The 53,411-nt window shown below is 41.3% G+C and carries 43 protein-coding genes; 17 read left to right on the plus strand and 26 right to left on the minus strand.

From position 1 onward, the window contains the following. The 3 genes from VB836_RS01245 to VB836_RS01255 all read right to left on the minus strand — a co-directional run. Positions 1-3,436: two-partner secretion domain-containing protein (locus VB836_RS01245; protein ID WP_323217645.1), on the minus strand; the 3,436-nt coding region annotated here is incomplete at its 3' end. 509 nt (positions 3,437-3,945) lie between these two features. Then, complete coding sequence (locus VB836_RS01250) at positions 3,946-4,467, minus strand: DUF2231 domain-containing protein (RefSeq protein ID WP_323217646.1); 522 nt, start codon at positions 4,465-4,467, stop codon at positions 3,946-3,948. A gap of 102 nt (positions 4,468-4,569) precedes the next feature. Then, positions 4,570-5,130 carry a L,D-transpeptidase gene (locus VB836_RS01255; protein WP_323217647.1) on the minus strand — a complete coding sequence of 187 codons (561 nt, stop codon included), beginning with the start codon at positions 5,128-5,130 and terminating at the stop codon, positions 4,570-4,572. A gap of 432 nt (positions 5,131-5,562) precedes the next feature. Here VB836_RS01255 and VB836_RS01260 point away from each other — a divergent pair, with 432 nt between their 5' ends. Next, positions 5,563-6,570: a GspE/PulE/PilB domain-containing protein gene (locus VB836_RS01260; RefSeq protein ID WP_323217648.1), complete on the plus strand. Its 1,008-nt coding sequence runs from the start codon at positions 5,563-5,565 to the stop codon at positions 6,568-6,570. A 261-nt stretch (positions 6,571-6,831) separates the two neighbouring features. On the opposite strand, the gene VB836_RS01265 is transcribed toward VB836_RS01260, so the two are convergent. The 3 genes from VB836_RS01265 to VB836_RS01275 all read right to left on the minus strand — a co-directional run bounded on the left by VB836_RS01265 (position 6,832) and on the right by VB836_RS01275 (position 8,383). Beyond that, the gene (locus VB836_RS01265) at positions 6,832-6,993 is read right to left on the minus strand and encodes a hypothetical protein (protein ID WP_323217649.1); all 162 of its coding nucleotides are present in this window, start codon (positions 6,991-6,993) and stop codon (positions 6,832-6,834) included. Between the two features lie 98 nt (positions 6,994-7,091). Beyond that, the gene (locus VB836_RS01270; RefSeq protein WP_323217650.1) at positions 7,092-7,325 is read right to left on the minus strand and encodes a helix-turn-helix domain-containing protein; all 234 of its coding nucleotides are present in this window, start codon (positions 7,323-7,325) and stop codon (positions 7,092-7,094) included. Between the two features lie 590 nt (positions 7,326-7,915). Next, positions 7,916-8,383: a helix-turn-helix domain-containing protein gene (locus tag VB836_RS01275; RefSeq protein ID WP_456085750.1), complete on the minus strand. Its 468-nt coding sequence runs from the start codon at positions 8,381-8,383 to the stop codon at positions 7,916-7,918. Positions 8,384-8,521: 138 nt separating this feature from the next. Between VB836_RS01275 and VB836_RS01280 the strand changes: the two genes are divergently transcribed. Beyond that, positions 8,522-8,842, plus strand: coding sequence for a hypothetical protein (locus VB836_RS01280; protein WP_323217652.1), 321 nt, complete (start codon positions 8,522-8,524; stop codon positions 8,840-8,842). Beyond that, on the plus strand, positions 8,839-9,216 hold the full coding sequence (locus tag VB836_RS01285) for an aspartyl protease (protein WP_323217653.1): 378 nt from the start codon (positions 8,839-8,841) through the stop codon (positions 9,214-9,216). The genes VB836_RS01280 and VB836_RS01285 overlap by 4 nt, the downstream gene beginning before the upstream one ends. Positions 9,217-9,383: 167 nt before the next feature. Here the strand turns inward: VB836_RS01285 and VB836_RS01290 are convergent, their stop codons facing one another. Further along, the gene (locus tag VB836_RS01290) at positions 9,384-11,972 is read right to left on the minus strand and encodes an HNH endonuclease family protein (protein ID WP_323217654.1); all 2,589 of its coding nucleotides are present in this window, start codon (positions 11,970-11,972) and stop codon (positions 9,384-9,386) included. Positions 11,973-12,687: 715 nt separating this feature from the next. Here VB836_RS01290 and ndhL point away from each other — a divergent pair. The 3 genes from ndhL to trpA are packed head-to-tail and all read left to right on the plus strand — an operon-like array spanning position 12,688 to position 14,122. Beyond that, positions 12,688-12,921: an NAD(P)H-quinone oxidoreductase subunit L gene (gene ndhL, locus VB836_RS01295; RefSeq protein ID WP_046278961.1), complete on the plus strand. Its 234-nt coding sequence runs from the start codon at positions 12,688-12,690 to the stop codon at positions 12,919-12,921. After that, on the plus strand, positions 12,921-13,244 hold the full coding sequence (locus VB836_RS01300) for a DUF3007 family protein (protein ID WP_046278962.1): 324 nt from the start codon (positions 12,921-12,923) through the stop codon (positions 13,242-13,244). Before ndhL ends, VB836_RS01300 begins: the two co-directional genes overlap by 1 nt. Positions 13,245-13,303: 59 nt before the next feature. Next, entirely contained in the window at positions 13,304-14,122 is an 819-nt protein-coding gene (gene trpA / locus VB836_RS01305; RefSeq protein WP_046278963.1) for a tryptophan synthase subunit alpha, read from the plus strand. 661 nt (positions 14,123-14,783) lie between these two features. On the opposite strand, the gene VB836_RS01310 is transcribed toward trpA, so the two are convergent. Both VB836_RS01310 and VB836_RS01315 read right to left on the minus strand, forming a co-directional pair. Beyond that, a complete protein-coding gene (locus VB836_RS01310; RefSeq protein ID WP_323217655.1) occupies positions 14,784-15,728 on the minus strand; it encodes a glycosyltransferase family 2 protein in 945 nt (314 codons plus the stop codon). A gap of 23 nt (positions 15,729-15,751) precedes the next feature. After that, the gene (locus tag VB836_RS01315; protein ID WP_323217656.1) at positions 15,752-16,768 is read right to left on the minus strand and encodes an Npun_R2821/Npun_R2822 family protein; all 1,017 of its coding nucleotides are present in this window, start codon (positions 16,766-16,768) and stop codon (positions 15,752-15,754) included. 79 nt (positions 16,769-16,847) lie between these two features. Here VB836_RS01315 and VB836_RS01320 point away from each other — a divergent pair, with 79 nt between their 5' ends. The 7 genes from VB836_RS01320 (at position 16,848) to VB836_RS01350 (ending at position 28,590) form a co-directional block, all read left to right on the plus strand. Then, positions 16,848-18,062: a glycosyltransferase family 4 protein gene (locus VB836_RS01320; protein WP_323217811.1), complete on the plus strand. Its 1,215-nt coding sequence runs from the start codon at positions 16,848-16,850 to the stop codon at positions 18,060-18,062. Between the two features lie 83 nt (positions 18,063-18,145). Further along, on the plus strand, positions 18,146-19,789 hold the full coding sequence (locus VB836_RS01325; RefSeq protein ID WP_323217657.1) for a hypothetical protein: 1,644 nt from the start codon (positions 18,146-18,148) through the stop codon (positions 19,787-19,789). Positions 19,790-19,866: 77 nt separating this feature from the next. Then, positions 19,867-20,715: an ion transporter gene (locus VB836_RS01330; protein WP_323217658.1), complete on the plus strand. Its 849-nt coding sequence runs from the start codon at positions 19,867-19,869 to the stop codon at positions 20,713-20,715. 99 nt (positions 20,716-20,814) lie between these two features. Further along, the gene (locus tag VB836_RS01335; protein WP_323217659.1) at positions 20,815-24,315 is read left to right on the plus strand and encodes a PAS domain-containing sensor histidine kinase; all 3,501 of its coding nucleotides are present in this window, start codon (positions 20,815-20,817) and stop codon (positions 24,313-24,315) included. A 158-nt stretch (positions 24,316-24,473) separates the two neighbouring features. Next, positions 24,474-24,929 (plus strand): response regulator, encoded by a 456-nt coding sequence (locus VB836_RS01340; RefSeq protein WP_046278968.1) that lies wholly within the window; start codon positions 24,474-24,476, stop codon positions 24,927-24,929. 35 nt (positions 24,930-24,964) lie between these two features. After that, on the plus strand, positions 24,965-26,485 hold the full coding sequence (locus tag VB836_RS01345) for a sensor histidine kinase (protein WP_323217660.1): 1,521 nt from the start codon (positions 24,965-24,967) through the stop codon (positions 26,483-26,485). A gap of 104 nt (positions 26,486-26,589) precedes the next feature. Next, positions 26,590-28,590, plus strand: coding sequence for an ATP-binding response regulator (locus VB836_RS01350; protein ID WP_323217661.1), 2,001 nt, complete (start codon positions 26,590-26,592; stop codon positions 28,588-28,590). Positions 28,591-28,800: 210 nt separating this feature from the next. Here VB836_RS01350 and VB836_RS01355 read toward each other — a convergent pair whose 3' ends face one another. The 4 genes from VB836_RS01355 to hisE form a co-directional block, all read right to left on the minus strand. Beyond that, the gene (locus VB836_RS01355) at positions 28,801-29,208 is read right to left on the minus strand and encodes a hypothetical protein (RefSeq protein WP_323217662.1); all 408 of its coding nucleotides are present in this window, start codon (positions 29,206-29,208) and stop codon (positions 28,801-28,803) included. A gap of 45 nt (positions 29,209-29,253) precedes the next feature. Next, positions 29,254-29,823 carry an ATP-binding protein gene (locus tag VB836_RS01360; protein ID WP_323217663.1) on the minus strand — a complete coding sequence of 190 codons (570 nt, stop codon included), beginning with the start codon at positions 29,821-29,823 and terminating at the stop codon, positions 29,254-29,256. A gap of 113 nt (positions 29,824-29,936) precedes the next feature. Next, positions 29,937-30,221 carry a hypothetical protein gene (locus VB836_RS01365; protein ID WP_046280749.1) on the minus strand — a complete coding sequence of 95 codons (285 nt, stop codon included), beginning with the start codon at positions 30,219-30,221 and terminating at the stop codon, positions 29,937-29,939. 56 nt (positions 30,222-30,277) lie between these two features. Next, positions 30,278-30,871 carry a phosphoribosyl-ATP diphosphatase gene (hisE, locus tag VB836_RS01370; protein ID WP_046280750.1) on the minus strand — a complete coding sequence of 198 codons (594 nt, stop codon included), beginning with the start codon at positions 30,869-30,871 and terminating at the stop codon, positions 30,278-30,280. Between the two features lie 199 nt (positions 30,872-31,070). Here hisE and hemL point away from each other — a divergent pair, with 199 nt between their 5' ends. Together hemL and VB836_RS01380 are read left to right on the plus strand one after the other, a co-directional pair. Beyond that, positions 31,071-32,369, plus strand: coding sequence for a glutamate-1-semialdehyde 2,1-aminomutase (gene hemL / locus VB836_RS01375; RefSeq protein WP_323217664.1), 1,299 nt, complete (start codon positions 31,071-31,073; stop codon positions 32,367-32,369). A gap of 78 nt (positions 32,370-32,447) precedes the next feature. Further along, complete coding sequence (locus VB836_RS01380; RefSeq protein WP_323217665.1) at positions 32,448-33,185, plus strand: hypothetical protein; 738 nt, start codon at positions 32,448-32,450, stop codon at positions 33,183-33,185. Positions 33,186-33,227: 42 nt separating this feature from the next. Here the strand turns inward: VB836_RS01380 and VB836_RS01385 are convergent, their stop codons facing one another. The 4 genes from VB836_RS01385 to VB836_RS01400 all read right to left on the minus strand — a co-directional run bounded on the left by VB836_RS01385 (position 33,228) and on the right by VB836_RS01400 (position 39,703). Next, entirely contained in the window at positions 33,228-33,719 is a 492-nt protein-coding gene (locus VB836_RS01385) for a YajQ family cyclic di-GMP-binding protein (protein ID WP_323217666.1), read from the minus strand. 92 nt (positions 33,720-33,811) lie between these two features. Further along, positions 33,812-34,237 carry an MAPEG family protein gene (locus VB836_RS01390; protein WP_200906348.1) on the minus strand — a complete coding sequence of 142 codons (426 nt, stop codon included), beginning with the start codon at positions 34,235-34,237 and terminating at the stop codon, positions 33,812-33,814. Between the two features lie 17 nt (positions 34,238-34,254). Next, a complete protein-coding gene (locus tag VB836_RS01395; protein WP_046279869.1) occupies positions 34,255-34,758 on the minus strand; it encodes a DNA recombination-mediator protein A in 504 nt (167 codons plus the stop codon). Positions 34,759-35,257: 499 nt separating this feature from the next. After that, the gene (locus VB836_RS01400) at positions 35,258-39,703 is read right to left on the minus strand and encodes a two-partner secretion domain-containing protein (RefSeq protein WP_323217667.1); all 4,446 of its coding nucleotides are present in this window, start codon (positions 39,701-39,703) and stop codon (positions 35,258-35,260) included. A 163-nt stretch (positions 39,704-39,866) separates the two neighbouring features. Between VB836_RS01400 and VB836_RS01405 the strand changes: the two genes are divergently transcribed. Then, positions 39,867-40,073, plus strand: a complete 207-nt coding sequence (locus tag VB836_RS01405) for a hypothetical protein (RefSeq protein WP_046282430.1) — start codon at positions 39,867-39,869, stop codon at positions 40,071-40,073. 188 nt (positions 40,074-40,261) lie between these two features. Here the strand turns inward: VB836_RS01405 and VB836_RS01410 are convergent, their stop codons facing one another. The 8 genes from VB836_RS01410 to VB836_RS01445 form a co-directional block, all read right to left on the minus strand. Next, positions 40,262-41,137, minus strand: coding sequence for an SDR family oxidoreductase (locus VB836_RS01410; RefSeq protein WP_323217668.1), 876 nt, complete (start codon positions 41,135-41,137; stop codon positions 40,262-40,264). A gap of 56 nt (positions 41,138-41,193) precedes the next feature. Further along, positions 41,194-41,673 carry a TM2 domain-containing protein gene (locus tag VB836_RS01415; protein ID WP_323217669.1) on the minus strand — a complete coding sequence of 160 codons (480 nt, stop codon included), beginning with the start codon at positions 41,671-41,673 and terminating at the stop codon, positions 41,194-41,196. 599 nt (positions 41,674-42,272) lie between these two features. Further along, positions 42,273-42,422, minus strand: coding sequence for an isochorismate synthase (locus VB836_RS01420; protein WP_323217670.1), 150 nt, complete (start codon positions 42,420-42,422; stop codon positions 42,273-42,275). A gap of 335 nt (positions 42,423-42,757) precedes the next feature. After that, a complete protein-coding gene (locus VB836_RS01425; RefSeq protein ID WP_323217671.1) occupies positions 42,758-43,876 on the minus strand; it encodes a YcjF family protein in 1,119 nt (372 codons plus the stop codon). A gap of 48 nt (positions 43,877-43,924) precedes the next feature. After that, positions 43,925-44,428: a hypothetical protein gene (locus VB836_RS01430; protein WP_323217672.1), complete on the minus strand. Its 504-nt coding sequence runs from the start codon at positions 44,426-44,428 to the stop codon at positions 43,925-43,927. Positions 44,429-44,885: 457 nt separating this feature from the next. Beyond that, on the minus strand, positions 44,886-45,758 hold the full coding sequence (locus VB836_RS01435; RefSeq protein ID WP_323217673.1) for an MBL fold metallo-hydrolase: 873 nt from the start codon (positions 45,756-45,758) through the stop codon (positions 44,886-44,888). A 163-nt stretch (positions 45,759-45,921) separates the two neighbouring features. After that, complete coding sequence (locus VB836_RS01440; RefSeq protein ID WP_323217674.1) at positions 45,922-46,773, minus strand: DUF4231 domain-containing protein; 852 nt, start codon at positions 46,771-46,773, stop codon at positions 45,922-45,924. A gap of 212 nt (positions 46,774-46,985) precedes the next feature. After that, positions 46,986-52,190, minus strand: a complete 5,205-nt coding sequence (locus VB836_RS01445; RefSeq protein ID WP_323217675.1) for a response regulator — start codon at positions 52,188-52,190, stop codon at positions 46,986-46,988. A gap of 357 nt (positions 52,191-52,547) precedes the next feature. On the opposite strand from VB836_RS01445, the gene VB836_RS01450 reads away from it, so the two are divergent. Next, positions 52,548-53,069, plus strand: coding sequence for a DUF4330 domain-containing protein (locus tag VB836_RS01450; RefSeq protein WP_323217676.1), 522 nt, complete (start codon positions 52,548-52,550; stop codon positions 53,067-53,069). Between the two features lie 69 nt (positions 53,070-53,138). On the opposite strand, the gene VB836_RS01455 is transcribed toward VB836_RS01450, so the two are convergent. Beyond that, a partial coding sequence (locus tag VB836_RS01455; protein ID WP_323217677.1) for a hypothetical protein occupies positions 53,139-53,411 on the minus strand: 273 nt, incomplete at its 5' end.

Consider the following 53,411-nt stretch of genomic DNA (forward strand, 5'->3'; position numbering starts at 1 on the left):
CGTTAATTGATGTTCTTTCCCCGTCAAGGACAACTGATTCCGAGGCTTTAATGAAGACCGTTCCTCCTCGGCGACTTGGCGGAATTTCAACAGTAGTAATTTCCGATTCAATGGGTAAACTAATTCCTGAAGAAATTGTAGAATTATTCTGAACTCTAAGTTGTTCCGTTTCAATGGTAATATTTCCTCCATTACCCGCACCGAACGTTCCACTAGAAATATTAACTTGATCATCAAATAACACCTCTTGAGCTTGTATACTAATTGAACCTGAAGAACCCGTTCCCGAACTATCTGTGCGAATTAATGCTCCATCAATTCCGATTAGTCTTTGTGCGGTAATTGAAATATCTCCGGTGTTTCCTCCGTTACCCGCTTGAGCAAAAATTTGACTACCCACTGTGGATAGTTCTCCTGTCAATGAAGTAGTCGTTCGAGTTCCTCTACCGCTAATTTCGATACTATTTGCGCGAATATCAATTGAACCCGAACTGCCTACATCCCCTGAAAAAGTTAATATCAGCGCTCCGTTGAGTATTCTTAATTGGTCTGCTTCGAGTGTGATACTTCCCACGCTACTACCGCCAAATTCTATATTAGGAGATGTTTCGTCTGGTATCCTACCTGTTGTTACAGCAATTTGACTGGAAAATATTGTCTCTCCATTTTCACTGGGAAATCTTCCATCTCCAATTAATTCTACATCAGAAGCTTGAATATTGATAGACCCAGCGCTACTGCCGTTTACACTACTTACTGATATTTGACCTCCATCTCGAATGGTTAATTGTCCGGTTTCTAGATTGAGAGTTCCTGCGGTTCCTGCACCACTTGTAAAAACGTTTAAACTGCTTCTTGAGGAGCCTCCATCAATATTCAACTGTCCTGCTATCTCCACTTCATTGGCTTTGACTTGTACCAAACCTGAACTTCCCCTTCCTAAAATAGAAGTTCCAATTTCTCCTCCCTCTCGAATTGTGAGTTTATTTGTTGTAATGAAAACAGTTCCTGCCCTTCCTTCTCCACGAAAACTCCTTGTTGATATATCGCTAGAAATCGCAGTTCTATTTTCAGGATTAATGGAAGGTTCTATAACAAATTCAACAGAATCTAGATCAGATTGAATGGGGCTTCCTCCACTGACTTCAACGGATTCTGAAGCATTAATAATCACATCTCCTGCTTGTCCGATGTCGGAAGTATTCGCAAATATAGTACCTCCATTCCGAACGGCTAATCTGGGAGTATTGATAATAACGCTTCCTGCACTACCGCTACCAAATGTCCGGGTATTGATTCGACTCCTAATACCACCCGGTGACACACCTATTATTTCTATAGACTCGGAAGCATTAACTGTTATATTCCCCGTTGAGCCTGTTGATTCTAGGTTAGCATCAAGCCGAATATCTCCACCATTACGAATGACTAAAGTTCCCGTATTAATCGTAATATTTCCAATATTCTGGGTTCCAGAAGTTTCACCTGATATGATAGAATTATAAAGATTAACTTCCTGTGCTTTTATCTGAATATTTCCTGCGTTTCCGTTACCGGATGCACTTAAACTAATCTGTCCATTTATTGCATTAAGTGATGAGGTTGAAATTTCAATATTTCCCCCATTTCCAACAGCGTTTTCTCCAACATTGCTGAAAATACCACTATCTGCTAACTCCACAGAATCGGTTGCAAAAATCGATACTAAACCTGCGTTTCCTTGTCCGAATGTACTGCTTGAAATTATCGCTCTATCAGTCATTCGTAACTGTCCTGTTTCTATGTAAATATTTCCTCCATCGCCCATCCCTGTCTCACTGACATTAGCCAAAAAACCACTCGGAAATTCACCATCAGCAGAATTCCCCGTTACATCAATGGATGCAGCTTGTACGTTTATGTTACCTGCATTTCCATCTCCAAAAGTGCTGGTACTAATTTGCGCTCCTCCTAATAGCAATAAATTCCCTGTATTAATTTCAACTGTTCCACTATTTCCAATTGCACCTTCTCCAACCGTACTAAAAATATTACTACTCGATAACTCTACAGAATCTGTTGCAAAAATAGATACTGAACCTGCATTTCCTTGTCCAAAAGTGCTGGTACTAATTTGCGATCCTTCAGACAGTAATAAATTCCCTGTATTAATTTCAACTTTTCCACCATTACCTTCGCCTGCTTCATTGACATTGGCAAAAAAACCACTCGAAAACTCACCATCAGGAGAAGTACCCGAAACTTCAACGGATGCGGCTTTTACATTTATATTCCCTGCATTTCCTTGTCCAAAAAGAGAGGTGCTGATAAAAGCACCACCATTAATTGAGAGTGAATTAGCTGTGATGTTGATGTTTCCAGATCGACCCGTTCCACCCAAATTTATTCTATTGGTAATTGAACTTTCTGCACCTGTTAGGAGAATATTTTCCTGAGCGTTAATATTAATATCTCCAGTTTTTGCTTCTAGAAACCCTAAACCTTCATCAATTCCTACCCGAATAACGCTATCACCCGATATCTCAACATTTCTCGCATTAATATTAACGTCTCCGCCTCCATCTGCACGAACGTTTATTTGAGATTCATTGGTTAACGCAACATTTCCCCGTTGAATATTATCGGGAAACTGAAGAATGGGCGTATTGCCATTCGCCCCTACATTTGTTAATTCAATAATTCCCGGTTCAGATAATCCCCCCAATTGAATTCGACTTCCAGGAGAAATTGCAAAGCCTCCATCAAATAATACATCTCCACCAACTAATGCTAATGTTTGATTTTGAGGAACGTTTAAGCCTTGTGGAATCAGAAATCCTGCATCATTTCTTAACGGACTTTCATCCAACCGAACGAGTTGTGGTAACGTTTGATTAACAATAGCGCCTGGATTTTCTCGAATATTTAAACCCAACGGCATATTTATCGTTAATAATGGCGGCGCTTCGGGGTTACTGGCTGCAAATTCAAAGCCATTTTCAAATAATACTCCATCGGCTGTTGTCGCAAAAAATGAACCGCCTACATCTAATCTTGCGTTTGGCCCAAATACAATCCCCGCAGGATTAATTAAAAATAAATTGGCATTCCCTAAAACGCCTAATGTTCCGAGGATTTCTGAGATATTCCCCCCAGTAACGCGAGTTAGTATATTGATAATATTATCGGGATTGGAAAAGTAGGCTCCCCGTCCCTCTCTGATATTAAATTCTTGAAAACTATGAAATAAGTTAGACCCCCGTACCGCACCCCCATCGATGCGATCGCTATTAATCCCGCGAATGTTAACATTAGGAGTAACCACCGAGTTTTCCGAACCTAATGTGTTATCGGGGATAATTTGTGCTTGTGTGGGTAGAACTTGAAGAATAGAACTCAAGGCAATTAAACCCGCGAATAAGGACAGGTCTAAGAGGGGATGCTGTACCACTGGCATTGTGAGACTTGAAGGATAATTCTTATTTAGAAGTATACCACTAAAAAAACACAATCCGTCAATTTTATATACTAATAAAACTTGTTTTATAAACGGCTGATACCATGTCCGGTTGATTAATGCGTGTTCTGGGGGCGGGGCTTCATATCACTTCACCAGTGATGTAGGGGCGGGTTCTGAATTAATTTATGTTTTCCCAGCAATAACTTACATAAACCCGCCCTTTACACTTCACCAGTGATTACAGTGATAGTGGTTTTCAATTGCATGAGACACAGTTAATTAAAAACCCAGTTTCTCTGATAAACAGGGTTTTTGGGATGTAGTAACCGGGTTTTTGGGATGTAGTAATGGGTGTCAGAGAGGGTTTAGAACCCGCCCCTAGATAATCAGATTTTGTTAAAAACAAAGCTTTTCAGTGTGAGATATAAAAACCCAGTTTCTCTGATAAACCGGGTTGATAGGATAGACCTTATAATCCACACACAATGCTATCAACAATTAATGATTTATGGTCTTTGTTGAATGCCATTACCAATGACTGCAACTTTATGGCGATAAACGAGTTCGGCGCCAAACCAACCTGTAATTCCTAAAACTGTAGCGACGATTAATGATAGAATTAATCCGGTAAATAGGATAAAATCTCCGGGCTGTTCCCAACGTAAAAACAGACTAATTCCTGACAAGACTAAGGCGATAATATTGCCAATCATGTGAATCCAGCCTGCGCTGTGTTCTCGGACTCGATGGATACCCAAGAAGTCGATCATCCCGGTAATTGCAGCTAATAACCCCGTTAACAATCCTGCTCCTAATAATAGATTAGAAGCTCTAGCCCAAAAAATATCACGGGTTAACCAATATCCGATATCTGTTCCTAACACTCCGACTAAAAAAGCAATCGGAAAGGTGACAATTAAGGGATGTAAAGGATGTCCGGCAACTGCGACTTTACTGGGGACTCCGCTATCGTAATACTCTTGTGGGTCGTTCTCAATAAAAGGGGGAATATTGGGATACTGATTCATAATGTCTCTATTCCTTAGATTAATCTGTCGTTCGGATCATCCCATTGTTATGATTTATTCTGCATCTATCGAAGTGAAGGTTAGAAACTGCCTTAAGGTTGATTATGGTTCAACAATTACTGGGGTTCCAATGGTGACTTTATCGAATAATAACTGTACATCTTGGTTCAACATTCGGATACAGCCATGAGAAGCGGCTTGTCCTACGGTGTCTTCGTTGGGGGTACCGTGAAAGCCGATATAGTTGGTGCCATCCGTCCAAAAGCCTATCCAACGCATTCCCAAGGGGTTCTCAGGGCCTGGGGGGACAATTTCTCCGGTGAAGGGATGTTGCCAAGCGGGTTCTTGAATTTTCTGGATAACTTGATATTGACCTGTGGGGGTTTCCCAGCCTTCTCGACCGACGGCGATGGGATAACTGGTGAGGAGTTGTTGCTGACGATAAACGTAAACTCGGCGATCGCTCAGTCGTATGATTAACTTTAACTCAGGTTGAGTCTGACTGCCAGAGGAGGAAAATTTGCGGACGGATAATTTTCGCGTTGCAACAACTCCATCATTAACCGGGGAGGAAATGACGGGTTGAGGGGTAGCGAGTAATAGAAAAACAACTAGGGAACTCAGGCATCTCAGACTGGAAGTCAAAAATTCTCCTCGCACCATATACTGTTTGTATTGTACGAATCCGTAAACAAATTTTACACAATTTGACGTTCTTGATCCGGAATTTAATATAACACGACCGAATCCTAGCAAAAGAGTAAGATCAGGTAAAGGGTGTCTATCTGCTCTCTGTTGCACTTCTTAACATCTCTGGAAAACAAAGATCTTGGAGGGCCTGAACTTGTTAAACTAGAAAAGATAGAGTCTGCAAAAAAGTTTATAAACTCTGGGTAAACTTTGAGCATCTACTAGACTTGCACCGCTCCAAAATTTCAGGGGAATTTCACGGACTTTTAGATTGTCAAATGACATCTATGTAGGAAAGTCATTTGCTGTTATGAGGTTTTGGGATTGGAGTCAGTGTTAGGAATAACAAAATTACTTTTTGATCGGAAAATGTTTGCTCAAACTCCCACCAATGAGGCGACTTCCATGGACGCTGAACTGATTTTTCCTTTGATTGACAGCATCCTCCCTTTTGAAGTGTGTTTGCACTATCAAGTTCTACCGCTATCATTAATTGATAATTGTTTGCGTCTCGGGGTTGTTGACCCGGATGATCATTCAGCTTTAGATTATGTCAATAAAATGTTAGCTTATCGTCATTGCTCTGTGGAGATACAAAAGATTTCTTTTCCTGAACAAGAGGCTATTTTATCGGCTTATTTATATCATACTCAAAATTCAAAAAATACAGATATAGCTCAAGAAAATTACTCTAAAAATCAGGCAAAAAAAAATGATAACGGTTATTCAAATCCTCAGATAAACTCTAATAATTTCTCGGTTTATGAGTCTAAATCTCAGCATAAATTAGTTGAAAATCATTATACAAAAAATTCGCATACTCTTGAAATCTATACAAATTACTTAAACTATCCGATTGAAGTTTTAGCGACACTCACTCCCGAAAAATTATTACATGAACTCTTAGGTCGGGTTCTGGCGGGTGGAATTGGTCGGCTTTATTTTGAACGTCAAGGCTGTACGGGTCGAATTTTGTGGAGTCAAGATGGAGTGTTACAATCAGTCTTAGAAAATTTGGAAGCCAGTCAATTTCAAGGGGTGATTAATGAGTTGAAGCGGTTGCTAGAACTGCCGTTAATTCCGGTTGAAAAATCCAAACAAGCAGAAATTGAGCGGATTTATAGCGGAACTCATATTTTGTTGCGTTTACGAGTTACACCGGGAGAATATGGCGAAGAAGCAAACTTACAAGTGTTGCGAGGTGCGGCGTTAAAATTTCACCAACAACACAAAATGGCTGTTTTGAGTCGGGATGCTTTACGCTTGGCGCAACAACTGGAGAAAAAACTCACAGAGATTGAACAACGTTCAGACTCAGCGCCTCTCCCCTCAGATAATTTACCCTTGTTAACCCAGTTGCTCAAAACGATTCTTCGACAAATAGAAGCATTACTGCAAAAGGATGAACATTAATCAAACAGGCGGAGAAGAAAAGTTAGATTGATGCTGATCCCCCCGGCTACGCCACCCCCCTGACCAAGCCAGGGTGTTTTCAAAGTCGGGGGTAAAAAAGAAAATAAAAGTGATCTTTTTTTTGTAAAATTTAAAATAGATTACTTTTATTTGATTTAAAAAAAGTTAGGTTAAACAGTATAATTGCACAACTGAAGTTAGTCAAGGATTTTCGGAAAAATCGTGGCAAAAGACATGAATTATGGGTGGTGTTGACTATCATTATTTTGGCACTGCTAACTGGCAAAAGGTTTTTAAATATCCCTCGGCATCATTATAACTGCGAAAACGACCGACTATTATTGGTTTTCGGTTTGGGAAAACTCGCAGCAAACACCAGGGACTCAGTTGTTGAGCGTAGCTTTTTGGCTTGGATTTTTTCATCGGATTAATGTTCTCCAAATCGCACTAAAGCCACCTTAAAAGTAAGGCGGTGGAAAAGAAATATAAAATTTCGATAGCTTTTGCGGTCGTTTGATGGTTTACTCTTGGGGGGGAGTTGAACAAAGCTGTTCCCAAAGTTCCGGCGGAATGTCTTCAAAATGTTCGAGGAGAAAGTCCATCAAGGCTAAATTGCGAAGATCATTCGGTTGGGGATGATAATGGCTGCGTCCCCTCGCAAACCAACGCCGAACCATTGACACCGAACGGAAACAGATCAAGGCGATCGCTTCTTGTTTGACATCCCACTTCCCATAAAACTGTTCGGGTGTCATCGCCAGGGGACAATAAACTTGACATACTCCCCATTTCTAAAGAAAGGGGATTCTCCAAGCCTCACGGCTTTGGATTACTGATTCATTGACAACCCTTACAGCAAGCTAGTTTCCTAACCTACTCCAGAGGGGTGAGTCTCCCCAGTCGTTCATCCCATTTCAGAGATAGTTTCGGTATGCCCTACCGTACTTGAGAAAAAAATGCTTGATTCTCTGTACTTGGTGCTTTAAGGTTTTATATGGCCAAAGCATTTCTTGCAAGAACCCCATACCTTAAGTTTTCAAGGTTCATTGCATCGATTAGATGCTGGGTTTTTCAACTGGTTGAATACCCTGCCAGTTGAGTTATTATAGCATTTGAAAGAGCCTTATATCCCCATACCTAAAAGGTAGGGGCGTGTGCGGCAATTTTTGGTAATCGGGCGAGGAGTTCCAAAACGTTGTATCATGGTGGAAAGTTTAGTTAATTTGCTAGCCAGTGCCAGACGGTGAATGTCTTGGGGCTGGCTTTTGCTTTAGTCTTGTGATAACATTATGGTTGTTACCGCTCAAAATGTCAATAACGGTTTTTACTCTTATGCTTATTCAGACTAAAATTCCACTTGCTCTGCAATCAAGGTTAGATATTTCAATGTTGCTAGAGTCGGTTCATAGACTCCGTTTTCCCATTCACTAACTGTTTTTCGACGTACACCTAACCGTTCTGCAAACTCCGCTTGAGTTAAACCCATGTATCGCCGTAACGCCTTGATCAGTTCTGCATTCCAAAGAACCGTATCCCCAACCCGTTGAACGGTGGGTTTCAGGTTGGCTTTGCGAAACGTAACTTTTTGTTCGTCCAAGTCCACATCTTCGACTCGATAACCCGCCTCCATCCAAGCGACCGCCTGTAACGCCCCTTTTGTGCGGTTACTCCACCAAGCCCGTTTGGTTCGTGCAGAAGCCGGGAGTCGAGCGTTCATCAATGCCTCTATTTCAGCGAACGTTAAAGTCACTTCGCCCTTGTCGCATTCGTGCAAATAATCCAGGAGTGGCTGGTACTTGCTGCCCTCCCTCATGTCGTCTCGTAGTCGGTTGTCAAATACTAGGATGCCATAAATTGAGAGAAGATGAGCGATCGTTTGTAAAGCGAGATTCTCTGCAAACCTGGAATCAAGTCTAAAATCAAAGTATCCAAACAGAATACCGGAAAGAATATGACACCGCTAACCCTGAAACAAAAAGCACGTCGTCGAGGTCGAATTTTTGATTTCGATCCTCTCACTCCCCAAGAAATCCAACAATGGGAAAAAGAGAAAGAAAAACTAGATGAACAGTGTTATCGACATTTTGAAAAAATTCGTTCTCGCTTGATTGAAACTCATTACAACTGGTGCGTTGCAGTCGAACCTGAAAGCGGTTATTACTTACTCGATAAAGATTGGGAAAACCTAATTTTGCGGATTAAAATTTACTGTCCTAAGAGTCATCTGATGATTTATGGAATCAATGAAACGGGAACCTGTGGGCGAATATGATTCAAGGAAGATTTGGAGAAGAAGACGAACTGATTTTTGAGATCGACCTGATTACAGGTGATGGAGAAATTCTTTCTGTTGATGTTCTTTTAGATACCGGATTTACAACGGGTTATCTAGCTATTGATAAGCAAGATATTGATGCTTTGGGATGGTCGAAAATTCAATCTAATATTAGAATTAAAACGGCTCAGGGTGTCGGTAAATTCGATATCTATGAGGGTCAAGTTGTAATTGATGGTCAGGAGTTTGTTGTTCCGGTTCATGTGGGGAGAGATTTACCTGAAACTCTAATTGGAGTAAAATGGCTAAAATTGATGCGGCTGAATGTTGACTATCAGCAAGGTATTTTAACGATGGAGTATATAGAATAGTTGAAAGTTATCAAATTGTTGATGTCACACACCGACAAAGGATGAGCGATCGTTTGTAAAGCGAGATTCTCTGCAAACCTGGAATCAAGTCTAAAATCGAAATATCCAAGCAATTAAACCAGCAAGGGATTATTGCTTTTAATGTAAATAGTAGGTTTTCAAAGTTTCTAAAATGAAGGTTTAGAACCTTTCTTTCTGTTGCTATCGCTATGAGTAATCTGAAGATTATCTTTAGAATCCGATCCACCTATACTCAGTGGTATATTATGATCTACCTCAATATCGTCTCCTATAAACAGAGGTGCGCCCGAGATCGGACATTGATTATCTTGTTCTTTAAGTTTTTCATACTTTTCATCTTCGGAAAGTTTCGTGTTTCTTGGCGGAACTGCATACTTTTTGTGAAAATCTTGAGCTTTTGACAAAAATAAGTCTTTTGTAAAGCTTTCGGAAATATTCCTCCAATCAGAAAAGATTATTTGCAAGTCTTCTTTGATATTTAACCTATGGTATTTAACCATTTCAAGGTTAAGTGGACTGAGAAGAAACCAAAGAATGTAAAAGTCTTGTTTTGTTCGCGGAAATGAACGTTGTCTTTGTGCTTTGAATAGCAAATTCAATTGTTCACCCAAAAATTTGTCTACTTCTTCTTCTCCTCCTTCAACATCTCTATCTAGCAAAACAAACCTGACTTTTTTTATAAAGTTTTCAACGTTTTTTATACCTTTTATAAAGTTCTTTTTTATATCTTCATGTTCAAAAAGACTCTGAAGTAGCTTGGTAATTTCATGGGATGAACCCATTCTGACGTTAATTCCATCATTTCTATTATAAATATACAATTTATCTGCATCCTTACTCTTTAAACGCTGATATTCTAGATATGCTAGGGATGTATAAAGCTCTTCATTTTCCATCCGATCTCTATCATTACGACTCTTAACAAGTTTGATATAAAACCACTTTCTATACTTATCAAAATTATTCCTAATAGCTTTAATTATTTCTCTATCCACCCAAGAATTCCACATCTCGAAAGAATTTTCTCTGATCGGATATGGTTTGTTGTTCAGCCTAACAAAAAGATCAACTGGATTAAAATGTGGATTAAGATTTTCTTGAATTTCAACTACCCAAAGTCCAAAGTCTAAAATTTTATCTTTTAAAGAGTCATCAAAATCATTAAAACTTTTATTATTCAAATCTTTCATAATTTTTAATCCTTTCAAAGAAAATCCAGAATTTTTGCTTTGACTTTTCTTACCATTTTCATCGATATAACTTTCCCCTATAAAACCTAAAATTGTTAGTAGGCGTTGTTGTCCATCTATCACTTCAGAAACACCATCTCTACGCTTAAAGATAAATATTGGAGGAAGACTTATATCTAAAAGAATACTTTCAATAATTGAAGATGCTTTAGATATATTAATTACTTCCGCTCTTTGATAAGATGGACGAACAAGAAACATACTGCGCTGCATGGCTCTATTAATATCATCTATTGAAGATCTTGAAGGTTCTGGCTTGGTCACTCTTAGAGATGCTAATTCACCGAGTTTCGTAACTGTATCGTCATTTTCTCTCTTTCTAATTAGATTTAAGTCATCCCTTGTCTTTTTGTCACCCTCTACATATGTGCTAAGATTTAAACCGAATTCTTGCTCAAATAACTTTGCTATAAATGAGAAACGTTCTTGAACTGATCGATAGTCAAGAGAATCAACAAACTTATCACTATTATCTGAAATTGCACGACCTAAACGTTCAATCAGATCGGGGTTATCAACCTTATATAAATCTACTTCTTCAGTATCTAATATCTGAAATATCCATAACAAACATTCAAAAGCTGGTCGTTTTACAACGAAACTTTTTTCAGTAAATACCTGCTTCATTTTATTAAGCAAACGAACTTTTTCTACAAATTTGCTACGCAAATCATCTACATCCTCTACTTCATTAGCCATATGTTCATACAGTTTATCTAAAGTCTCAGTTCTATTGTTTCCCCATGAGTAATGCCTGATAGGAAACTTATGTAGAACTAAATACTTCCGAATAAACTGTAGTATTTTTCCAGTATCATAACCTTCTTCACTTTTCTTCTTTGGCAAGAATATGTCAGCAATCATTTGGCTAAATTCAGAATCTTTTTTGACAAACTTCTTAAAGTCTTGAAAGACAAAATCTCCATCATAAAAAGCATTATCAATTTCGGGTTTTTTTAGAGGAGTTATACCCGAATTATATCTAGCAAATATTTCTTTTTTTACTTGATCCTCAAGCTTTGAATCTAGTCTGGGTTCGTTAACTATTTCAAATACTATAATTCTAATTTTTGCATCAAGAAAAAAATCAATTATACTTTTTGTTTCGGAATGACTTCGTAAAGACTCGTAATTTGATCTAGCAATTTGCTTTAGAGCAGCCAGACCTTTAGGTGTTAATGAAAATTCATTTTCTTTAAATCGCTTTATTGTTTCAAATCTTTGCCTTCCATCAATTACTTCTGTACCAGAGCCGTTATTAAAAAATATAAGAGGAGGGATCTCAGTACCCAACAATATACTTTCAATAAAGTAAGTGGCTTTATGATCATCCCATACATAATTTCTTTGGTAATAAGGTTTGTAATTAATTTTATTTAAACTGCGTAGGCTAAAAAGTGAATCTATAGATGTTGAATAAGTTTCAGTTTTCAAATGAGATGTGAAAATTCTTTCAAAGTCTTCTTGAGTTAAAAAGCCACTCATTCTCAAGCCCTCACTGACATTTGTATAACGTCTTAATATTTTTATATTACCATGAGTCTAATCACTATTTGGGATCATTAATTGGTCAGTATAAAATTAATTCGTCATTGACGAAATATAATTTGACAATCGACATCAGACATTTATAGATGAATCTTAAATTTTAAGGTTTTAGTTAGTGGGGGCGGTGGGACTTGAACCCACACGACCGTTTAAGGTCAACGGATTTTCATCCTCTCGCAGCTTTCGCTACTGCCGTTGAACATCTGTCCAAACAGCTTTGAGAATTGGACTCTCCCTTTACCCTCGCCTTTACGTTAGGGTAGCTCCCGTCGAGTCTCTGCACCTTCCTAGTCCATGAACTAGGCTTGGCTCAGGATTGCCCTGTCTGTGTTCAGATTTAGGTTTCCCTGAATTTGAGAGCCGTCACTTAAGGGATTTCTCACCTCAAGGCTCAGTTTTCTAAGTCCGTAGCGTCTACCATTCCGCCACGCCCCCAAGTTTTCACTGGTTCTATTCTGTCTTTTTCAGACAGTGTTCTACACTATAGCACAACAAATTCAATTTGTGCAAGTTTTTTGAGGAGAAGTTGCAAATCTCATCTCAAAAGCCACTGAGATAACAATTCAAGACAGCGATCGGGTGTAATAATGGTTCAATGTGTGAAAAATGCTATCACACCTGTTTTATCTGTTGTTGAATCTCAATCACAACTATGTCTATCACCTCTCCCATCGCCATTACTCTGATTCTGTACGTTGCGCTAGCGGGTGCGTATCTTTTAGTCGTTCCGGCGGCGGTGTATGCTTACCTCAACAGTCGTTGGTATGTGGCAAGCTCCTTTGAACGGGCTTTCATGTACTTCTTGATGTTCTTCTTTTTACCCGGTATGATTGTCCTCGCCCCATTTTTAAACTTTCGTCCCAAAGCCCGACAGATTGAGAACTAATGCGACGAATTGATGCAATTGCCATCGGAATCGGAGTCTTCGCCGCCGGGGGCATCGCCTATCTGATCTTACAAGCGATTGGCCTAGAAAGTATAGATGCCGGGATTTGGAGTCAAGTCTTATTAGTCGCTGCTTTGGTGGGTTGGTTATTGAGTTATCTGTTTCGGGCGCTCACCCAAAACATGACCTATAACCAACAAATCAAGGATTACGAAGATGCAGTCTTGCAAAAACGGCTCGAAGAAATGACACCGGAGGAGTTAGCCCAACTCCAAGCCGAAGTCGAACAAGAAAAACAGCAGCGTCAAAATCGGGAAAACTAGCCCTTTCTCCCTTTCCCGGTTGCTGATTTGAGATTCGCTCCCCACCCAAACGATAAACTATGATTTCTGTTTCTCAAAAATTTGAGTCTTTGCGATCGCCATCAACGGACTCAACACACCGCCACTGTGCTTTAATTCCCTTTATTACCGCAGGTGATCCGAATCTCGAAACCACCGCTCAAGCGTTGCAGGTTTTGGATCAAAATGGGGCGGATTTAATTGAGTTGGGGGTTCCCTACTCTGATCCCTTAGCAGATGGGCCAGTCATTCAAGCGGCGGCGACTCGCGCTTTACAACGGGGAACTCGTTTAGAAGCTGTCTTAGAAATGCTACAAACCGTTAGCCCCAATATAAAAGCACCGATTATTTTATTTACCTATTACAACCCGATTCTTCATCGGGGAATTGAACCGTTTTTGCAGCAAATTTATGATGCTGGGGCGCGAGGCTTAGTGGTTCCCGATTTACCCTTAGAAGAAGCACCGAGTCTGTTAAAACCTGCGAGTCAAATGGGGATAGAAGTCACGCTATTAGTGGCGCCAACTTCTCCCAAAGAACGGATTGAATTGATCGCGCGTCAGTCTCAAGGGTTTATTTATTTAGTCAGTGTTACTGGAGTCACCGGAATGCGGACTCAAGTGCAAACTCGGGTTCAAGATTTACTCCAACTGATGCGAAGTATAACTGATAAACCCATTGGGGTTGGGTTTGGGATTTCTCAACCGGAACAAGCCCGCTCATTGCGTGACTGGGGCGCTGATGCGGTGATTGTTGGGAGTGCAGTGGTTAAACGTTTAGCTGAAGGAACACCTTCAGAGGGTTTAGAGGCGATCGCTCAATTTTGTTCGAGTTTAAAAGGGGCAATTTCTGGGGACTAGAATCATTTATTATTAATGATTTTAACTCAAATCTGCTAGATCTATAAATACAAGAATCACCCCAAGTTTTGTTTGGGGTGGGTTTATTTGATGACCCTGATGTTAAATTTTTTTATAGATGACCCCGATCAATTAACCCTCTAATCAACTAGCTGATGAATAGACCAGATTACAAATAACTGATCTCTTGTCCATTCAAGAAAGAAGAACGCTGGAAGTTTAGTGCTCCCATAAACACATAACTTCCAGCTCCTTGAAACCCTCGTAATGTGCCTTTCTATATTTAATTATTGCAGGCAGTTTTTGAGATTACAAGAGGTCTTTTGCAATCACCCACTTTTCTCGCTTGCTCCGACAGGAATTTCCTGAAACTCTCTCTGTATAAGGCTTGTAGGACTAGGATTTTTGAGATTATACTCATGTTTTTTGTCTCAATCTGTCCCATTTTTCACCCAGTTGACAAACGGACAGGGATATGGTACTTTTCAACAACAATTGAGCGAATATAACATTCTTTTAAAAGGAATTGAGGGGTAATCCCTATATTCAATATATCCAATTCTGGATAGGCAGTAAACCGATCAGTCTCATCTCTCCTTTGAATGAAACCCTTAACGGGTTTGATGGGTTCAAATTCAAGCCTTAATGGTCATAGACGCAACTAACGTATTTTTCGCAGCATCTCAAACGCATTTCCCCGCAAACCCATAGGAAGCAAAGACAGCAAAAGTCCTGTCCAAGCTTTCCCCCGTGAGTAAGACTGAGACTCCCAAACCAGTTGTTGTCCTTTTTGAGTCTCGCCGTTTTCAATTAACCGCAGTCCCAGAAAAAGTTGAGATTCTTGTAAACGCGATCGCCGGATATTTTCTAAAGCTTGATCGTCAAACTGATAACTGTTTAAATACTGAACTTTATCTCTAAGATAGGGAATGGCGCGATCAATTCCCTGTTGTTCACTATGGACGCGATATTCCATCAACCGTTCCGGGAGATAATAAGCTTTTTTTCCCGCTATTGCTAAACGGACTAATAAATCATTATCTTCGCAATTTTGAATATTAGGACGCATATATCCGACATCAAGTAACGCTTGACGACGAAATAAAGTTGCGCCAATTTGAAAGCTTTGTTGAACAAATACAACTTGGAGTAAATTTTCCACTTCTCCGGCTTTTAAAGTGGTTCTTCCCCAGCGTTGGGAGTTGGTTTGGGTAGCGATTTCATCGCGAATATTATCAATATTAATAATCCAATGATCCGTTCCGACAAAATCAATCTGGGGATATTGATCTAAAATTGCGGTTGTTTTGGCGAGAAATTCGGGGGTGAGGCGATCGTCATCATCAAACTTGATAAAATAGTCTCCGGTTGCGGCGTCAAACCCTGATCGCATATTGTTACTTTTGCCAATATTTTCAGGATGACGAATATAGCGAATACGGGAGTCTGTTAACTCAGACATCATCTCGGAGGTTCCATCGGTGGAACCATCATCACAGATGATTAATTCAAAGTCTTGTTCGGTTTGTTGAAGAACACTGTTAATCGCCAAGGGGAGGAGATTAACCCGATTAAAAGTGGGAATGCAAATGCTAATTTTAGGCATTCGTTATGACTTGATGATACAGATCAAACCTTTTTTAACTTGTTAATAGAGCGTTGTACAAATCGATTAGCTTTCTCAAACAAACTCGGAGGCTGTAGTTTTGTGGGCTTCTGTTCAGGATGCTTCAAAAAGCGATAATGTAAAAACACATCTTGATAAGGAATATGAACATCTTCACCCTGAGATAAACGCCCAAAATCAACAGAAGAATAACCCATATAGTGAATGCGATGAATCGGTTTTAATCCATCCTGATTGTAGAGAACGTTGTCTATATTGACAAATGGATCAGCATTGGCGCAGTTGCCTGTTCTTTCTTCACCATTAGAACTTCGAGTAAAATTAAAAATGGGTCGGTTTGTCACCAAAGACATATAACTGAATAAATCAGCATCACACCACCAAGATAAAGAGTTAATCCATTCAATTTCGCGATGTTCAATGAGTCTCTTTTTTAACGTTTCCAATTCTTGAACTCCAAAAATTCCAGCCCGAGAACCGAAGAAACTAGAACAGTGAATTTTAGATCGTACCTCAGATTCAGTTAATCCACTATCTTGATAAACTCGATCAAAGTTAAAAGCGGCTACCTCTTTTCGCTTGGCGTGTTCCCAATCATCAAATACAAAATCGTATTCCTCTAGTTTAGTAAACACTTGATCGAGGGGCTTCATTGCTACGCTATCAGCATCATAGAAAACAAACTCTTCAAACTCGCCATCAAAAGCGCACATTTTTCGCAGAAGATTACTTTTATTGTACCATTTTGCAATTTTTTTCTTTGATTGAGTTGCTCGGGGATGAGCCGCCCAAACTTCTTTGGCAAATTCTTCCCAGCGCTGCATTTCTGGATAATTCTCGTAAAGGGTTACATTTGCCCGAGCATTTATTTCGCGTTTAACTTTTTCCAAGCGATCGTCATAAGGGATCACGCAAACCGGAATATTTGAGCCAACATTAACCTCAATACTATTGAGCAAAGCCACTAACTGGTCAAAAACCACATCATTGGCTAAAGTATAAATGCCTTGGGATTCCATTCCTCCACTCCTAGCTCTTCTCAATTTGTTAATGATTTAAACTTATTTTTCACCCCCACCTATGAATAAATTACATCCTCTGAAAATTTTAATGATTTCTTCAACCTTTCCCTATCCTCCTAGTCGAGGGGGAACCCAAGTGCGAACCTTTAACTTGCTCAAATATTTGACTCAAAACCATTCTATCACTGTTGTAACTCAAAGATCCCCAGATGTCACCGATGTGGAAATTGAGGAGTTGCGAGAATACGTTGATCAATTAGTCGTTTTCCCTCGTCCTCAAACTTCAGCAGCAACAGGCGGAACTTGGGCAAAAATCAGGCGTTTTGGTCAATTTTTAACCCAAGGAACACCACCCAGCGTCTTGTCAAATTATTCTCAACAGATGCAACAATGGATTTTGGAGTTTGTGGGTTCGGGAAAATGCGAGGCGATCACTTGCGAACATAGCGTTAATGAAATTTATGTGCGTCCTCAATGGAAACAACATCTCAAAACCGTTGTCAACGTTCACAGTTCAGTTTACGGCACAATTCGCCAACAGTTGGAAACCCACACGGCAGAAAAACCCCTGCGCGATCGCTTAAACCTTCCCCTACTGTATCGCTACGAACAACGCTACTGCTCAAAATTTTCGGCAATTGTCGCAACCACAGAAGAAGATCGCCAACAACTGCAAGCGTTCAACCCCAAAGCCCAATTTGAAATTATTCCAAACGGCGTAGACTTCAGTCTGTTTCCTCTGCGCCCAAAAGATCCGGGAGGACAGCGATTGATTTTTGTTGGCGCAATGGATAACTTAGCTAATATTGATGCGGCTCGTTATTTCAGTTTAGAGATATTTCCTCAAGTGCAACAGCGTTATCCCGATGCAACACTCGCCCTTGTGGGGGCTAAACCCGTCCCAGAGGTATCACAATTATCGACATTACCGGGAATAGAAGTCACAGGACGAGTCCCATCAATGGCAGAATATTTACATCAAGCAACTGTTTGTGTCATACCGATGCGAACAGGTTTTGGTATTAAAAACAAAACCTTGGAGGCAATGGCAGCAGGAGTGCCTGTAGTCGCCAGCGATCGCGGTTTAGAAGGACTCGCCGTTGACGGGGCAAATGTGCCGTTACGAGCCTTACGAGCCAACACACTGGAGGAATATGTCGCCGCCATTAGCCAACTTTTCGAGGATGCTCAACTCAGACAACAACTCTGTGATCAGGGGCGAAGTCTGATCGAAGGCGAATACACTTGGGAACGAGCGGGTCAACGCTATGAACAAGTCCTACTGCGATAAATTGTTCCTCAACGACACAGTAGGGTAAAAAAAGAGAGCAAATAGTAGATCGGAAACCCTGGACAATAGGCGGAGAGCTGACGATGAACAACAAGTTTCACCGAAGAAACCGAACACCCAAAACCCCCCCTCAAATGGTGAGAATCCTGTACCGAATCGGATGGCTACACCCAAAACCCAAAGGTAGCGAAACCTCTGCTGTAGCCCCCATTCAACAGACGTCTAAGCCTTCACGTCGTCGGCAGAGATTACCCCTGCCCAAAAACACTATCCTAAAAGCGGTGTGGAAAAAGTGGATGGCTGATGGAGTTGCTTTTGCTCTGTTATTGGGCGGATCAACTTTACTCGCAGGCGGCGCTTGGTTTAGTTACAAGTTGATTTTAGATCCCGATGTCGGAATTTGGCTCAATCAGTTTTTACCGGCTTGGACTCAAGTTCCCTTACAACCCCATGACGCGATCAAAACCCTTGATCAAGTGGGCCTTAGTCTCGAAGAACAGGGACTTACCATTGGAGAAAGCTTATCCTTACCCCGATCAGATTCTCCCCAATCTTCTCACGCTCTGTTAGAAAATAATCCCTACTTAAACTTCCTCAAACCGTTTCTCTTACCCCCTGAGAAGCTGGTGCAGAATTCGCCGGATTTGTTAGTTCCGGTGATGAAAAAACGCGAACCTTCTCAAGTTAATCCTTGTCCTACAGTTTGTCAGGAAATCGTCGAACTGCGAGTTTACAAAGCGGTGCAAATCCCCTACGAACGTCCGGGAAGTGAACCCTATTATCGCTTGGTTCATCAACTCGAAGCTAATGGGCCTGCCGAATCCTTTGTACTGGCTTCACTGATTAGTAATCGCACCAACCAACAAGGGTCAAATAAACCCCTTCCTCTAACCCGGATTCGTCAATTTAGCGGTAAAGCACCCAGCTTTGGGGTTTGGTTTAGTATGAGTGGTGAACGGGTGATCGGACAAAAGAACGTGCCTTATGGACAGGTGATTCATTACAATCCGACTTATTATTATCTCAGTACCATGTTGGAGTGGAAAAGTTCAGCCGGACAGCAACCGATTTGGGAACAAGTCACCGGAAATAGTGAACCGGAGTTGCTGATTGAGGAAACCATCGGACTTGAACCCCAATTTAATATTTATCAAGTTAAACCTCGTCGGTTTGTTCCGAATCCGATTCAGCTTGCGGATATTTCTTTAGATGAACAAGTGATTGATAGTTATGACTATCGTAAGGCGTTAAGACTGGCTCGTAGTGGCCTATGGTCTCCCGCTTTAGAGTTAATGAAGCCGCTCAAAGAAAATGTTGGAAAAGATGATTCTTATCCTTCAAAATGGCCGGCAGTCGCTCAAGCTCAATTAGATTTGATTCAATTTCATGCTAATATTACAGATGCTCAAGCGGGTGCATCCTGGGCGAGTCCGACGCAAAAAGTCCTTGCAGGTTTAATTGATGGTCGTTGGACAGAAGCGTTGGATGTGGTTCAAAATGAACGGGTCAACTCTGAGCAAATTAATACACTTTTACAGGCTGATGGCGGACGCTTAAAAACTCGCATTCAAGCGGCTTTAGTTGAAAGCCCAGAAGAACCCGATTTGCAAGCCTGGGGTGCCTTAATTGTAGCAGCTCAAGAGGGACGAAATCAAGCGATCGCTTGGTTGGATGAACAGTCTGCCACCAGCGAAAATAAGATTCGGATTCAAAAATTGTTAGATTAAAGAACAGTCACCAATTTTAGGGGTAATTCATGAATTGCCCCTTGGGTGAAAAATTGTTTTAAATTCTTGATTGACAAATGGCTGAACAATGCGAAATAGAAGGGCTGAAGTCAATTCGCCAACGAATCGCTTTTTATCTTGATGATCTAGAAACATCGATTGGTCGATTGTTCAGTTTCAGCATCACGGGTTTAATTTTACTGTCTTCGGTCATTTTTGTTATTCAAACTTACCCGATTTCTACAGAATTTCGGTATATTTTAGAGCAAATAGACCGGGTAATTGTGATTATTTTTGCAGTTGAATATATCGTGAGATTTTGGGTAGCAGAACAGAAATATCAGTTCTTTTTTAATCCCTTTTCTCTGATTGATTTAGTTTCTATTTTACCTTATTTATTGGGGATTTTTAATGTTAGTTTTCTGAGAATTCTGCGCTGGTTGAGAATTTTGCGGCTGATTCGATTTATTGATGTCAAAATTTATATCTTTCGTTTACAAACGGAAGATGGAATTATTTTTGCGCGAATTATCTTCACCCTATTAACAATTATTTTTGTCTTTTCGGGTTTGATTTATCAAGTTGAAAAACCCGTGAACCCCGAAATATTTGGAACCTTTCTAGATGCGGTTTATTTTTCAGTGGTCACGATGACAACAGTCGGATATGGGGATGTAGTTCCCCTGTCAGAACCCGGTCGATTTTTAACTATTTTAATGATTTTAACGGGAATTGCATTAATTCCTTGGCAAGTCGGAGATTTAATCAAACAATTGGTGAAAACCGTTAACAAAGTCGAAACCATTTGTCCGGGTTGTGGTTGGTCAAGTCATGATCCCGATGCCATTTATTGTAAACGATGCGGTACTCGACTGAATCCTAATCCTGGATTTGATGATAGCGAAAACTCCAAAGCTCAAGTGTAGCCAAAAGAGTGATATTGGTCAAAAAATCAATCGGGGAACAGACAAAAAGCCAATTTCTTGACATGATAAAAGAACTATCACCGGGTTCTAGATCAAACAATGATTGCTCATGCTTCCAACATAGAAACATCGAATTCAGAACGGTTACTGCGATCGCTGCGATTACTTTCAGTATATAGTAGCCTGATTGTTTTAATCACAGGATGTATCGTACTCGTTAGCTGGGTAGTAGACATCGAAATCCTCAAAATGTTACCCGAACAAGTCTCTATGAAGCCCAGAACTGCCCTGGGTTTTATTGTCAGTGGTACAATCTTGGGGTTGTGGCATCGCCGATATACCACTCAACATCCTCAATTTCAGCGAAAATTAACGTTTTTAATCAATACAGGTTCATTTTTAGTGATTGTCCTGGGTTTACTGACGCTGATTGAGTATTATTTTCAAATGAATTTAGAGATCGACCAACTGCTATTTTCCTACAGTCTAGATGGAGTCAATGCCGAAGTCAAAAGAAAAATTGCACCAAATATCGCAATCAACTTTATTTTATCTGGATCAGCTTTAATCTTACTTGCTCGTAACAGTTTGCGTTTGGCTCAACTGTTGAGTTTGTTCACCTTTTTTGTCGGACTGCTTGCCTTTATAGGTCATCTCTACACTGTTACACCCTTTTACAGTGCAGGTTCGCTTACAGGCATGGCAATGAATACCGCTATTTGCTTCATGCTACTGTCTCTGGGTATTTTGTTCGCCTCTGCGGATCAAGCCTGGATGCGGGAATTTAGCAGTATCAAAGCAGGGGGTATTATGGCACGGCGTTTAATTCCGTCATTAACCATCTTACCGCTAATTTTAGGCTTATTCATCTTAGTCCTCTACCCCAAATTGAGTTTCACACCCTCATCGGGCTTGGCGGTGAATAGTTTATTGGATGTGGTGGTATTCGTTGTGGTTGTATGGCGGAATGCAAAAACTCTCAACCGGATCGATTTTGAACGCCAAGAAATTCAGCAACGCCTCCTACAAAGTGAACAGCGATTTCGTGCAATTGTTGAAGATCAAACCGAATTGATTTCTCGCTATCAAGCGGATACGACGATTCTGTTTGTTAATGATGCCTACTGTCGCTATTTTGGCTTAAACTCAGAAACATTAATCGGCAATAGCTACAACCCCGTTATTTATGAAGAAGATCGAGAACGTATTTTGCAACAGGTGAACTCGATGACTTTTGAGAATCCAACGGTCACCATTGAAAATCGAGTCGTTGTGAATGGAGAAGTACGCTGGACTCAATGGAATAATCGGGCTATTTTCAATTCTAAAGGAGAACTGGTCGAGTATCAATCGGTAGGTCGAGATATTACTCAACTCAAACAAATAGAAGATCAACTGCGACAACTCAATGAACAACTCGAAGAAAAAGTACAAGAACGCACCGCCGAATTAGCAGCGACCAATGCCATCTTACGACAAGAAATTAACCACCGCCAAGCCGTTCAACGGGAACTGGTGCAACAAAAACGGCTTTTAGAAAGTTTCTTTAAAAGTTCTCCGGTAGGAATGGTCATGTTTAATAAACAATTGCAGTTTATGCAGATCAACGAAGCGATCGCCGAGATGAACGGAGTTTCTATCGAAGCAACTTTAGGTCGTACTGTTGATCAGATTTTACCCGATCTTGCACCCCAACTTAATCCAATTTTTCAGCAAGTCTTACAAACAGGTGAACCCGTTTTTAATCTTGAAATTGCCGGAGAAACACCCAAGCATCCCCGTGTAACTTGCTATTGGCAAATTTCCTATTTTCCGCTTTTCAGACAAGATCATCAAATTATCGGATTAGGCGGAGTGATTGTCGAAATTAGCGATCGCAAACGAACCGAAATCGCATTACGAGAAAGTGAAGAACGATTCCGACGAGCCGTCGTTGATGCGCCTTTCCCGATTATCCTTCACGCCGAAGATGGCAAAATTATTCAAATTAGTAATTCTGTTACAGAAATCACAGGTTACACAACTGATGAAATCTCCAGCATCGAGGATTGGACAGAGCGAGTTTATGGTCAACGTCAGAATGTTGTTTTAGAAGGAATTAATAGACTCTATCAACTTAATCATCGAGTCGAAGAAGGAGAATATGAGATTAGAACCAAAGACGGAAACAGGCGCATCTGGAACTTTAGCTCGGCTCCACTGGGTCAGCTTTCAGATTATAGACGATTGGTTATCTCAATGGCAGCAGATATCACAGAACGGAAACAGGCTGAAGTTGCATTAGCGACTCGCCTCAGACAACAGGCGATCATCACTCAACTGGGTCAGATGGCGTTGTCGGGATGGAAATTAAACGCACTTTTTGATCAGACGACCGCATTTGTTGCAGAAAGTTTTGCGGTTGAATATTGTAAGGTGTTAGAATTACTGCCAGATGGTCAGACCTTGCTGTTGCGTTCGGGAGTCGGTTGGCGGGGCGGCTTAGTCGGTCAAGCAACAGTCGGAACGGATGAAAATTCTCAGGCGGGTTATACGTTGCGAGTCCATGAACCTGTCGTTGTCGAAGATTTGAGAACCGAAACTCGCTTTAACGGCCCAGCTTTGTTGCAGGAACATCATGTGATTAGCGGGATGAGTACCATTATTGCGGGGAGAAATCGTCATCAGCCTTTTGGGATCTTAGGGGTTCATTCGACTGAAAAACGGCAGTTTACCCAAGATGATGTTAACTTTCTGCAAGTGATCGCTAACCTTTTAGCAGAGGTCATCGCCCGTAAGCAAAATGAGGACGAAATTCAGCAACTCAACGCAACCCTAGAACAGCGAGTCCAAGAACGCACTCAACAGTTAGAGGATGCTAACCAGGAAATGGAAGCTTTTGCCTATTCCGTCGCCCATGACTTACGCGCTCCTTTGCGAGCGATTCAGGGATTTTCTCAAGTTCTCGTTGAAGACTACGGCAATCAACTTGATGAGTTGGCACAAGAATATATTAACCGTATGAGTGCCTCAGCCGAGCATCTCGATCAACTGATTTTGGATTTACTGTCTTATAGTGGTTTAAACCGCACAGAAATTAAGTTAGAGACAATTAGTTTAACGGCGATTGTCGAACGAGTGGTTAATGAACTCAAGCTGCAGTTAGATACCAAACAAGCCGAAATTTTGATTGAACCCTCTCTACCCCTTGTCAAGGCGCAACGCAGTATCTTAAAGCAGGTGATCATCAATTTAGTTTCTAACGCGATCAAGTTTGTCGAACCGGGTGTTTCACCTAGAATATCTATTTGGGGTGAGGAAGGACTGGTTAATCAGTTTGATACAGAGACTCAATGGGTGCGCCTGTGGATTGAAGATAATGGTATTGGGATCTCGCCCCAGCATCAAGACCGCATTTTCCAAGCGTTTGAGCGACTGCATGGGATCGAAGCCTATCCGGGTACTGGAATCGGATTAGCCATTGTCAAGCGCGGTGTTGAACGGATGGGGGGACGAGTGGGCGTAGAGTCGGGTTTGGGTGAAGGAAGTCGGTTCTGGATCGAACTCATCGGTGCGGAGTCTGTTAACACTTCTAACGGAGTTGGAAAACGCTATTTCTAGACTCGGGATTATGAGATACTTAGAAACGATGAATAAAACTCAACTTGTTCGCCGCTTTCCTCTGGTTTTCTACACAGGTGGGTCTGTCAACTCATTGAGACGATAAACCTCCATTCAGATAGGATTACAGTTCAAGGTTACTATGGGTATTTTATCCAATGATCGATCTCAATAACTACAGCATATTGTTAGTAGAAGATGACGCGAATGACATCTTGTTTGTACAGAGAGCTTTTCGTCAAGCCAATTTAACCAATGCTATCCACATTGTTAAAGATGGGGATCAGGCGATTGATTATCTCATCGGAAATAATCAATATGCTAATCGAGATCTATATCCTATACCTGTTCTCATTTTGCTGGATTTAAAATTGCCTCGTCTTTCAGGATTAGAGGTTTTACAATGGATTAAAAAACATTCGTCTCTGAGGCGCATTCCTGTTGTGGTTTTAACGTCATCTAGAGAGAATATTGATGTGAATCGAGCCTATGATATCGGTGCTAATTCTTATCTAGTGAAACCCGTCAAGTTTGATACTTTGACTCAAATGATCGAAATCATTGATGCTTACTGGATAAAATTAAATCAATATCCTACAGGCTTATCGATTTAACTTTAAAGTATCGGGTAAAATTTATAGAGATATTAATGTACTTATCTTTTGGAATTATGAGCTTGGAGCAATTGCTGCAACGCATTTTGCTAGTAGATGACAGTCCAGATGATCGTCTTCTGGCGATTCGTGAGTTAAATCGGGAATTTCCTGATATCGAGATCCAAGAAGCCGTTAGTTTAGCTGAATTTTACCAGGCTTTAGAAACAGATGATTTTGATTTGGTGATTACAGACTATGAGCTAAACTGGACAACGGGATTGGATATTCTGCGGGCGGTTAAAGTTTATGATCCCGATCTTCCGATTATTATGTTTACCAACTCAGGCACCCAAGAAATAGCCGTAGAAGCGATGAAATCGGGGTTGGATGACTATGTGTTGAAATCTCCGAAACAGTTTATTCGATTGTCTCAAGCGGTTCGTACTGTTTGGGAAAATACCCAAACTCGTCGCCAAGCTGCTCAACTGCAACTCCGCCTACAATTTTTACTCAATGAGTTAAATGTTGGGGTGTTTCGCTCTACATTAGAAGGAGAACTTTTGGAAGTCTCTGAGGGTTTTTTGCATCTGTTGGGGTTAAGTTCTTTTGAAGAGGCTCAGAGTTTTTTTCAGGAGCAGCTCCGTTTTCATAAAATTGAGGGTAGTCAACAAGAACAATGGAAATGGCAAAGGGAATTAATCTGTCCCAATCAGCAAAAAATTTGGGTACAAATTAGTGAAACTTTAGTCAATCAAAATGGAAAAATGGTGATTGATGGGTTAATTGATGACATTACAGAGCAAAAACGAACGGCAGCAGAACTTCTAGAACTCAATCAAACGCTAGAACAACGAGTTAAAGAACGAACGGTTCGTTTAGAGAATATTAATAAAGAATTAGAAACTTTTGCGTTTTCAGTTTCCCATGATTTGCGATCGCCCATTCGTCAAATTGATGGTTTTGTGAATTTACTCAAACAACAACTCACATCCATTAAAACTGATGAAACGGTTCTGCATTACTTGGATATGATTACCAAATTAACAGAACGTTCAGGCCGAATGATCGATGATTTATTGCTATTTTCCCGGACTGGACGGGCAGAAATGCAGTACACGACTGTGAATATGGAACAGTTGGTTCAATCGATCAAACTGCAAATCGAGTTGCGATGTGAACCCCGAAAAATCATCTGGAAAATCGACTCATTGCCTGCGGTAACAGGCGATCGCAATCTATTTCAACAAGTCTGGCAAAATTTGCTGGAAAATGCGGTAAAATATAGCAGTAAAAAAGAACAAACCGAAATCCACGTGGGAAGTATTTCCGGCGATCAAAAAATCACCTATTTTGTCAAAGATAATGGGATTGGTTTTGAGATGAACTCTGTCAATCGACTGTTTGGTATTTTTCAACGACTGGAAAATGCTCAACAATTTGACGGTTCAGGGATTGGACTGGCTAATGTTCGCCGGATTATTCATCGTCATGGTGGCCAAGTTTGGGCCGAGGGAAATCTAGGCGAAGGAGCAACATTTTACTTTAGTTTACCTCGGGAGCAACCTGAAACTTAAAAAAATATATATAGGGGCAAAATGTCACTCCTTAGGATAGAGAGTTTCATCGAAAGTTTGTAGTATGCTCAGTAGAGTGTTGCCCCTATGTTTAACTTAAGCTAATGCACGCTTTATGGAATACCTTATCTGTTAAAGTTCCATCTCCTGCACCAATGCTACAAATTCTCCTCTTAGAAGATGATCCCGTTGACGTAGAGCTGATCCAAACCACTCTAAAAAGTGGTGGGATTGAAGCCAATCTGATTTGTGTGACTCGACGCTCTGACTTTTCGGAGATTCTGAAAACCCAATTACCCGACTTAATCTTATCAGACTATGTATTGCCAAGCTTTGACGGAATTGCCGCTCTAAAAATTGCTCAAGAATTCTGTCCCCAAGTCCCGTTTATTATGGTGTCGGGGATGTTGGGAGAAGAACGAGCCATTGAGACAGTCAAACAAGGCGCAACGGATTATGTTTTAAAACAGCGCTTAGAGCGATTAGTTCCCTCTGCAAAACGAGCATTGCGAGAAAGTCAAGAACGACTTGAACGTCTTCGGGTTGAGGAAACATTACGTCAAACCGATGACTTATTGCGGGCGATTGTTGATGCTTCTCCGGTGGGAATTATTACCCTAAATCCTCAGAAGAAAGTGATCGCCTGGAATATCGCCTCTGAACGGATTTATGGCTGGCAGAGTCAGGAAGTGATCAATCAAGCTTTGCCTGTGATTCCTCCCGAAGAACAAAACCAGTTTGATCGGTTATTTCAACAGGCTCTACAAAATCATACACTGACAAACTATGAATTTCAACATCTGGGAAAAAATCAAGATTTAATCGAAATTAGTGTTTCCCTCGCTCCCCTGCACAACGCTCTAGGAAATGTCTGTGGAGTTGTCATGACAGCCATTGATATTACCGCTCGTAAACGCATCGAAGCCGAGCGTTTTAACCTCCTCAAACGAGAGCAAACTGCTAGAGCCGAAGCCGAAGCCGCTAACCGTGTCAAAGATGAATTTTTAGCGGTTCTTTCCCACGAGTTGAGAACCCCTTTAAATTCAATTTTGGGATGGATTACATTAATTCAACGAGGTAAACTCAACAAAGTTACTTTTGATCAAGCTTTAGAAGTGATTGAACGGAACGCCTCTCTACAAACCCAACTGATCGAAGATTTACTGGATATTTCGCGAATTAGTCGCGGTAAACTGAGTTTAAGTATTGACTCCGTTAATCTGATTGAACTGATGCAAACGACAGCCGAAACTTTACGCCCTGCGGCTGATGCTAAATCAATTTCGATGGAACTTTTTCTAGATAGCAGTGTTGGCATCATTACGGGGGATGCAAATCGGCTTCAGCAAATTTTTTGGAACTTATTTTCAAACGCGATTAAATTCACGCCGCCCAATGGATCGGTAACAGTTCGATTAAAGAAAACAGAGGATTCCTACGCTAAAATTCAGGTGATTGATTCGGGGATTGGGATTGAGCCAAATTTTCTCCCTTATGTGTTTGAATATTTTCGTCAAGCGGATGCTTCGACAACGCGAAGTCAAGGGGGTTTAGGATTAGGTTTAGCAATTTCTCGTCATTTAGTTGAACTGCATGGCGGCACTATTGATGTAGAAAGTCAGGGGAAAGGAAAAGGGACGACTTTTACCGTGATGTTACCCATTCAGGTGATGCAATCCGATGGGGATCAGCCGGATAAATTGATAGATAATGGGTTAAGCTTGCAAGATGTAAAAATAATGGTTGTCGAAGATCAAGCAGATGCACGAGAATTAATCAGGCTGATACTTGAACAACAAGGCGCACAGGTGATCGAAGCCAGTTCGAGTAAACAAGCATTGGAAATTATCAAAGAATCTATACCGGATGTTCTGATTAGCGATATTGGAATGCCGGATGAAGATGGATATAGTTTTCTCAAAAAAGTGCGTTCTTTACCGCAAGATCAAGGCGGTAATATTCCGGCTTTGGCACTAACCGCTTATACTAAAGAAGAAGATCGACAGCAAGCGATCGCCGCCGGATTTCAGATGCACTTAGGGAAACCGCTTGATATTACGGAATTGGTTCAAGCTGTTTTTCAACTGAGTCCCAAAACGGCTTAATTTTCAGAGAATTTATTGAGGTTTAACACATGAAAGATCCTAAACAAAAACGAGATATTGATCCGGTGACTGTCGTTGCAATCATAATTGCAATTTTGTTTATTCCTCTATTTATTGCTGGATTTTTCCCTTAATTAATCATCTCACAATCTAATCATTGATCAAATCCTTACGAGGTTTGGTGCAGGAAGCGTGCAACACCCAATGTTTCTATAAGTTAGCGATCGCCAAATTTTTTAAAGAATTATCTTTTAGCCAATTACCCAGTCTAGTACATTCATTATCGGGTGGATTTCCTCTATAGTTATTCCCATGATACCTAATAAAATCTTCAAACATTTCTAGTGGAATTAAAATCGTGTCTACTTCCATACCATCGTCAAAACAAACCTTTTCTAGTTTAAATTGATAACCTGCCCACTTGACAGTTGAAAGACGATTATTGACCAGAAGTTCTAGGTTATAAATAACGCAATTACGTTCAAGGTCTGGATTTTTTTTTCCATAGGCAATATACCAGTAAGTATGATGTCGGACAAAATAGATATCCCTTATATCTTGACAAACTTCTATTTCTAGATCTTTTATATTTAGAAAAAAACGTTTGATCTGCTTCATATTTCGCTCGGAATGATTAATTGAGCCAATCGCTATATAATCTTATTAATTTTGCTGACTGTTTTTGAATTCGGCTTGCAAATCAAACGGGGGTCCGTAGTCCCAAATACAAATTTCTAGAGATTCGTTAAAAACAGTTACTTGTAAATGAATGGGAGTCGTACAAGGGAGATTTTTATGAGCGTGATTAACCGCATTGGTAAATCCCTCAGCTAAAGCAATTTGACATTGCCACCAAATGGGTTGAGGAATCGGTTGGGTTTTTAACTGTTGATACCAGGCTAAAACCTCTTCTAATGCGCCTAGATCGCTGTTAACTTGCAGTTGAATGGTTTGTCGGGGAGTTGGAGGGTTTGCCGGGTTTGTGGGGGGTTTAGCTAAGGAATTTATGATGTTTTTGAGAGCTTCTAAGAACTGATATAAAATCGCAACACCTGTCTTTTTAGAAGATGATGTTTCTGAGGATGAGTCATAATTTTTGACAAGTTTTAAGCAGTTTTGACAGTCATCGGGAGTGCGGTTATAAGTCAATTCATCGGCAACCGGAAAGAGAATTTTTAAACCCCAACCGTGTTCGGGAAGTTCATTAATATTAGACAAATTAAGATTATTCATCACCAAGTTTTAGGAGTTCAGAAGGAAAGAATTATGTGCTTAAAACTTACACATGAACTCGGTTATCGATCCAAAATTGTTGAAGTTATGTATGATACAATTCTGATTTTTAATCAGTTCACCGATCCACAAGTCCGCACATTACGAATCACAAGATCGGGTAATTTTAAGGGAACCGGAGACAATTCTATAATCTGTACATTTTGCATCGGAATCACTAACAAGCGATCGCCGAGTTCTAACATTAATTCTTTCGAGTTCAAAACTCGTTGAATGTGACTGGCTAAGGTGGCTGTTTCCTCTTGGGGAGAATCAAACTCAAAGTAATCAGATTCCCCGTTGATATAACGAATCGTCAGACGCACAGTCCGAGATTCATTGGTCTGTTGTTTCCTCATCTCAAAATTCCTCGATAGAGGGTGAGCAAATCCTAACACCGAAAACGAAGAAAAAACTATCGACGACGTTCAGCTAACTTGCGGTAAACATCGCGCAGATCCGCCCGATGATAAGCGATCGCAACCAAGGTGTGATAAAATAAATCAGCAACTTCCGAAGCGATCGCCTCAGTATCATTATCCTTACACGCCATCACCACTTCTGCGGATTCTTCTCCGATTTTTTTCAGAATTTTATTATCTCCCCCCGCCAATAATTTACAGGTGTAAGAGTCTTCTTTGGGGTGATCTCGGCGATCGCAAATCACCTCAAAAACCTCGGACATCATATGACTCGCTAAATCAGCAAATTCTCCTTGTTGTTCAGCAAGTGACTCCGGCTCGACTAAAATCAATAAAGATTGACTAGCCGGATCATACCGCAACCCCGTGACGCTCAGATGGGGCAGTTCTCCAGAAGACGGATTAGAGTCATAAACTCGCCCCTCTTGCAAGGTCTTTTGCAGAGAGTCTGGACTCATCCAAACCAGCGTTAAGACGCGACCCTCCAAACTATCTTGGATGATAGCGGGGATCAATCCCTGCTCGTTGTAACGAATTTTATCAATTGGGAGTAACTGGCTGAAGAAAAGGGGTTTTGAGGCAGACATAAGTTGAGTGAGTGTAACGAAGAACACCTAACTCGTATAAAATATCATTTTGCGGTGCGATCCTGCGGATGTTTCATTCGCTAAGACACTCGCACCAAGACAGTCGTCTTTTTTATCTGTGATTTAGGATTATCCGCAAATTTTTTGCGATCGAAGCATTTACAGAACCCGAACACCGTAATTTTAGGAGAGATACACAGTGGTAACAACCCCATTGAAAACAACAAAGTCAGAAGAAATTTTTACCGCCGCTCAAAAGCTGATGCCAGGGGGCGTTAGTTCTCCTGTACGGGCGTTCAAATCTGTGGGTGGACAACCCATTGTCTTTGATCGCGTTTTAGGCTCCCATATTTGGGATGTCGATGGTAACAAATATATTGATTATGTCGGCACTTGGGGGCCTGCGATTTGTGGTCATGCTCACCCCGAGGTGATTTCGGCTTTGAAAAACGCCCTGGAAAACGGAACCAGTTTTGGAGCGCCTTGTGTTTGGGAAAATGTTCTCGCCGAGATGGTGATTGAAGCGGTTCCGAGCATTGAAATGGTGCGGTTTGTCAACTCAGGAACCGAAGCCTGTATGTCGGTTTTGCGGCTGATGAGAGCCTTTACCGGACGCGATAAAATCATCAAGTTTGAGGGCTGCTATCATGGTCACGCCGATATGTTCCTGGTGAAAGCGGGTTCAGGCGTGGCGACGCTGGGTTTACCGGACTCTCCCGGTGTTCCTAAAAACGTTACCGAAAACACGCTCACCGCCCCCTACAATGACCTAGAAGCGGTGAAAAAACTATTTGCTGAAAATCCAGGTGAAATCTCGGGGATCATTCTAGAACCCGTTGTGGGCAACTCTGGCTTTATTACTCCTGATTTTGGCTTTTTAGAAGGGTTGCGGTTGCTGACCCAAGAAAATAACGCCCTGTTGGTGTTTGATGAAGTGATGACGGGATTTCGCATTGCTTATGGTGGCGCCCAAGAACGGTTTGGGGTGACGCCTGACTTAACAACCTTGGGTAAAGTCATCGGCGGCGGTTTACCTGTGGGTGCCTATGGCGGACGTCGGGATATTATGGCTTTGGTGGCACCGTCCGGGCCGATGTATCAAGCGGGTACGTTGTCAGGAAATCCCTTAGCGATGACGGCGGGAATTAAAACCCTTGAATTGCTGCAAAAACCGGGAACTTACGAATATCTCGACACCATTACCAAGAGATTATCCGATGGGTTGCTGCAAATTGCTCAAGAAACGGGTCACGAAGCTTGTGGCGGCCAAATTAGTGGGATGTTTGGGTTATTCTTTACGTCTGGGCCGGTTCATAATTATGAGGATGCTAAGAAGTCGGATTTAACAAAGTTTAGTCGTTTCCATCGCGGAATGCTAGAACAGGGGATTTACTTGGCGCCTTCGCAGTTTGAAGCGGGATTTACTTCTTTGGCTCACACGGATGATGATATTGACAAGACGTTAGCTGCGGCTAAAGATGTGATGTCAAATCTCTAAACCTTTGAGTCAGAAAAAAACCCGGTTTCTCCAAGAAACCGGGTTTTTAGGATGTAGGAAATATTTGAAGAATCAGCAATGTTAGGTCAAATTTGGCGATCGCTAAAACATTGGTTTCAACGATGGTTTGCTAGAAGTTCAACATCGAGAAGCCGTGAACCGTCTAACACTGAACCGCTAACCTCTGTTAACCCGTTGAGTGATAGGGCTTATGAAGGGTTGTTTCTGCAATTGTTAGCAGGGGTTGATCAAGGATGGGAACAGTCTCAAGTTTTAGATCATCTGGGAAACCGGGTTAATGACCGATTTCTGCACTCTTGGTTACAACGGTTTGGGCGAAAATTAATGGAGTCTCCTTTTTCTCAAACAGAATTGTCTCAACGGATGATCAAGTTGGGTCAAATTGACGGTGGAGAAGTGGGAAAAATTTCGGCTGAGTGGGGGGAAATGCTACAACAAAAAACCAGTCGTCCTTTGAGTGAAGGGGAATATTATCAAGTATTTCAGCAATTATTAGAAAGTTTGAGTATTGATTGGGAAAGTTTTCAAATTGAACCGTTTTTTGAAAAGTTGGGTGAACAGGGAAAGCCGGAAATTTGGGTAAACTGGTTGCAAGAATACAAACAACAAGAGTTAACAGCTTCTCACCCCAATTATCAACAGTCTTCGGTGTTATTATTACTGGGAGAAAAAGCGGTTTCTGTTCCTCAATGGCAAGCTTTCGGAGAAATAGCGATCGCGATGGGAAACTCACTGTTAGAAAAGCAAGAAAACGAATCGATTTGGGAATATGACGGGCTGGATAAAATTCAATAAAAACCCGGTTTCTTTCTTTGATCAACCGGGTTTTTGGGGTTCCTAACGATAATTGGTAAATTGCAACGCCACTGGAAGTTCTTCTTGCTTCAAGCGTTGAATGATTTCCTGCAATTCATCCTTAGATTTAGCCGTAACCCTCACCGCATCGCCTTGAATAGAAGGCTGAACTTTCTTAAATTCATCCTTAATCAGTTTGGTAATTTGTTTAGCGATGTCTTTGTCAATTCCGCGTTTGAGTTTAATTTCTTGTCTGACTCGATTTCCACTGGCGGATTCAACTTTACCATAATCAAAGATTTTCAGAGAGAGGTTTCGTTTAGCGGTTTTCGTTTGCAAAACGGTATGAATTGCATCTAAAGTAAACTCACTGCTGGTATTAACGGTTATTGCATCCTCACCCAATTCTAGAGTGGTATTCGTATCTTTGAGGTCGTAGCGACTGTTAATTTCCCGCATTGTTTGGTCAATGGCATTCACCAATTCTTGACGGTCAAAATCGCTAACGATATCAAAAGAGGAAGTTGAAGCCATAACTAATTATTGTTGATAACGAACAAAAAATCAAGACATTAAACTAAAATGTCTATGAAGAAACGAGAGGTTAATTGAAATCTAGATGACAACTAACCCCAAGGATTAACAGTGAGTAAACTCAGAATGAATAAAACAGAGATACAAGTAGAACCCACTGCAAACATCAGAGAACGGGCGAGGGGAATATTTAAAATATAAAACACAGAATAGAATAGCCGAGCCACGACAAAAATCATCGCACTGGCGGATGCTAATTGTGAGTCCTGTCCCGTTACATAGGCGGATAATGCAGCAGCAGAAAACAGCATAAACGCCTCAAAAGAGTTTTGGTGCGCCCAAGTCGCCCGTTGAGCAAAAGGGGGAAGTTTGTCAAACATGGCTCTGGGTGCGCTCATATCATAGCCAACTTGTAATCGACCATAACCGACGACAAAAAAAGGCAGATAAACCAACAAAAAAGCAACAAAAATTGCATCTATTAGAATTGCCTCAGTCGGCAGTTGCAAAATCCCCATTGATCCTATTTCCTCATCTAATCAAAGTAGAACAATGTGACAATTTTGCGCTGATTTTCCGCCTCCTCACAAGTGCTGAGTAAGGTGGTACTGTCGTGAAAAGCAAAGCAAATCAACTGTTGACAGCGAGAAATAATCTCTTGATTACACAAGGAACTCGCTTCAGCTAGAGACAAGGTATCCCCTTTAGGATTTTCGACTAAATGGATCACTTGTTCGAGTTGTACGCGAGACTCTCGGGGTTGACGATCCATACTTTGAGGTAAAATAACCGTCAACAAATTCGGATCGGCTCGCATTGCACCTCGGATAGCGGCTGAGTTGGTACCCGTTGCACCCGATGTAATAATGTGATTTCCCCCTAATGCCAGCGCATAAGTCATCAGTTCGATGAGATTCTGATGAGTCAGGGGAACATGACGAGATCCCAGCACAGCAATTCGTTTGGAACCTGTTTGCTGGATAGCTGCGAGTTCTTCTAGAAATTCATCTACTCTGGGCAGATCGATAGATTGGCTCAAGGATATTCTTAATCGTATAGCAAGACAACCCTGTAGATTGTAGCAAACAAGTCGCCATTTTTCGATCTTGGTTAAATCATCTTAAGACTTGGCACTGGGGCGTTACCCGTTCCCGGTGGTTTCTTGGCTGTGAATCTGCTATCGAAAACTGATATAACACGGTATAAACCGTATTAATGTTTCGTTCCTAAGATTGCAAAGTTCCTTCTCGAGCGGTTTCCGCCTGTCTTGGGCAGCATTCCCTCTCTTGCAAACTTCGCTAAGATTGCGAACTAAGTCTCGCCGGAAACCGCGCCCGTCGCAAGTTCGCGCTCTCGACGGAAACCGCCAAGTCGCGAGTTTGCGCTGGCGCCCGCAGGTGGCGCGGGGTCTGCCCGCAAGATCGGACTTTGCGCTGCATCACCCCGGACTGTCGGCTTCCCCCGGTCAGACAGGCATTTCACCAAGAAGCCCTCGGCATATCAGAAACAAGTTCATTATTAATTAGCTGAAAATCGCTTTATTCCTCAGAATTACATTGATTTGGGAGAGGTTGAGGTTGACGCTGAACTCCCGTTTTTGTTGGGTCATAACCCACTAATATAACATCTCCTTTCTCATCTCTTATCCAACCCCTCGCCGGAACAATAGTTCTAGAATCAACAGTATTATTATCCCGTTTTTTTGATTGTTGTTGACGACGTTGGGAGGAACGATTAACTGAAGGAGTCACAGGTTCAATCAGAGATAATTCTAACTCGGGAACTGAAAATAAATCTTGAGTGGGGTTGAATGCAATACCGCCTCGTCCAGTTATAATAAATTGACTGTCTCCTCTCTGTTTGCAGGGGTCTTGAGCGATTAATGCAGCCGGGTCAACAACCCTTTGAGGCAGATCAACTAATCCCGAACTCGGGTCAATTTCTGTGTTGAGGTTAACCGTTCCGCTAAATTGGGGGCCGAGTTCAGAAGTTGCCGTAATATCGCTTGCATTAGTTGCTTGTTGACGGAATTGAGTTCCAAAAATAGCATTAGCATTAACAATCACTTGACCCCCGAAAGCTTGTTGAGCGTTGGCGGAAATATCGCTATTTTCAATGGCAACTAAAGTATTTGCATTCAGAACAATATTACCTCCCGTTGCTTCTCCTGTTGCGTTGGTGGTGATGTTGCTATTGTTGCGAAGTCTGAGGTCGTTTGTATTAACAATAATATTCCCCTGACCTGCCGTTGTGTCTGCGTTCAAACTGGCTTGATTATTAAGGAGAATAGAAGGCGCGTTAATCACTAAGTTTCCTGCGGGTTCTGAAGTCTCAGAACGAACATCAATAGTCGCTCCATCTCGAACCGTCAAGTTTTCAGCATTAACTGTGAGTGTTCCCGCTCGACCTGTAGATGGAAAAAAGGCTGAAGCTGCTAAAATACTATCACCACCCACCAGTTCCACATCGTTGGCCGTAACCGTTAAATTTCCCCCGTTGCCATTACCAAAAGTTGCAGTTGATATATCTGCTCCCTCTCGAACCGACAACCGTTGAGTATTAAGGGTTAAAGTCCCACCATTTCCCGTTGCTCCCTGTACAACAGAAGCTGCTAAAATACTACCACTACCCACCAATTCCACATCGTTAGCCGTAACGGTTAAATTTCCCCCATCTCCATTACCAAAAGTTGAAGTTAATATCTGCGCTCCCTCTCGAAGGGACAACCGTTGAGTATCAAGGGTTAAAGTCCCACCGTTTCCCGTTGCTTCTCGTTGAACGGAAGCACTCAACCCGCTACTACTCACCAGTTCCACATCGTTGGCAGTAACGGTTAAATTTCCTCCATTTCCGATGCCAAAAGTGTCAGTTGATATAAATGCTCCCTCTCGAACCGACAACCGTTGAGTATTAACAGTTAAAGTGCCACCGTTTCCTCTTGCGTTCGGTTGAACGGAAGCTCCCAACACGCTACCACTACCCACCAGTTCCACATCGTTGGCAGTAACGGTTAAATTTCCCCCGTTGCCATTACCAAGAGTTGCAGTTGATATCTGCGCTCCTTCTCGAAGGGACAACCGTTGAGTATTAAGGGTTAAAGTCCCGCCATTCCCCATTGCTTCCGGTTGAACAGAAGCACTCAACAGGCTACCGCCACCCACCAGTTCCACATCGTTGGCAGTAACGGTTAAATTTCCCCCGTTGCCATTACCAGAAGTGTCAGTTCCTATCTGCGCTCCCTCTCGAAGGGACAACCGTTGAGTATTAAGGGTTAAAGTCCCACCGTTTCCCGTTGCTCCCTGTACAACAGAAGCACCCAACAGGCTACCACTACCCACCAGTTCCACATCGTTGGCAGTAACGGTTAAATTTCCCCCGTTGCCATTACCAAAAGTGTCAGTTCCTATCTGCGCTCCCTCTCGAAGGGACAACCGTTGAGTATTAAGGGTTAAAGTCCCACCGTTTCCCGTTGCTCCCTGTACAACAGAAGCACCCAACAGGCTACCACTCACCAGTTCCACATCGTTGGCAGTAACGGTTAAATTTCCCCCGTTGCCATTACCAAAAGTTCCAGTAAATATCTGCGCTCCCTCTCGAACCGACAACCGTTGAGTATCAACAGTTAAAGCCCCACCGTTTCCCGTTGCTCCCTGTACAACAGAAGCACCCAACTGGCTACCACTACCCACCAGTTCCACATCGTTGGCAGTAACGGTTAAATTTCCCCCGTTGCCGTTACCAAAAGTTCCAGTTGATATCTGCGCTCCCTCTCGAACGGACAACCGTTGAGTATCAAGGGTTAAAGTCCCGCCGTTTCCCGTTGCTTCCCGTTCAACAGAAGCACCCAACGCGCTACCACTACCCACCAGTTCCACATCGTTGGCTGTAACGGTTAAATTCCCCCCATCTCCCTCTCCAAAAGTTGAAGCTGATATTTGCGCTCCCTCTCGAACTAACAACCGTTGAGTATTAAGGGTTAAAGTGCCACCATTTCCTGTTGCTTCCTGTACAACAGAAGCACCCAACTGGCTACCACTACCCACCAATTCCACATCGTTGGCTGTTATCGTTAAATTTCCCCCATCTCCATTACCAAAAGTTGAAGCTGATATCTGCGCTCCATCCCGAACCGACAGACGTTGAGTATCTACAGTTAAAGTCCCACCGTTTCCCGTCGCTCCCCGTTGAACAGAAGCTGCCAACCCACTACCACTACCCACCAGTTCCACATCGTTAGCTGTAACGGTTAAATTTCCCCCATCTCCATTACCAGAAGTTCCAGTTTGTATCTGCGCCCCCTCTCGAACCGACAACCGTTGAGTATTAAGGGTTAAAGTCCCACCGTTTCCCGTTGCTCCCTGTTCAACTGAAGCGAATAAACCACTGGGAAGCTGACCATCACTAGAAGTTCCTACCAGTTCCACATCGGTCGCCGTAACGGTTAAATTTCCCCCGTCTCCGTTACCGAAAGTTCCAGTGGATATCTGCGCTCCCTCTCGAACCGACAGATTTTGAGTATTAATAGTTAAAGTCCCACTGTTTCCTATGGCTCCAGGTTGAACTGAAGCTGCCAAAGCACTAGAAACTTGACCATCAGCAGAACGACCAACCACTTCTACATTAGTAGCAGTAACGGTTAAATTTCCCCCCTCACCTTGACCAGAAGTTCCAGTGAATATCTGCGCTCCCTCTCGAACCGACAGATTTTGAGTTTCGATAGTCAAAGTACCACCATTTCCTGTTGCTCCCTGTTCAACTGAGGCTCCCAACTTACTACCCACCAGTTCTGCATCGGTAGCAGTAACGGTTAAATCTCCTCCATCTCCTTGACCAAAAGTTGCTGTTGATATGAATGTTCCATCACTAATAGATAAAAGATTGGTTTGGATATCAATATTACCTGCATTTCCAAAGGAATTTGGAAGCACGATGTTTCCTATAGCACTGTTTTGATCTGTTAATCTCACAGATTCTGTAGCATTAATCCGAATATCTCCAGCTTGAGAAGGTTCTGTATCTAAGCTTTCACCATCTTCAATACTCAGCAAGCCGCTAACTTCTGCAACTCCATTTGTAACTTGACTGCCACCTGAAATTTCTAGATTCCGAGCATTAATCCCAATATTACCTCCTGGATTACCAACAACACTAGCAACAGCACCGTTTGTTAGTAAAACATTTGCTCGCTGTACGTTGAGAGGAAAATTTAAACTCCCATCTGGGTTCAGTTCGACTATTCCGGGTTCAGATAATCCCCCCAACTCTAAACGACTCCCCGGAGACGCAATTACCCCACTTTCAAACCGCACTTCACCACCAATTAATGCAATTGTTTCTTCGGGTGGTACATACAATCCTGAAGGAGTACCATTAGGGCGGATACCGTTTCTATCAACGAGTTGTGGTAACGTTTGATTAACAATTGTTCCGGGATTTTCTCGAATATTCAAACCCAACGGCATATTTATTGTTAATAATGGCGGTGCTTCCGGGTTACTGGCTGCAAATTCAAAGCCATTTTCAAATAAAATACCATCGGCAGTTGTGGCAAAGAATGAACCGCCTACATCTAACCTGGCGTTTGGTCCAAAGACTATTCCCGCAGGATTGATTAAAAATAGATTTGCATTCCCCAAAACGCCTAATGTTCCGAGGATTTCTGAGATATTTCCCCCGGTAACGCGAGTTAGTATATTGATAATATTATCGGGATTAGAAAAGTAGGCTCCCCGTCCCTCTCTGATATTAAATTCTTGAAAACTATGAAATAAGTTAGACCCCCGTACCGCACCCCCATCGATGCGATCGCTATTAATTCCGCGAATGTTAACATTAGGAGTAACAACGGAGTTTTCATTACCCAAGCTGTTATCGGGGACAATCTGCGCTGAAGTTGGTAATATATTAATAACCGAGTACAGTGTTGCTAGAGCAACGGAAGTTGGGAGGATTGTTGGTAGACAAGGAAATTTTTGATGGTTCATAAATCCTGGTTTTTCCGGGTAAGATGATTATAGAGCTTACCAGCAAAACTTTCAAGTTGTTTATAAAATTAATGAATGGGGAGGATTTAAGTAAACATCTCTACTGACTTCTGATACAATATAAAGAGTTCCATTATTAGACTGACTCAAGGAAGATTTAAAAATGACAATTTGGATTAACGAACAACTTGATCCGGCTGGGCTAATTTATTCTTGTATTGCTTGTTGTGATCAGGAACAAGCCAAAGCCTGTCACGAATCTTTTGATAAAAACTTGACAGAAACTCAAAAACAACAAGGTTGGGTAGCGCAGATGAGAACTGTTGAGTCTTGGGATGAAGTGCCAGTGAGTGCGTTAAAGTTAAGCTGAATCTAGTATTTTTATTTTAAATCACACAGGATTGACTTTTTTGGTGGAGAAACTGACCACAAAGACAGGAAGACACGAAGGTTTTTTCTTGATGTTTTCTGTAGAGTTTTTTGGGATAGTGATTTGATGATGAAATCTGAAAAAGGCTAACCTTAAAAGATTAGCCATTCCAATCTAAACCTCAAAAATTAAGCTCCCAAGTAACGACGGAGAAAACTTTCTAAGGGTTCCATCTTCATGTCAAACATCAGTTCTAAAGTGTCTATTTCTTCGGGAGTACAGAAAAATTCATTTCCCAATAACACTCGTAACGTTCCTAAATTCTTCTCAGCATCAGCATTCAATAAACCGATGGTACCCCGTAACCCATCAAATAAAAAAAGTGGTGGATTAATAATAATTGGCTCTTTGTTAAAAACACGGCTAAAAATCTGAGGAATATCTCCCCGACTAATAATTTCTGGCCCGCCAACAGGTAAAATTTTATTCTGAGCGGCTTCGACAAAAACCGAATCAATGGCAATTCGCGCTAAATCATCGGTACTGACAACAGAAGTCCGATTTTGAGCATCACCAATTAACAAATAAATCCCCGTTTGTTTGAACCGTTCCGCTAGAGGTAATAAACTGGAAGCAAAGGCAGAAGGACGTAAAATGGTATAATTTAAACCACTGGTTTGTAAATACTTTTCAACCTCTCGTTTGGCTTTAAAAACAGGTGAATCTTCATAACCGCGATCAACACCCAATACCGAAATAAACACAAAATGTTCAACTCCGGCTTCTTTGGCTGCATCAATTAATTCAATATTAGCCCGATATTCAATTGCTTGGGCTTTCCCTCCCGAACCATGCGAACTAATCACATATTTTACCCCTTGACAGGCTTTGTAGATATCTTTATCTCGTTCTAAATCTCCGATAAAAATATTCGCCCCACGACTTTCGAGTTCAGAATACCGAGAGGTTAACCGCACAAACCCTCGGACTTCTTTTTCCTGTTGGCGTAGGCGGCGTACAATACGGCTACCGAGTCCACCTGTTGCTCCGGTTACTAGAAACATGATTGTTCGTCCTTTTACGCAAAACCCGTACAGGAATATGTTAACGAATATTCGAGCTATAATTCATGGAAGTCGTATAAAACAATTCCCGTCTCTGGATGATTTCCGATTCCTACATAGCCACTTTTGAGCATTTGATTGAGAACTTTTTCGACTTCCTCAAAACTCGCTCCTGTCGCCATGACGCCTTGTGTAACGGATAGTTTACCGCCTCGGGTTGCAGCCGCTTTCAAGAGCTTAACTCGCAATTGTTCTTGAGTGGTTGGGGTAATATTATAAGTAACCGCAGGGGTCGATGAGTACAAAGGTACACCTGTGCTAGAAACGCCCAATTTGGCTTGAATTTTGGCGTTGTGTTCGTCTACCATCCCCGGAATCAAAAATAAATCTAAAAATTGCCCAAACCCAAATAAACCAAAGGTACACAACCACAACAAACCCGTGCCAATTTTGCCATTATAAAAACGGTGCAGTCCATGAAACGGGCTAACAAAACAAGCCGCCCACAATAAATAACTAATCCCAACTTTATTCATTGATTTTCCCTTAAGATCGGTTGTGCGATCGCGTTCAACCCGACAACATAAAAACGACTTGGGGAATTCCCCAAAAATTGATTAAATATAAGTTTAGCGAACTTAACTCTATCTTAGCCAACAGTCACCCATCAACCCAGCTTGTCAACGAAAATTCAAGATTTCAAGTCCAGTGTCAGATCTTATAATGATTACAGCAGTGCGATTGTAAGTTAGGACAGCTTCATTACTCGGAAAAGCCCGAATAGAAAAACCACGCTCGACACAGAGAACAGTCAAGAAGCAAATCTTAGTGTCTTAGTGTCTTAGTGGTGAATTTTCCTATGCTTGGCAAGCATTACATAATTCAATGATCGCATTGAGATGGCTGTCTGTACAAGGACGGATAATTGACTATTAATATCTTGTTGCTCATTAAATAGAGACAGCCAAAAAAAGCCCCAACCGTTGGGCTAGGGCGAATGAGTCATCTCGGATTAATTTCTATTTAAACGGGTTGTATTAAAAGACAATTAAACCCTCTCCTACAACGTGCAGGTTGAGGGTTTATATTGACTCAGACTATATTTTAAATTCACTGAAATTCACTTCTTTTGAGATTAGTCTTCCCATTTATAATCGTGATTCGGAATACCTTCAAAGGGCTGTACACCAATCATGGGATAACTGTCGTCGCTGGGGCTGAAAATGCGAGCAGCAGCTTCGGAGACATAAACAACCATATCTGCAAGGGCATGAAGAATATTCATATCTGTTCACCTCTGTCTCTGTCAATTGATATTGATCTTCTACACTTTTATAATAAAGTAAATAACAGTGATTGTGTGAACTTGCAACATTTATTTTCAATCACAGAATATTTACAATCGTTTAAGTTGTGTTACTGTTTTAGGGACGGTTAACCGACTGAATGAGGGTTGGAAATGCCTACAGGATAGACCGTGTTAAGTAAAAATAACAAGAGTTAAGTTCTAGCAACAATTGAAACGAATCGCAATATTATTTTTCAGGATAAAAACTTAAATTTAGAAACCCGGTTTCTTTGAGCAACCGGGTTTCTGGGAGTTTAACTGATGAAAGTTAACTATTTTGAGAGGGAAAGGAAATTCTTTCTGGATAGTTCTGTCTTGAAAGTTTCTGCTACTTCCTGTGGTGTCGGTTGAGCATCAGGATGTCCTGAAAAAATAGCCCATAAAGCAGCAATATAGGCTTCTCCAAAAAGTGTTGTTAGCAACGCAGCCGTACTTCCTGCTAAAATTCCACCGACAAGGCTACCTGCACCCGGAATCAGTTTCGCTAAACCACTGAGCAACATATTACCTCCTAGTTTACACCCTCCTGCAATTACACCAGAGATGAGTGTTCCTAAAGATGCTTGGCTTAAGTCTAAACCGAACACTACACTGATACTGGCTAACATTGTAACCTGTATAGGAACTAAAGCTACAGCATGAGAAAATGGTATGGGAATAGCACCCACACTAGCAGCACTCGTTGCTGCGGTAGTTACAATTACATGAGAGCGTTTGACTTTTTCTCGAAGAGAGACTTTTTGAGCGGCTGCTATTGCATTTCTTTGCCCCTCTGGTACGATTTGCATAGTTATATCAATTAATTCTTTTAAACCCATAACGGTTTGCACATGACCATCATCTAACTGCTCAGAAATTGCCCTTACACGAACTACATTTTTAGCTAGAGAAAGTTCTTGTTGTACTGTTTCTCGAAAGCCATTATCTGCTCTGGCTTTAGTAATTACACCAACAACAGGTACATATCGACTGAGCATTTCCACAAGCTCTTTATCTGCATCTTCAACCCGTCGGATATCTTCACAAATACACACCCATGCAATATGAATATGGCGGTTGGGATCGGAATGATTGCAACGTTCTTTTATTAGGTTTTCTAATTCACAAATTGTTTCTTTGTACTTGGCAACCTCCAAACCTCTACTATCAAAAATTGTTAGAGGGAAACCTTCTTTTTTAATCTCTCGTGTAGTGGGTGTAACAGGTTTACCTTGACCTGTTTCGGCTAGATTTTCATGGAAAACAGCATTAATTAAGGTACTTTTACCAACACCCGTTTTACCCGCTATTAAAAGATTGACATTGCCGCGTAAATTTATAGCAGTTTTCATCGCCAATTCGAGAATTTTACTGATATCTACTTCTTGACTTTGTGCTGTTGTGTAATTCATCTGAATTGATTCTCTAAATTCCAAAAGTTATCTTGTACAAAACCCAACCTAAAGACCTTTAGTAATTGCCTTTTGTGCATAGCCATTATTTTCCCAAGCACCTGTTACAAAGCCTGCAACACCAACGATAGCTAAACCAGCCACTGGGATTTTCTGCAATTTCTTAAATTCGTGAATTTGGAAACAGCGACAATCACCTGTTGTTACTAAACGCGCCCAGTGTTCACAGTTAAATCGAAAGAGTTCATACTGCCAATTTTTGTGAAACTCATCAACAGAGATATGCAAAGCCCGAGTCATGTTATTTCTAGACCAATGATGAACGTATTTAGCGGGGTGAAAATGCTTGTTAATTTTCCAAATGTCTATTTCACCTTTATCTTTTTGGCGATCGCTATGAACAGGTTCCCAAGCTAATGACTCCGTATCATTCAGTTGCACTGAGTAATGCAAGACCTTCTTATTTTTGCGCTCTCGATGATACAACAAACGTCCAAAGTCTGAATACTCTTGATTAGCATCAATCAAGTTATGAATTTCTTTCTTATTCATCAAATTTTGCTTGTGTATACAAGAACTCTGAATCGAGAAAAATCTGGCAAAGTAACGATAATCAATACAGTCTTTTAGCAAAATTATTTTTGCTGTCTCCTTCAGAAAAAACCTGTCTTTTTCCCCTAACTAAACTTATGCGTCTAGTTTAAAACTAAATATTGCTCGCTGTCATCCGTACAACCACTGAAAAATAAAAAATTTTAGAATACTCTCAAACTTGTGAAGATCACGTAGGTATGAAAGGGATCAGGTAAAAATAGTGTTTAACCGATCCGACAGTTAATTTTTGGGGTCTATGGGTTGTGATGGGTTGGAATACAAAAACCCCTCGCCTTCTAGGAGAGGGGAAGGGGTGAGGTCAAAATAGGTTTATAACTGTTGTGATGGCTTAGGCTTACCGTTAACCGAAAGAAACCCGGTTTCTGTGAGAAACCGGGTTTCTGGGTTAAACCCTCTAATTTTGGGTCATCCAACTGGCGCATTCTTGCATTTGTTTTTCCATCGTGATACTATCAGTATGATGGCGGTGTCCGTGACCGGGAAGCACCCACTCAAACGAATAATTTGTTAACTTTTTCATGGAGTTAATTTGGTCTGACCAGGAATACCAACAGTAGCGACGAAAAGCGTAAAGTTGATTTAACGAGTCTGACCAAGCAAGATGATCACCTGTAAATAAATACTTGTGATTGTACAGTAAAACTGTATGACCTTTGCTGTGTCCGGGAACGGGAATAATTAATAGATCGGGAGCGAATTCGATCTCTTCAAAACCCGAAAGTTGAATTTCTACCGATTGGGTGTCAGCAGTGATATCATCAGTATGAAGAATGCGATCGCATCCAAAATGATCGTGAAATTTTTGATGATCGGCGACATCATCCCGATGGGTGAGATAGAGATAGCGTATCCCTCCTAATGCTTCTAAACGCTTAACGAGTGGCGGCGCAAACCGAGGGGAGTCGATGAGAATATTACCATCTTCGCGTTGAATAAAATAACTCGCCGCAGCAAACGAACTTTCAGAATGGTAGCCGCAATGATAAACGTTATCTTCGATTAAAAGGGGGAAACTTTGATGTACAATTTTAATATCATGGGGTTTTTCGACCGTACCAATTGAAGCAGTCGGACAGGATAACAACGCCTGCATTGCTCGCAGTTGTTCGGTTTCATTACTCGGTTGATGATACACGGCTGACTGTTCACCTGCTCGATGAAAAACCTCCGGGGCCATCCAGCGACAGGTATCGCAGTCAATACAGCTTTGATCGACGTAAAAGTTACCGCTCTGGTTTTCGGAGCGACGTTGTTTGAGTTGAGCCATTGTCCTTTTCCTTGCTGGTTAACTCATACTCGTTATGAGTTTATATATTTGAGCATATACATATTTTATCTAAAATGTCAAGTCAAATCCTCTTCAAATAGTTAGAGACGCCCTCTGAGGGCGTCTATACAGAGTCAATGGGTTAAACGTGAGCTATAACTTACTAAGCGACTGGAGAAGCGGATTTATTTTCCTCTTTTTTCTCCGTTTCTAGCTGCTCTGAACCCCCCTGTTGCAGTTGCTTGAGATGAATATTGTTGACCTGACTAATAAAGTTTTCAATGGCTTTTTTCGCCATTTGTTGTCGTTGGGTAGGGTCATTAATATCGTAGCAACGATAAGCCGGAGTAATTCCTAAGATAAATTTCTCTTGTTCTGCTTCTAATAACTCAACAGTTTTATTAGCCGCGATCCAAGTTTCTTGGAAGGGAAAAGAAGTGACGATACTGGTAACAATGGAGGCTAATGCGGGAAACAGCACGGGAAGCCACTTTAACCAGCCTGAACCCGAATCTAAGCGTTCTAGCAAGACTAAAATCGGTGTCACACCTGAGAGAATAATCGTAGCAATTTGTGAAACGTAATAGATATTTCTGGAGTTATCCCTGGTTTTTTTGTAATCTTCAATCAACTCCATAGAATATTTTAATGCCTTTTTTCTGGATAATTGTAGGGAGGCATTTGAGGAGAGACCGTCTGTTTCCGGTGTATACATATAATTGTATAGTTCGGAATGTTGAGCTAACTTAGACTCAACTGCACTTTTTTGATAATTCTGCCTCAATTGGCCATTGGTGAGAAACAGAAAAATGAATAGAGAGGTAAAAACTGCTGCATAGATGCGGAGTCGATCTTCTCCTAGCACAAATAACAAGATAACAGTACCAATAGAAGCTGCCAGGATCAGATACTCAACTATCTTGAGGAAAAGGTAAATTCCGGGAAGTTGATCGTCTGGACTCAAGGCTTGATTTGCTGGGGTTTCCACTGAACTAATGGCGTCTAAGTTGGCCATAATTTCTCCTTTGTAAACTTTTGAAGCGTTGAAAATTATCCTAAGAATGAAGATGAGATGAGCCAAAAAATAGACTCATCAACCCTCAGATATTTCAGTTATAACTCAAATCAAGATGCTGAATCAAGTATTTTGAGTAAGAACCTTTTTAACAAGGACTTGAAAACCGTCAGATCCAATCTGTCTATTTTTCTGGGTTGTCGATATTTTCTTTACTCTTTTATTGTAATTTCTTGACGCAAAGCCTCTTCAACTTTTTGCCATTCGGCTTCAATTTCTAAGAGTCGTTGAGCCGCAGTTCCCGACACAAAACATTCAATTTCTATTGAGTCCGTTTCCATTCCCATCCGTCCCATATATTCCATTTCTTTACACAGTTGAGAAAATTTCATCGCACCTAATTGAGCGCTACTGGATTTTAGGGTGTGAGCCGATTCTTTCAGAAGTTTTGCATCTTCAGACTGAACTCCCGTCCGAATTCCGTCGAGATGTTGAGGGGCTTCATTGAGATAAGTCTCAATTAAAATATTAACAAACGGCTCATCTTCATCATCATATTCTCGGAGGTTTTGCAAGATTTTAGCATCAATAGAAGGAACATCAGCAAGGGGTTCTTCGTTGGGTGTGTTAGTCATTTCAGGTGAGGAATAGCTGTTATTTGATGAGTGTTGTTCCAGGGGAATATGTTCAGGCGTAAGGGGATATAAAGGTTGACATTTTGCTAAGGCTTGAGCGAGTTCTTCTCGACGAACAGGTTTTGTGACATAATCATCCATACCCGCAGCCAGACACATTTCGCGATCGCCTCGCATCGCATTAGCTGTCATCGCAATAATTGTAGGTTTTCTCGGGCGTTCATCGCTACCATCGCCATATTCTTTACAGATACGACGGGAAGTTTCTAAACCATCCATTTGGGGCATTTGTACATCCATCAAAACCACATCATAGGGTTGTCGTTTGAGGGCATCTAATACTTCCACGCCGTTCCCGGCAATATCCGCTCGATATCCTAATCTTTGTAATAGTTTGGTGGCAACTTTTTGATTGGTAACATTATCTTCAGCGAGTAAAATGCGTAAAGCGGCGTGATGTTGAGGAATATTAAGTGGCCCAGACTCATCGAGATGTTTGAAGGGAGAGGAATTTTCTATCGTTTCACTGTCGGCAAAAATCTGAACTAATGTATTATAAAACTGAGATTGTTTCAGGGGTTTATTAACGAATCCCGCACAGTTAATATTCGTGCGTTCGATGCGTTTGACAATGTTGGTGTTACTCGCATAGTTAAACATAACTAAGTGAACAGGTTGTCGTTTGGGATTATTTCGGGTTAAATCTTTTTCGAGTAAACGAATTTTACGAGCGAGTTCAATTTCGTCAATATCCGGCAAATTAATACCGATAATCACTAAATCTAAGCTAGGATTTTCTTTAATCGATTTTAGGGCATCAATTCCAGTTTTTGCAACAATGGGGTTCATACCCCAAGCTTTGACTTGTCGAGTGATCACCGTTTGATTGACTCCATGACTTTCGACGATCAGAACCAGTTTTCCTGTGAATAATTGATCGGCAAATTCATCAGATAATGAAGTTGATATGGCTGATGATTTTAGGGTAAAATAAAAGATAGATCCGGTATAATCCAAATTAGGGATTTCAAATGACGCGGGTGGATTTCCAGTCACGCTAGAGATCAGAGATTCAGATTTTGAGGATTTTTGTTCGGGTTGAATCCAACTGACAACCCACATTTGTCCGCCCATCATTTCACTCAAACGTTGACTGATTGCTAGTCCTAAACCCGTTCCGCCGTACTGTCGAGTCGTGGACGCATCCACTTGAGAAAAGGCTTTAAATAAACGGTGCATTCGATCAGGAGGAATCCCAATTCCGGTATCTTTAACTGCAAATTGTACTTCATAAATAGGCGGAGATGAAGAGGGTTCGATTTCTACCGTTTCTACAACAGAAGCTTCTGATTTGTTCACGGCTTCAGGAATCACCACCGTAGAAGTAACCGAGACAATCACTTCACCTTGATTGGTAAATTTAACCGCATTGCTGAGTAAATTCACTAAAACTTGGCGTAAGCGAGTCACATCTCCAATCATCACTTCCGGCGTATTCGGATCGATAATGTAAGCTAATTCTAAGCCTTTTTCGGAAGCTTTAGCTGAAAGCAAGTCTAAAGATTCTTCGATGCAGGTTCGCAGCTTAAAAGGCTGATGTTCGAGTTCTAATTTACCGGATTCAATTTTTGAGAAATCGAGAATATCATTAATAATCGTCAGCAAAGCATCTCCACTGGTGCGAATGGTTTCAACAAAATCACGCTGTTCCGCATTTAGGTTCATATCCAAAAGTAATCCCGTCATCCCAATTACCGCATTCATCGGTGTACGAATTTCGTGACTCATGGTGGCGAGAAATTCACTCTTAGCACGACTAGCGATTTCTGCGGCGAGTCTGGCTTCTTCTAAGGCTTTGTTTTTATCCGCTAATTGTTGACGACTTTTAACTTCATATTCTAACAGTTTGGCTTGGAAAAGTGTTAAACCGACTTGACTCGCAACATCTTCTAAAAATTCAACTTCTTCATCCGTCCACTGTCGTAAACTATCGCATTGATGTAACATAATAATGCCATTGGGTTCACTATTGTAGGACGTGCGAACTGCTAACATTGATTTTAATCCCATACGCCGACACATAGGCGCTGATGATTCTAACAACGAATCAGCAAATACATCTGGTGAAACAACGGCTTTATCTTCAGCGAGTAGTCTTTCAATGTAGGGATTATAATTCACAGAAATCTCTAAATTCAAGGTAGACTCATAGCCGACTTCTAAATATTCAGCCACGCAAGCCAGATGAGGATAAGGTTGAGGAATATAAGTATAAATCGAACAGCGATTTACCCCAAAAACCCGACCAATTTGTGTCGCCGTTGTTTGAAATATTTCCTGAGTTTCTAACTTAGAACGAACTTTTTGGGTGATTTGCTTCATCAATAATAAGTATTGATTCTGTCGCTGCAAATCTTGTTGTGAATTTTCCCTAGCGATTTCACTTCCAATATAACTGGCCATCAGTTTGATAATTTCGAGATCAATAGACTGGAATAATGAGCGAGGTTTCCGACTCATAAAACTGAGGGTACCATAGACTCGTCCTTCTACCTTAACTTGGGTGCCAATATAAGCTTCTAAGCGTCGAATTGTATAGGCTTCGTGATCTTTCCAAGGTGAGTTTTTAATCGACTCTATACAGACAACATCCTCAGAACGTAAAGCCTCCCATTCAAAGGTTTGTTCGAGGGAAAAAGTATCACCTTTTGTAAACCCAAAGGGGAAATCTTGGGATAAATAAGCCGAAATAACTTCATAACGATCCGCTCTAACTCTGCCTAATAAACCAATATCCATTTTAAAGCGATCGCATCCCATAATCAAGAGTTGATTGATATGAGCTTCAAAATTCGCCTCCGAGTTAATCGCAATTTCATATAATTGGCGAATCACTTGCGATTTTTCATTAAGTTCTTCAGAAATAGCTAAAGTTGTGATGCAGGGGTTGAGGGTTCCCGTTATTCCTATCACCTGATTTTCGCTATTCCAGACTGCACAGGCTGAGAGTAAAACTCGTTGATAGGGGGAAGCATTTTGATCCGGGTTGAATTCTGATTTTTCTGAATAATCAGAGGCATTTTGCAGTCTAAATTCCTCGTTGATAGACTCTAACTCCCCTCTCAAAATCGCTTGAGAGAAAGACGTAAATTTCAGGTGATCATCGGGATGAATATAATTAATGAATTCAGTTCCTAAGCTTTCAGAAACCAAGCATCCGGTTTGTTGAGTCCAGGCTTCATTTACAAACGTTAATTGACCTTGATAATTTAATTGAAAGAAAACGGATTTTTGACGGCTATTAAACTCTAGTTGTTGCGAGGTGTTTCGATGGTTTTCAACAATATCTTGACTCGATTTAATATCAGTCTGATTGCCAATCATCCGAATCGCTTCACCATTTTCTGCCCAGATTGTTTGTGCTTGACATAATACCCACTTATAGCGACCATCTTTGCATTTTATCCGATATTTCAGAACACAAGAGTTTGTTTTTTTTGCGAAGTGTTCTTTGAGAGTAGCACGAACCGCTTTCAAATCTTTATGATGAATTCGACCTAACCATTCTTCAACTTTAGTCGAAATTTCAGGGTCTTGATAGCCTAACATTTGTTTCCAGGGTGTTGAATAGAAAACCTCTTGGGTTTTTAAGTTCCAATCCCACAATCCATCGGGATTAACAGATGAAGTTAAATTTGATAGTTCTCCGATAGAATTAGCGTCTAGTTTTGCAGGTTCAGATAACCTTTGAATCGTTGCTTTCATCTGTTGAATTTGCTGTTGCAAACTTAAAATTGTCGAGTGCATCGATTTCGGACAAAGGATTTGCAATAGAATCGTTCGAGGCGAAATAATATTAATCGGATAACCACTCTCATCAAGCACAATTAAAGGCAGTTGATAATAATATTTTTGCATTAAACTCAGCGCCGATTGCACCGCAGCCTGCGATCGCACCAGTAAAGGAGGCTTATTACAAATCGCACTGGCTCTAATTTCACTCAGATCAAGTCCCAATCCTTGCACTTGAATAATATCACGACTGGTAACAATTCCTTTTAACTTACTGGTATTTTTTCGAGAAAACTGAGATTCGCCCGTAAAACCCGAAGACGTTTCTCGATTAGAAGAAACAGTTTCTGTAATCACCACACAGTTAACTTTATATTGAAACATTAACTGGGTTAGATAACTAACTGAAGCGTGATGAGGAGCATGAACAATGCGAATAGCATGAGCCGATAGTTGAGCAATTTTAATTAAATTATCGGGCAGTACAATCGGCTGAATAATCGAATTATTCGAGTTTGAATTATTGTCATAATTTGCTAAAAACTTGAAAGAATTAGAGCTATTTTTATCAGCAGATGAGGATTGAGATTGAACCAGTCTCAGCAGATGCAACGGGGTGATCAGACCAAACAATCCCCCAAAATCATCCAAAATCGGCAGATGATTAATCTGGTGTTTATTGAACAGAGAAAACAGAGAAAAAACATCTGGAATTTCCGACTGTTGAACAGCAATCACAGAACGAATCATAATCTGTGAAATCGGAAAACCCTTCAAAGAATCACCAATAGAGTTGAGCTGAATAATATCATGTTCTGTAAAGATGCCCAACAGAGACGGATTCGTAGCGGGAGCAACAGGTTCCTCTATCACTAGCACATAGCTCGCACCTGTGCTGCTCATAAGCTGAATCACCTCTTCGACAGGCGTTTCTGGTTTTGTGGTAACAGGATGACGATCAATCGCTTGAGAGATAGAGGGAATTAACATAGGGGGCGGTGGGAGGTGCTCGATGGTTGAATCTTAAGTTAGAACAGTAAAAATGCATTGAGTAACAAATCAGAAGGTATTGGTGATCGTAGCTGTTGGGTTTGACTCCAAGTTTCCAGGACAAAGGGATTGTAGATTAGGAAAGAGACTGAGTTAACCCAGTAAGCCTGACAGCCAAGCCAATCTCCAATTGAGAGTGACCCTCTATTACCATTTTGACCTCTTACTTGCAAATCTCTCAGATTTATCCGGAACCCGTAACGTGTAACATAGTAACTGACAACTGACAACTGACAGTGGGTTACTGCTCCCCGACTGCTGTTGTGTCAGATCTCTCAAGGAGCTGCCACTTTTTTGATGAATATTTTAGATTCTAAAGGTCGCCTGTTTGGAAAAGTCAGCATTTTGGATTTCGGTGCTGCTTTTGTGATTTTGTTAGTGATTGTGGGAATATTTTTCTATCCGGGTACATCCGGTTCTGTGGCTCAGGTGGGTGTGACGACTAAACCTGTAGAAGTTGATGTAATTGCTCTAGGTTTAAAGGGACGTGACCCCAACGCAATGATCAAAGCCAATGAAAAGACAAATTTGATTATCCGTAATCAACCCTACGGACAGGTAGATATTAAAAGCCTTGAAGTTTTACCCCGACTCATCCCGGTTGCTCAACCCGATGGCACTTCAAAAGCTCGACCTGACCCGACTGCTGAGTACACCTACAGCCATAATATCTTAATGACGTTAGTCGGAAACGGTCAAATCACAGATAGCGGGCCTGTTTTGGGGAATATTAAAATTAAAATCGGCACAACGGTTGAACTCGAAGGTAAAAACTATAACTTCAACGCAACCGTGATTGATGTGCGGGTAAAAAGTTAAAACGCTGTGTAGGGGCGCAACGCTTGCGCCTTCCAATCCCCCCAATTTCAACGCCTTCAATCCTTCCAATTACTGCGCAGAAGCCGGATTTTCTGGGGGTTCCTCACCTTGTTGTGATGATTCCGGGTCCGCACTCTCCCCGGAAGCTTCGTCGGTCATCTGATCGCCTTCTGGGGGGAAAGATTCCTCACCTTGTTGTGATGATTCCGGTTTCACACTCTCCCCGGAAGCTTCGTCGGTCATCTGATCGCCTTCTGGGGGGAAAGATTCCTCACCTTGTTGTGATGATTCCGGTTTCACACTCTCCCCGGAAGCTTCGTCGGTCATCTGATCGCCTTCTGG

It is taken from the genome of Limnoraphis robusta BA-68 BA1, from assembly GCF_034932365.1.
Taxonomy (GTDB): domain Bacteria; phylum Cyanobacteriota; class Cyanobacteriia; order Cyanobacteriales; family Microcoleaceae; genus Capilliphycus; species Capilliphycus robustus.

Coding starts and splice junctions, on each gene's coding strand:
- VB836_RS01415 (WP_323217669.1), bottom strand. CDS start 41,673: ATGAATAAAGTTGGGATTAGTTATTTATTGTGGGCGGCTTGTTTTGTT.
- VB836_RS01435 (WP_323217673.1), bottom strand. CDS start 45,758: ATGGCTCAACTCAAACAACGTCGCTCCGAAAACCAGAGCGGTAACTTT.
- VB836_RS01430 (WP_323217672.1), bottom strand. CDS start 44,428: ATGAATAAGAAAGAAATTCATAACTTGATTGATGCTAATCAAGAGTAT.
- VB836_RS01290 (WP_323217654.1), bottom strand. CDS start 11,972: ATGAGTGGCTTTTTAACTCAAGAAGACTTTGAAAGAATTTTCACATCT.
- VB836_RS01300 (WP_046278962.1), top strand. CDS start 12,921: ATGCGACGAATTGATGCAATTGCCATCGGAATCGGAGTCTTCGCCGCC.
- VB836_RS01420 (WP_323217670.1), bottom strand. CDS start 42,422: ATGAATATTCTTCATGCCCTTGCAGATATGGTTGTTTATGTCTCCGAA.
- hisE (WP_046280750.1), bottom strand. CDS start 30,871: ATGTCTGCCTCAAAACCCCTTTTCTTCAGCCAGTTACTCCCAATTGAT.
- ndhL (WP_046278961.1), top strand. CDS start 12,688: ATGTCTATCACCTCTCCCATCGCCATTACTCTGATTCTGTACGTTGCG.
- VB836_RS01265 (WP_323217649.1), bottom strand. CDS start 6,993: ATGAAAAAATCCAAGCCAAAAAGCTACGCTCAACAACTGAGTCCCTGG.
- VB836_RS01425 (WP_323217671.1), bottom strand. CDS start 43,876: ATGAATTACACAACAGCACAAAGTCAAGAAGTAGATATCAGTAAAATT.
- VB836_RS01355 (WP_323217662.1), bottom strand. CDS start 29,208: ATGAAGCAGATCAAACGTTTTTTTCTAAATATAAAAGATCTAGAAATA.
- VB836_RS01385 (WP_323217666.1), bottom strand. CDS start 33,719: ATGGCTTCAACTTCCTCTTTTGATATCGTTAGCGATTTTGACCGTCAA.
- VB836_RS01350 (WP_323217661.1), top strand. CDS start 26,590: ATGCACGCTTTATGGAATACCTTATCTGTTAAAGTTCCATCTCCTGCA.
- VB836_RS01380 (WP_323217665.1), top strand. CDS start 32,448: ATGTTAGGTCAAATTTGGCGATCGCTAAAACATTGGTTTCAACGATGG.
- VB836_RS01450 (WP_323217676.1), top strand. CDS start 52,548: ATGAATATTTTAGATTCTAAAGGTCGCCTGTTTGGAAAAGTCAGCATT.
- VB836_RS01280 (WP_323217652.1), top strand. CDS start 8,522: ATGACACCGCTAACCCTGAAACAAAAAGCACGTCGTCGAGGTCGAATT.
- VB836_RS01255 (WP_323217647.1), bottom strand. CDS start 5,130: ATGGTGCGAGGAGAATTTTTGACTTCCAGTCTGAGATGCCTGAGTTCC.
- VB836_RS01310 (WP_323217655.1), bottom strand. CDS start 15,728: ATGCCTAAAATTAGCATTTGCATTCCCACTTTTAATCGGGTTAATCTC.
- VB836_RS01250 (WP_323217646.1), bottom strand. CDS start 4,467: ATGAATCAGTATCCCAATATTCCCCCTTTTATTGAGAACGACCCACAA.
- VB836_RS01405 (WP_046282430.1), top strand. CDS start 39,867: ATGACAATTTGGATTAACGAACAACTTGATCCGGCTGGGCTAATTTAT.
- VB836_RS01275 (WP_456085750.1), bottom strand. CDS start 8,383: ATGAGGGAGGGCAGCAAGTACCAGCCACTCCTGGATTATTTGCACGAA.
- VB836_RS01410 (WP_323217668.1), bottom strand. CDS start 41,137: ATGTTTCTAGTAACCGGAGCAACAGGTGGACTCGGTAGCCGTATTGTA.
- VB836_RS01335 (WP_323217659.1), top strand. CDS start 20,815: ATGATTGCTCATGCTTCCAACATAGAAACATCGAATTCAGAACGGTTA.
- VB836_RS01260 (WP_323217648.1), top strand. CDS start 5,563: ATGGACGCTGAACTGATTTTTCCTTTGATTGACAGCATCCTCCCTTTT.
- VB836_RS01270 (WP_323217650.1), bottom strand. CDS start 7,325: ATGACACCCGAACAGTTTTATGGGAAGTGGGATGTCAAACAAGAAGCG.
- VB836_RS01315 (WP_323217656.1), bottom strand. CDS start 16,768: ATGGAATCCCAAGGCATTTATACTTTAGCCAATGATGTGGTTTTTGAC.
- VB836_RS01390 (WP_200906348.1), bottom strand. CDS start 34,237: ATGGGGATTTTGCAACTGCCGACTGAGGCAATTCTAATAGATGCAATT.
- VB836_RS01325 (WP_323217657.1), top strand. CDS start 18,146: ATGAACAACAAGTTTCACCGAAGAAACCGAACACCCAAAACCCCCCCT.
- VB836_RS01440 (WP_323217674.1), bottom strand. CDS start 46,773: ATGGCCAACTTAGACGCCATTAGTTCAGTGGAAACCCCAGCAAATCAA.
- VB836_RS01340 (WP_046278968.1), top strand. CDS start 24,474: ATGATCGATCTCAATAACTACAGCATATTGTTAGTAGAAGATGACGCG.
- VB836_RS01330 (WP_323217658.1), top strand. CDS start 19,867: ATGGCTGAACAATGCGAAATAGAAGGGCTGAAGTCAATTCGCCAACGA.
- VB836_RS01285 (WP_323217653.1), top strand. CDS start 8,839: ATGATTCAAGGAAGATTTGGAGAAGAAGACGAACTGATTTTTGAGATC.
- VB836_RS01345 (WP_323217660.1), top strand. CDS start 24,965: ATGTACTTATCTTTTGGAATTATGAGCTTGGAGCAATTGCTGCAACGC.
- trpA (WP_046278963.1), top strand. CDS start 13,304: ATGATTTCTGTTTCTCAAAAATTTGAGTCTTTGCGATCGCCATCAACG.
- VB836_RS01360 (WP_323217663.1), bottom strand. CDS start 29,823: ATGAATAATCTTAATTTGTCTAATATTAATGAACTTCCCGAACACGGT.
- VB836_RS01445 (WP_323217675.1), bottom strand. CDS start 52,190: ATGTTAATTCCCTCTATCTCTCAAGCGATTGATCGTCATCCTGTTACC.
- VB836_RS01400 (WP_323217667.1), bottom strand. CDS start 39,703: ATGAACCATCAAAAATTTCCTTGTCTACCAACAATCCTCCCAACTTCC.
- VB836_RS01365 (WP_046280749.1), bottom strand. CDS start 30,221: ATGAGGAAACAACAGACCAATGAATCTCGGACTGTGCGTCTGACGATT.